Origin of the sequence: Streptomyces sp. GDS52 (assembly GCF_052246875.1) — a bacterium.
In the GTDB taxonomy this organism is placed as follows: domain Bacteria; phylum Actinomycetota; class Actinomycetes; order Streptomycetales; family Streptomycetaceae; genus Streptomyces; species Streptomyces cathayae.
Genome location: NZ_JBQQCR010000002.1, coordinates 402,314 through 456,933, shown reverse-complemented (window position 1 = coordinate 456,933; position 54,620 = coordinate 402,314). Strand labels below are relative to the sequence as shown.

Sequence of the window (54,620 nt, the reverse complement as noted above, 5' to 3'; positions counted from 1 at the left end):
GGACCAGCGTGGTGCGGACGGCGGCGGGACGGTGGCGCGCCATCAGGTCCGTGATCCGCACCGCTGCCAGTGTCATCAGCACCAGCAGGATGATGAACAGGACGATCAGCCCGATCACGGCGAGGATCTGCCCGCCCCGGCCGAACGACTCCCGGACGAACTCCGCCGCGTGCTCGAGCAGGATCCAGTCGAGCACCAGGTCGAACGGCCGGGCCAGTACCTGGTAGAAGCCCATGTCCACCATCTTCAGGACGGTGAGCAGCCCGAGGAGGACACCCGAGACCACCGCGGCGATCCGCCGGGGCTTCGGCGGCAGCGCGAGCAGCAGGGTCGCCAGCAGGATCCCCTCGGCCGGGAGACGGAGGAACGCCTCGAACGTGAGCCGCTCCACGCGGTTCGGCACGAGGAGGGCGAAGACCAGCAGCGCCCCGGCCAGCACGGTCGTCCCGACCGCGATACCGCGGGCCGCACGCGGGTGACGCCCGCGCAGGCGCTCCCACCGGGAGGGAGCCGCGCCCTCGGGCGCCTCCCCGGCCGCCTCGCCGGAGGCGGTGGGGCCGTCGTCCGGGTCCGCCCCGCTCCCGGTGGTCTCCGACAGCTGACGGGAGCGAGTGAAGAGCTGCACCCGGGGGTCCTTCCGTGCGGTACTGCGATGGCATGGCAAGCCGGGCCCGGTGAACGGGCCTGCCGCCATCAGTACGTTCGCACGTCACCCCGCGTTCAACCGCGCCGCGTGCATGCACCGGCCCGGATCCACGCGCTCGGCTCCGCCCGCTCGGCCCCACCCGTCCGCCGCGCCCCGGAAACGGACGCCGACGTGACCTGTCGGGGGCCGGAACCGGTCGCTAGGCTGGCCGCGGACGACGGACATCGGGAGGAGCACGGACGTGGCCGACAGCACCACCCAGCAGCGACCGCTCACCGGCTGGGACAAGCCCGACCTGGACCTCAGCAACGCGCAGTGGCAGCCCGGCAGCCGAGGCCTGGGGGATGTCCAGATCGCCTTCGTGGAGGGTTTCATCGCCCTGCGCAACAGCGGCCGCCCGCAGAGTCCTTCACTGATCTTCACCCCGGCCGAGTGGGGTGCTTTCGTGTCGGGGGCCCGGGAGGGGGAGTTCGACCTGACGTGAGCAGGGCGCGCACGCCCCGCCGCGGAGCGGAACGACCGCGGGCCGGGTGGGGCCGTCGGTCCTTCCGGACGGACGGCCGGGGGTACCCTTCCGGGACCGGGCCCGAGCCAGGCCGGCCCGGGAACATGCGGGTCGTGGTCCGGAAGTGAGGAACCCCATGAGCACCCAGCCGGTCGTCGCGGCGGTCGACGGTTCGGACGACAGTCTGCGCGCCCTGGAGTGGGCCGTCGACGCCGCGCGCCGGCGTGCGGCCCCGCTGAGGGTGGTGCACGTCCGTCAGTACGCCGCCTGGGGCCAGCCCGAGGTGCTGGCCGCCGGACCGCCCGCCCCCGAGGAGGACCCGGTCCTCGATCTGGTCCGCGCACGGCTGGCGGGACGGACCGGGCTCCCCGCCGTCGAGTTCGTCGCCCTGGACGGGGCTCCCGGCGCCCTCCTCCCCGAACTCGGCACCACCGCGCAGCTGCTGGTGCTCGGCTCCCGGGGCCGCGGCGGGTTCGCCAGTCTGCTGCTCGGCTCCAACTCCCTGGCCGCGGCCCGGGACGCCGAATGCCCCGTCGTCGTGGTGCCCCGGCCCGGACGGGGGGCCGGGACCGGAACCGACACGCCCGCCGTCACCGACAGGCCCGCCGGCACCGACGAGGCCGGCCCGTTCGTGGTCGTCGGACTGAACGTCGACAGCCCCGACGAGGCCACCCTCGCCCACGCCTTCGACGAAGCCGCCCTGCGCGACGCCCGGCTCCGGATCGTCGCCGCCTACCCGTGGCCCCCGCAGACCTGGATGCTGCCCGGGGAGATGCCGGCGCCGCAGATCGACCAGGGCGCCGTCGAGCACGAGTCCCGGACCCTCGCCCGCGGATGCCTCGCCCCGCACCGCGAACGGCACCCCGAAGTCGTCACCGAGCTCCTGGTACTGCCCGGTGACGCCGCCGGACACCTGGTCGCGGCCTCCGAGAACGCCGAACTGGTCGTCGTGGGGCGCCACCGGCGACGCCTGCTGGCACCGGCCCGCATGATGGGTTCCGTCACCCAGGCCGTCCTGCTGCACGCGGCCGGCCCCGTGGCGGTCGTGCCGCCGGCACCCCCGGAGGAGTAGCTCCCGGGGCGTGCCCGCCCGGGGGAGTGGCGGGCGTCGCCCGGCCGCCCGTCGGCGGGTGCGGGCACGTACCATTGCGGCATGTCGTTCCTCCGCCGCCGCAGCGCCACTCCCGCCGGGCCCGACTTCGACGTACTGGCCATGGACCCGGGCGACTGGCCCGGGAACCTGGGCGCCGGCCTGCTGCCCGCCCCCGACGGTACCTGCCAGGGCGTCTTCCTGCGCTACGACCTGTTCGGCGGTCGTGGCCCCGCCATGATCATCGGAAATCTGCCGGAGGGCTCCGCTGCCCGGGAGGTCGCCGAGGACGAGGTCCCCTTCGAGGTGGCACAGCTGCTGCTGGCGCTGGAGAACGACGAGGAGGTGACCGTCGTCGGCACCGAGGACGTGCCCGTCATGCAGGGCGACAACCTGCTGATCGTGCGCCGCGTGAAGCTCTCCGAGAGCCGGATCTCCTGCGTGCAGTTCGACCGCAGCGACAACGTCCTGGTCACCATCGCCGCCTGGGACCGTCCCATCACCGACGACCTGTACACCCTCCTCAAGCCGCTGCCCGCGGAACTGTTCCAGCAGGGCTGACCCGGACCGGCTGATGCGTTTTCGCCCCGGTCCCGGCCCTTCCCCGGCCGGGGAAGAGGCCAGGACCGGCCGGTGCTACGAGGACTTCACCGTCACGTCCGCCGCCCGTACGAAGGCGATCCGGTGGCCGTACTGGATCTGGTGGTACAGATCCTCGCCCCGGACCACCCGGTGCGAGGCCTCGTCGAAGGTCACCGCGTACAGGTACTCGCCGGGCACCTCGCCCGCGGTGACGTACTCCTGGCCCTTCGGCAGCCGGTACGGCAGCGGGGACACCTTCTGCACGGGCACCTCCGCCGGATAGGCGGCCTCCTCCGGGTAGGCACGCCCGTACACCGGCACGGAGTCCAGCCCCTGCCTCGGGGTCACGACCCGGCCCGCGGCGGGCACCGCGGTGGGCCGCTCCCGAGGGTTGCTGAACCAGGCCTTCTGCCCCAGGTACCAGATGGCGGTCCACTCGCCCCACCGGTCGGCCACCGCGTACTGCTGGCCGGCCGACACCCGTGAGGACAGGTCGTTCACCCCGGTCGTCGGGGTCGAACCCAGAGCGCCGTCCCTGATCAGGGCGGACTTCTCGTCGTGGTCGGAGTACAGGCGCACCGCGCTGGACCCGTGCGCCGCGCACGGCTCGCCGGCGCTCCCGCAGCCCGTGAACACCGGGCCGTGGGCGGCGTGGTCGGGACGGATCGTCACCAGTGCGCCGTCCTCGCCGGCGGTGGCCCCGAAGGGCCGGCCCAGCAGCGCGAAGTAGTGCGCCCAGTCCCAGTAGGGCCCCGGATCGGTGTGCATGCCGGACACGGCCTCCGTGGTCGGGCCGGGCACGGTGTCGTGACCCAGGATGTGCTGCCGGTCCAGGGGGATGTCGTACTTCTCGGCGAGATACCGCACCAGGCGGGCCGAGGAACGGTACATCGCCTCGGTGTACCAGGCGTCGGGCTCCGCCAGGAAGCCCTCGTGCTCCAGCCCGATCGACCCGGCGTTGACGTACCAGTTGCCCGCGTGCCAGGCGATGTCCTCGGCCTTCACATGCTGGGCGATGTGACCGTCGGTCGAGCGCAGACTGTAGTTCCACGACACATAGGCGGGATCCCGCACCATATCGAGTACGCCTTCCCAGGCACCCTCGGTGTCATGGACGACGATGTACCGGACAGGGTGCGAGACAGGCCGGTTCCCCCGGTCGTGGTTGCCGTAGTCGCCGTCCCCGAACTGCTCGTACGGTGCCGGGACCCACTCGCAGGACACCGCCTCGGGACACTCCGTCGCGGTGGTGGAGGCGGTACGCAGACCGGCGCGGGCCAGTACGGACCGGTCCGGGACGAGGCCCGCGCGGGCGGCCAGGGAGACCTCTTGTCCCGCGTCCGTGACGCGCCGCGCACCGGCGCGGATCACCTCGTAGACGTCGTTCGCGTACGCCGCCGCCGACGCCGTGTCGTCCGCGCCGGAGAAACGGGCCACCGCGCCGTACCAGTCGGCCGGGTCCTCGCTCGGCGGCCGGCCCAGCTCCCGCTGGGCCTCGGCCAGCAGCGCGGCGCCGCCCGCCACGTTCGCGGCCGGGTCCGCACGCAGCCGCGCGGCGCTCAGCCCGGTCAGCCCGGCCGCCCTCGGCAGGGTGGCCAGACGGTCCGGGACCGCACCGGCGCGCGACAGCCGCGCGTCGAGGCGCAGCGCCTCGGCACGCCGTTTCCCGGGCCGCAGCACGGGGCGGACGTCGTCAGCCCGGGGATCCCCCGCCCCCTCGTCGTGCTGCGACGTCGCCGCCGCCAGCGCGGTACGCGCGTCCGTGAGGTGCATCGGGCCGTAGCCGCCGGTCACACTCGGCGCTCCGGTGTGCGTGTCCCAGCGGGACTGGAGGTAGGAGACGCCCAGCAGCACGCTCCGCGGCACCTCGTACGCGGCGGCCGCGGCACTGAACGCCTGCTGCAGCCGGGTCGCGTCCGGTGGGGCCGGGCCGGGCCGGGCCCCGGACGGGGCCGCGCCGAGCAGCGGCAGCATGAGCGCGGCGGCGGCCAGGGCGCCGGTGGTACGACGGGAACGGCGATGCCCGGCCGCCGCACGGCCGGGTTCGGTGGGGGGAGAGCCTCGCAACACAGTCTCCTGGGGACGATCGGTCGGGACGAACCGTGCGGGGTCGACGGTCGGATGGTGTTACCGGCCTGCCGATGATCCGTCAATCATGCCCAGAAGAAGTGACATTCCCTGGCAATCCGGGTCGTGGCGGCGAGCCAGGGCCGCGGCGCGCTCGGAACGCGGGGAACGCGCGGGGACGGGTGAGAGGTCCGCGGCGCTCCCCTTCGGAAGACGCCGCGGACCTCTCACCCGTCCCGGTCAGCGAGTGCCGACCGCCGCGCGCACGGCCCGGCGGGCCAGCTGGCAGTCGTCGTGCAGGCGCCGCAGCAGCAGCCGCTGCTCCTCGCCGGACGGCAGAACGCCCTGCTGGGCCGGGCCCGGCCCCACCGGGCCCCCCTCGCGCATCGAACGCTGCACGGCCGTCTCGTAGGTACGGATCTCACGCGTCAGCACCAGCATCAGGTTCACCAGGAACGCGTCGCGCGAGGCGTGGCCCGCCGACTGCGCGATCTGGCTGATCTGCCGCCGGGCCCCCGGCGCGTCCCCGAGCACCGCCCACAGGGTCGCCAGGTCGTAGCCCGGCAGGTACCAGCCCGCGTGCTCCCAGTCCACCAGCACGGGACCGGACGGTGAGATCAGGATGTTGGAGAGCAGCGCGTCGCCGTGGCAGAACTGGCCCATGCCCTGGCGCCCGGCCGCGTGCGCGATGCCGTGCAGCAGTTTCTGCAGATCGCCCATGTCCCGGTCGGTGAGCAGGCCCAGCTCGTGGTAGCGGGCGATCCGCGCCGCGTAGTCCAGCGGGGCGTCGAAGGTCCCGGCCGGCGGGCGCCATCCGTTCAGCCGGCAGATCGCGCCGAGTGCCGCCTTGATGTCCGCTCGCGGTGGTGCCTCCACCGGGTGCCGCTGGAGGGCCGCCACCCGGCCGGGCATCCGCTCGATCACCAGGGTGCAGTTGTCCGGGTCCGCCGCGATCAGCCGGGGCGCCCGCACGGGGGGGCGGTGCCGGACGAACGAGCGGTATGCCGCTATCTCGTGCCGGAACCGCTCGGACCAGACGGGGGAGTGGTCCGTTAAGCACTTGGCCACCGCGGTGCTCCGGCCGGTCGTCCCGACCAGGAGGATGGACCGGCCGCTGCGGCGCAGCACCTGCACCGGTGCGAACTCCGGACAGATGCGGTGCACCGACGCGATCGCCGTGCGCAACTGGGCGCCCTGGGGACCGGACAGGTCGAGCCTGCCGCTGAGCGGCTGGGGTCCGGCGCCCGGAGCGCGCCGCACCGCGCCCGGCCCCGGCACGGTGGCCGCCGGGCGCGCGGGGGAGAGGTAGGGGCCGTTGTCCGACGGACGCGGACGCAGTGGCCTGGGCGGTGCGGACACGGAGGACGATGCTGCGTACATGGGCGATACAGATCCCTTCGTGTGCCTGCGACGTCATCGCGCCACCCGGCCCGGCCGGCCCAGGCGCACCCTGGGGAATGCCCCCGGCGGAGACCGGGTCGTGGTGGCGCGTTCCTACTCGACACCCGATGCCCCCTGGCACACCATCTGGCGAACCCTGGCGAACCCTGGCGAATAGTCGCCCGGCAACTCGCCCGGGGCTACTGTCAACTCAGCCGAGAACCTGGGGGCTTGACGTGAGCGGACAACCCAACACCCGGCTCTCGGACCTGTTCGGCCTGGCCGGCTGGTCCAAGGGCGAACTCGCGAGGCTGGTCAACCGGCAGGCGGCGGCCATGGGCCACCCCCAGCTGGCGACCGACACCTCCCGGGTGCGGCGGTGGATCGACATGGGAGAGATCCCGCGCGATCCCGTGCCGCGGGTGCTGGCGGCCCTGTTCACCGAGCGTCTCGGCCGTGTCGTGACCATCGAGGATCTCGGTCTGGTCCGGCACGGGCGTGCGGGGAAACGGCCACGCGGCGGGAGTGCGGAACATCCCGACGGAGTGCCGTGGGCGCCCGAGCGGACAGCCGAGGTCCTCACCGAATTCACGGGAATGGACCTCATGCTCAACCGACGCGGCTTGGTGGGCGCGGGCGCCGCGCTCTCCGCCGGATCCGCACTCAGCAGCGCCATGCACGACTGGCTGCACACCGATCCGGCACTGACCACCGACGCTCCCCGAATCGACCATCCGCTGCACGCCGACTCCGTCGGGTTCGACCGCTACGAGGCCGTTCCCATCGGGTCTCAGGAGATCGAGGAACTCGAGCGCTCCGTGGAGGTGTTCCGCGCCTGGGACGCCGCCCGGGGCGGCGGCCTCCAGCGCAAGGCGGTGGTCGGCCAGCTCAACGAGGTGGGCGGCATGCTCGCCTACCACCACCCGCCCCATCTCCAGCGGCGCCTGTGGGGCGTCGCCGCCAACCTCGCCGTCCTGGCGGGCTGGATGTCGCACGACGTGGGCCTGGAACCCACGGCCCAGAAGTACTTCGTCATCGCGGCGCACGCCGCCAGGGAGGGCGGTGACCGGCCGCGCGCGGGTGAGGCGCTGTCCCGTGCGGCCCGCCAGATGGTGCACCTGGGCCGGCCCGACGACGCCCTGGACCTGCTCAAGCTCGCCCAGTCCGGGTCGGGTGAGGAACTGCTGCCGCGCACCCGCGCGATGTTCCACACCATCGAGGCCTGGGCACAGGCGTCCCTGGGCAAAGGACAGGCGATGCGCCGCACCCTGGGCCGGGCCGAGGACCTGTTCGTCTCCGACCGGGGGGCGGATCTGGAACAGCCGGACTGGATGCAGACCTTCAAGGACGAGGATCTGTACGGCATGCAGGCCCTGGCCTACCGCACGCTGGCCGAGTTCGAGCCGGGCGCGGCCGCGCACGCCCAGCACTACGCGGAGAAGGCGCTGTCCCTGCGCGTCGACGGCCGGGAGCGGTCGAAGATCTTCGACCATCTCTCCATGGCCTCCGCCTGCTTCATCGCGGACGACCCGGAGCAGGCCGACCGGTACGCGCGTCTCGCGCTGATGTCGATGGGCTCCAACTCCTCGCGCCGCACCTGGGAGCGGCTGCGCCAGATGTACCGGCTCACCGCCGAGTACTCCTCGTACCCGAGGATCCAGGAACTGCGGGAGGAGATCAGGCAGGCTCTGCCGAGGCCCAGGGGGAGGGGCGGCAACAGCGCGCCGGCATGACGGAGTGGTGAGGGTTCTTCCTACGAGGTCACGCGGGCGACGAGCACGCAGGCCTCCTCCTCGCGCGGGGTGCCGCCGAACTCCCGCAGAACGACCGGCAGGCAGTCCCGCGCGGTGCGCTCCCCGGTGAACTGCGGTGCCAGCTCGAGGAGATGCCGGACGGTGGCGGCAGCGGACCGCCCGGGTGCCGGCCCGTAGGTGTGCAGCACCAGCACATCGCCGACTTCGAGGGTCTCCTCGGCCTGCCCGTAGCGGGCGGCAGGGGAGGCACCGGGCCGGTCACCCTCCGGGGCCTCCAGGGCGCGCCCCCTTCCGCCGCGGAACAGCAGCGGGACGGGGTGTCCGGCCCGCGCCCACACCAGCGAGCGGGTGTCGGGCCGGTAGTACAGGCAGAGGCCACTGCCGAGGGCCGGTTGCCCGGTGGCGTCGAGTAACCGGTCGAGGCAGGCCAGCAGCGGACCCGGTGCGGTGCCGGCCGTCGCCATGCCGCGCACCGCACCGAGCAGCATCGTCACGCCCGACGACGGGCCGGCGCCCTGCCCGGTCAGCTCGCCGACGCTGAGCAGGGCGGTGCCGTCGGACAGTTCGAGGGCGTCGTACCAGGCACCCGCGGTCGGTGCCCCGGCAGGCGACGGGAGGTGCCGGGCGGCGAGGTCCAGGGTCCGGGGGCCCCGGTGCGGAAGGGGCAGGGATCCGTGCCACGGGGGAGGCACGGCTTCCGGCGGCTCGGTCACGGGCCGTTGCCCGGGTCGCGCCGCGGTCGGTCGCTGGTGGTGCAGCGATTCACGGGACTCGCTGACCGCCCGTCGGCAGCGGCGCAGTTCGCTGACGTCCCGCAGTACGGCCCACATCGAGGCGGTGCTGCCGTCGGCTCCGAGTACCGGTTCGCCCATCATGTGCACCGTCCGGACGCTGCCGTCGGGACGGTGCAGCCGGAACTCCCCGTCGATGGGCCGGGCGTCGACGAGACAGCCCGTGACCATCGCGGTGAGCCGCGGCCGGTCCTCGTCGTGCACGAGGGACGGCAGTTCGTCGAGGGTGAGCGGGGGAGCGGCCGGATCGCGGTCCAGGATGCGGTACAGCTCCCCGGACCAACTGGCCTCGTCCGTCAGCAGGTTCCACTCGGCGCTGCCGACCCGGCTGAGCACGGAATCGTGCGGGGGCGGTGCGGGGGGCGCGGACCGGGCCGGCGCCGGCACGGGCAGGGGGCCGTCCCGCAGCTGGGCCAGGTGCTCGTCCAGGTCGTTGAGCTGGTGCAGCGCCAGGTCGTACAGGGCGCGTTGCCAGCGGTCCTTCGGGTCCGAGACGTCGGCCGCGGTGTCGCGCCGTACGGCGTCCACGTCGCCCCTGAGCCGCCGGGTCTGCGAGATGAGCGCGTCGACCGGGCCGCGTCCTGGCGGCTGGACGGCTGAGCGGTCCGCGGAGAGGGGGGACGGCATGACGCACTCCGATGTGGGACGGTTCGGGCCAGAGACGGACGGAGGGACCGTTACGACTGTGGCACAGCACGCCACGCGCTGTAAGGGATTCGGCAAGACGCCCCAAGGCCATGACGGTGGCATATGTCACCGTCTTCGTGGAGTTACCCGGAGGTAGGTGCCGGATGCCCGTTGGTTGGATCAACTCCGTTGGTACGCAGGTTACTTGAAGGTGCGTGCGGCGCCCGTCCGTCGTTCACTCACCTGTTCGACGGACGGGCGTCCGTCCGTACTCAGTAGCGCAGTACGCCCGCGATCCGGTCTGTGTTCCCCAGTGTCCCGTCCGGGACGAAGCGGACCTCGGCGCCGGTCTCCAGGCACTGCTCGACGATCTCGTCCACGATGTCCTCGCGGGCGTCCAGGTCGCCGGTCTCGGCGAAGACCAGATGCTCACCCATGTCGCGCACGGTCACCCGGAAGTTCTCCTCGACGGCCAGCAGCCGGATCCGGCCGTCCCGGGCGTTCTGCCACATCTCGTCGACGCCGGCCGCGAACTCCTTGCGCCCGCGGGCCGTCTCCAGGGCCCGGACGACCTCCTCGGTGCTCTTGCGCGCTTCGCTCTCCAGCGCCGGACGCAGGGCCTGCCACACCGCGTCGGGCGTGCCGTGCGCGAGCCCGCCGTGCTGGACGTGCACCGCCTCCCGGGCCACGCCGCCCACCTCGCCCAGCAGGGACAGCGCGGCCGGCTCGCCGGTGACGTACAGGGGCCGGGGATGCTCACGCAGCACCGCGCGCATCGCGGTGTCGGTCTCGCGCAGGAACCGGCGGGTGTCCTCGTCCCGGTAGGAGCTCGGCTGGTCACCGATCCGCTCCAGGCGCTCGGGGTCGAAGTTCTCCGTGCTCCGCACCAGCGGGAAGGCGCCGAGGTGCTCCTCGGTGACCCGGTCCACGCCGCCGCTCCACAGCGTGGCCCGGTCGGGGGAGAGCGACAGTGCCCAGAAGGGGCGCTCCGCCGTGTGGGCGGACACCAGGTTGCGGGTGAGGAAGGTGTCCGAGAGCACCACGCGCTCCGGTACGGAACGGGCGAGCGACCACACCTGGTGCTCACCCGGAGCGGCGAAGATGACCAGCCCGTCCTCGGCGTGCGCCAGATCGACCTCGGCCAGCGCCCGGTCGAGCTGCAGGGTGACCTCGCTGCGCCGGTCCCGGGTGACCGCGGGATCGGCCTCCAGCTGTTTCTTGGCCTCGGCCACCATGTTGCGCAGCCGTACCGGATCCTGGGCGTTGAGGGGATCGCGCCGGTGGGTCGGCGTCAGCACCGACACCGCGGGGTAGGGGCGCGGGCGACGAAGCTCGGCAAGGGTCGCGGGACTCAGATCGTGCTCCATGAGAGCACCATAGAGCCGATTCACCGAGAGGGCATTTGGGGCGATCCGGTCGTCGCCGTCCCGCGGGCGGACTCACCCACGGGAGTCGTCCTCGGGGCCGCACGAGCTGCCGCTGGGCGGCAGCGAACCGTAGAGCAGGAAGTCCTCGACCTTCCGGCGCACGCAGTCGGACGATCCGTAGCCGGTGTGGCCCTCGCCCCGGTTGTCCAGCACCACCGCCGAGGAGCCGAGCCGCTCGGCCGTCTCCACCGTCCACCGGTACGGCGTGGCCGGGTCGCCCCGCGTGCCGACCAGCAGCATCTTCGGAGTGTCGACGTTCTTGACCTCCTCGCGGATGTAGTCGGTCCCCCGAGGGCGGCCGTGGCACATCAGCACCTGGGCGAGCCGGTAGCGGCCGAAGACCGGTGAGGCCTTCTCGTAGGCGGTGCGCAGCCGGGAGAGGTCCCGGGTCACCTGCTCGGCGGCCGGGCGGTCGGGATCGTCCGCGCAGTTCACCGCCATCAGCGCGGCGGGGAGGTTGTCCAGGGGGACGTCCTCCTCGTCGACGAGCGGGTCGTTCTCCCGCTGCGGCACGGGGAGCGTCACCCCGCCGGTGGCGAAGGCCTCCACCCCGCGTGTGTCCCCGTCCTCCATCAGCTGTGCGAGCGCCCGTTGCAGCAACGGCCACAGTTCCCTGCTGTAGAGGCCCTGCGCCATGGCGCCCGCGAGGTCCTGCCCGGCGAACTCGTGGCCGAAGTCCGTCGGTACCGGGTCCTCGTCGAGCGAGGCGACCAGCTTCACGGCCAACTCCCGTGCTCCGCGCGGGTCCTGACCGAACGGGCAGGCGATGTCCTTGGTGCACCAGGTCAGGAAGTGATCGAGCGCGAGCTGCTGTCCCCGGACGCTCGCCAGCCCTTGCTCGGCCAGTGGTTCGGTCAGGGTGTCCACCCCGTCCAGTACCAACCGGCCCACTCTCTCGGGGAATCGGGCAGCGTACACCGAGGCCAGCCGGGTTCCGTAGGAGAACCCCAGGTAGGTGAGCTTCTTGTCGCCGAGCACCTCGCGCAGCACGTCCAGGTCCCGGGCGACGTTCACGGTGCCGATGTGCGGGAGCACCGGGCCCGAGCGCTCGGCGCACTCGGCGGCCACCACGCGCAACCGGGCGAGTACGTCCCGCGGGTCGGACACGCCCTCGCCGCCGGTCGCCTCCAGCGCCTGACCGGTGGCCTGGATGCCGCAGCTGACCGGTGAGGAGCGGCCGACACCGCGAGGGTCGAAGGACACCACGTCGTACCCGTCGGTGAGACCCATGAACTCCTTGCCGGCATGGGCGAGTCCGAGGACGCCCGAACCCCCCGGCCCGCCGAAGTTCAGCACCACCGAGCCACGCGGGTCGCCGGTGCCCCGGTAGCGGGCGAGAGCCAGGTCGAGGGAGCCCCTGTCGGGCTCGGCGTAGTCGACGGGGACGGTGATCTTCCCGCACTGCAGGTCCTTGGGCGTGTCCATGCTCTTGCACGCCGACCATGTGATCTTCTGGTCGTAGAACCGGTCGAGGTCCCCGTCCGCGGCAGCGGCGGCCGGGAGGCCCGCGCTCAGCAGGACCAGTCCGATTGCTCCGGTGACCGCGCGGCGCCGGACCGGGGGTCGCGTTGACGGCTTGGCCAGCATCGATGCCTCCAGGGACGCCCCAGAGCGGACCGGACACGGCGCCCTCGATCACCATAAGGGGACCCCGCAGGCCCCGCCTGTCGGCCGGACGGCCCTGGGCTGCGGCGGGCCCGGCCGCTCAGCCGCGGGCGCTGTGGAACCTCCTGTGCAGCTCCCGTACCGCCTCCGTCAGTTCGGGAACCGGGCCGTCCACGGTCACGTCCGGTGCGATCTCGGCGACGGGCAGCGGCCGCACCGGTGGAGCGGGCACGTCCAGCTCGGCGAGCCAGGTCAGCAACTGCGCCGAGGAGGCGACGTAGACGATCCGGCCGAGGCCGACCCAGGCGTGCGCCGCCGCACACATCGGACAGTGCTCGCCGGAGGTGTACACCGTGGCGGCGGCCCGTTCCCCGGGCGTCATGTGGGCGGCCGACCAGCGCGCCAGCTCGAACTCGGGGTGCCGGGTGCGGTCCCCGGCGGCCGTCCGGTTGCGGTCCTCGGCGAGCACGGACCCGTCGCCGGCCACCAGGACCGAACCGAACGGATCGTCCCCGGCGTCCAGCGCCTCGGTCGCCAGCTCGACGCAGCGACGCAGGTGGGGCAGTTCAACATCCTCGACAGTCACGGGTGCCGCCCTTCTCACGACCACGGCTCGATCACCGGTCACGGCAACCTTAGGCGCACACGATCACGGACGCGAAGCCGGTGTGCAGGTGCCCCGTAAACCCGTTGCCCGGGCGCCGGGCCGGTGCTGGAGTGGGCGGTATGGACCACGCCGCGGTACTCGCCCTGTTCGACCGTGACCTGCGCGAAGGAGCGAGGCCCGACGGCCCCGGGGCCCGCGTCGAGCGCACCGGCCGTGTGGTGCGGCAGACCGCACCGCGACACGGCTGGAACGGCGTCGTCTGGTCCGCCCTGGACGACACGGACGCGGACGCGGCGATCGCCGGACAGATCGCCCACTTCACCGGGCTGGGCCGTGGGTTCGAATGGAAGCTGTACGGCTATGACCTGCCGGTGGACCTCGGGCAGCGGCTCGTGGCGTCCGGGTTCACGCCCGGACCGGAGGAGACGCTGATGGTCGGCGAGATCGACGAGCTGCTCCTCGGCGCCGGGCAGGCTGTGCTGCCCGAGGGCGTCCGCGTCGTCCCCGTCACCGACCGGGCCGGTGTCGATCTCATGGCCGAGGTGCACGAGAAGGCCTTCCACGCCGACGCGTCCTGGCTGCGCCACCGGCTGTCGGCCCGGCTCGCCGCCGAGCCCGGCACCGTTGTCGCCGTGGTGGCCCTGGCGGGCCGGGAGCCGGTGAGCGCGGCCCGGATGGAGCTCGTGCCGGGCACCCGGTTCGCCGGGCTCTGGGGCGGCGGCACCGTCGAGGCCTGGCGGGGCAGGGGCGTCTACCGGGCGCTGGTGGCCCACCGGGCCCGCGTCGCCGCCGAGCGCGGCTGCCGTTACCTCCAGGTCGACGCGTCCGGGCAGAGCCGCCCGGTCCTCGAGCGTCTGGGCTTCGTCCCGCTGGGCACGACGACACCGTATGCGTACGTCCCGTAGGGCCGTCGGGCTCACGGGTTCTCCGTACCGCCATCCGGCCGGGGACCTCCGCCGGACCCGTCCTGTGCCCGTACGCCGTCCCGGGCCGCCGCACCGGCCGGTCAGCGCGGGGCTTTCGCACGGTCCAGCGCGGCCACCCCGAGTGCGGCGAGGCCGACCTGGATGAGCCACTCGATCCAGTCGACGCCCTTGGTGTCGGCCACTCCGAGCGCCGTGGCGAGCGCCGAGCCGATCAGTGCGGCGACGATGCCGACGAGGATCGTCCACAGCACCCCGATGCGCTGACGCCCGGGGACCACGAGCCGGCCCAGGACGCCGATGACGATACCGATGACGATGGCACTGATGATGCCGCCGATCTCCATTTCGCCCCTCCTTCTCAAAACCCCCGCTGAAGGACGTGTGCCCCCGCTCGGCGGCGGCAGTCGCCCGTGCCGGGGAGGGCCGGTACGGGCAGGGCGGGGCCCGGCCCGCACAGGACGCGGACCGGGCCCCGCCCTCGGTCCCTTTCCGGCCGCGATCAGGTCCTGGAGGTGCTCCTGGCCGCCGTGGCGACGCACATGACGCCGAGCAGCAGGGTCAGCGCGCCGATGACGACGTTGTTCCAGATGACGCCTGCGTCCGGACCGGTGCCGACGATCCACGGCGAGATGATCATCCACATGCCGAGGGCGCACATGGCTCCGCTGAGGCCGTACATGCGCGCCGGGGCGGCGGCGAACCCGATGCCGAGCAGGCTGATCGCGATGCCGACGATCAGGTTGTGGGGCACGAGCGCGGGCTGGCTCGTCGTGTAGTGGAGTATCCAGGGGGACACCGCGCAGTAGAGGCCGAGCAGGAACACCGGTCCGTCGACCAGCACCACGTCACGACCGCCGAGCATGCGGTCGTACCGCGCCCGCATTTCTGGAGCATCGGGGTGGCTGGTGATGTCACCGCGGGGATGCGAGACGTTGGCCATGAGTCGCCTCCTTCGACTAGCAGGATCGGCCGCTTACGGGTGGTATGCGGCAAACCTCGCTTGAGGTCATTCTGCTCTTATTTTTCCTTTATGTGTAGAGGTCGGGGCGGGGTGGTCCCCCCCGGCCTGTCCCGACCCCCTCCGCGCCGCGGGCCCGGCCGGTGCCGCCGCCCGGCAGCCGGGCCCGGCCCGCGAAGGCGTCGTGCAGGGCCCGGGCCGCCGGCGGCGCATGCTCGCCCTGGGCGGAGGCGGCCGGGACGGGCTGGAGGTCCACCCCGGCCTCTGGGGCGGAGGAGTTCGTCCTCTCCGGCCACCCGCACCTGGAGGAGGCGTACTGGTTCGGCGAGGGCGTCCTGCCCCGCCTCGCCGCGCAGGGGCTGGGGCGGCACCCCTCCCGGGAGGAGGGGTGCGGAATCCGCAGTGTCCGCTCAAGTCACCTGCATGGGATGGGAGTTGACGCACAGTGCGGATGTGACGGAGACCGATGGGCCTCCCTGGGCAGGGGCAAAAGGGCTGGCCCGACTGCGGCTTGACTGGTACAGACCAATGCGGTTAAGTGTGCCCGACACCCCCCACCACGGCCGCCCCCCACACCGTGGCCGGCTCAACCGGCGCGCGTGCGGCGACAGTTCGCTCAAGCGTGTCCCCGCCCGGGAGCGGCCGTGTTTCGCAGAGGAGTTGATCCCTTGTCGAGACGCCGCATGTCCGCCGTGCTGGCCGCAGTCGTCATCGCCGGCAGCGCGCCGGTGCTGCTCCCGGCCGCGACCGCTTCCGCCGCTCCGGTGTCGGCCGCCGCCGCGTGCTCCAGCTATCCGAACTGGGTGGCCGGGCAGTGGTACAACGCCGGTGACATCGTCCGCTACAGCGACGGCCGCACCTACATCGCCGAGCACGCCAACCCGGGCTACGACCCGATCATCAGTACCTGGTACTGGGAGCCGTACTCCTGTGACAACGGCCCCGGAACGCCGGTCGGGAACTTCGTCGTGTCCGAGGCGCAGTTCAACCAGATGTTCCCGAACCGGAACTCCTTCTACACCTACAGCGGGCTGAAGGCGGCCCTGAGCGCCTACCCCGGCTTCGCCAACACGGGCAGCGACACGGTGAAGAAGCAGGAGGCCGCCGCCTTCCTGGCCAACGTCAGCCACGAGACCGGTGGTCTGGTGCACGTGGTCGAGCAGAACACGGCCAACTACTCGCACTACTGCGACTGGGGACAGCCGTACGGCTGCCCGGCCGGTCAGTCCGGCTACTACGGGCGCGGGCCGATCCAGCTGAGCTGGAACTTCAACTACAAGGCCGCGGGTGACGCGCTCGGCATCGATCTGCTGAACAACCCCTGGCTGGTGCAGAACGACGCGTCCGTCGCCTGGAAGACGGCCCTGTGGTACTGGAACACCCAGTCGGGTCCCGGCAGCGTGACGGGGCACAACGCCATGGTCAACCAGGCCGGTTTCGGCCAGACGATCCGCAGCATCAACGGCTCCCTGGAGTGCGACGGCCGCAACCCGGCGCAGGTGCAGAGCAGGGTGACCACGTATCAGCAGTTCACCCAGATCCTCGGAACGTCACCCGGCGGCAACCTGTACTGCTGACGCAGGACCGCGGGGCGTGGTGTCATGCTCCTGACCATCCGTGACCGGCCGTGTGCCCTCGCGCACGCGGCCGTCCTTCGGACGAAGGGCACCCACCATGCGCACCCCCCACGCCCTGCTCGCCACGGCCGTCACGACCACCGCGCTGGTCGCGGCGGTCGTGGCGCCGACGCCCGCGGCGGGCGCCGACGCGGTTCCGCCGCCCGGCACCACCCACTACGTGCAGAGCGCCACCACCGGACTCAACGCGGCCGACAGCGCCGGAGCGGTCGAGCAGCACCGGCCGCGCGGCAACGAGGACCGCCAGCAGTGGACACTGCGGGTGAACGGCGCCTCCCACCTCCTGGAGAACACCGACACCCCCGGCAGTTGCCTCGGCCGTGCCGGCGACCTGGCCGGGACCGTTCCCTGCACGAGCGCGGACGCGGCCTGGGAGATCACCCCCGTCGGCGCCGACCGGTACACCCTCGGCGTCCCCGGCACCGACCGCCGCCTCACCGTCGCCCCCAGACCCGCGGGGGCCGACCACCCCGCCCGGCTCGCCGTCGCCGGCGGCTCCGGGGACCTCACCCACTGGTATCTCACCCCGGTCGCTCCCGCCACCCGGCCCATGCCGCCCCAGGACACCCGCACCCTGGACCAGGTCACCTTCCTCACCTCGCACAACGCGTACGCCAACGGGGTCGACGGCGGCTTCGCCCCGCCGTTCGTCAACCTCTTCCCCAACCAGACGCGCGGCATCGAACGCCAACTCGCCGACGGTGTACGCGGATTCATGCTGGACATCCACCAGACCCCGGACGGCGCGATCCTCTGCCACAACAGCTGCACCCTGGTCAGCAGGCCCGTCGCCCTGTGGGTGGACCTCCAGCGCATGGTGGACTTCCTCAAGGCCCACCCCGACCAGGTCGTCACCGTGTTCCTCGAGGACTACGTCGACCCGGGCGTACTGCGCGCCGAACTCGCCCGCGTCACCGGCCTGTCGGACGTCCTCCACCGGCCGGACCGCGCCGGGGTGCGCGAGCGCGGCTGGCCGACGATGGCGGAGCTGACCGCCACCGGGAAGCGGCTGCTGATCTTCAGCGACCACAGCCGCTCCGCCGACCAGGCCGCGGGGCTGACCCGGGACGGCTTCGGCGTCATGTACCAGCGGGAGTGGACCGTCGAGAACCACTGGTCCATGGGCTCCGGGGTCGGCACCTCCGACTGGTCCTGCTACAGCCGCTGGTACGGCGCCGGCGCCGACATCCCGCTCACCCGCACCGAGCCGGGCTTTCGGCCCCTCTTCGTCATGAACCACTTCCGGGACACCGCGATCGCGGACACGGCCGGCACGGACAACGCCAAACTCGCCGACCGCGCCCGCCGGTTCTGCCAGCCGGCCGCCCGCAAGAAGCCCAACTTCCTGGCCGTGGACCGCTACGACCTCGGCAACCCGGCAGCGGCCGTCGCCGCCCTCAACACGTACACGTATCCGTAGCCCCGTGCGGGACGGGAAGGGGCGATGCGGGTCCGGCGCCGTGAGGCGCCCTACATCAGCCAGATCCCGTCCCGCATGAGATGCCGCTCCGGCATCTCGCGCACCCCGTGCCAGGCCTGCACCGCCCGGGGGCGTACCCGGAAGAACGTGTGGACGGCCCGCTCCGCGCGCGGATCCCAGCCGGTCTTCTCCCGGAACGCCTCCGCCGCCGGCGGCGGCACCTCCCGCGCGCCGTACGTCTCCACCTCGCCGTCGATCAGGACGACGTCCCGCGTGTCGCCGAGCGCCAGCCGGGTCCGGCCGCCCTCCCGCAGGTTGCGGCCGGTGGGGTTGGCCGGCCGGGTCGCCAGCCAGACGGCCTCGCCGTCCCACACGAACGACAACGGCACCAGGCAGGGCAGCCCCTCGGCGTCCGCCGAGGCCACCCAGACGTCCATCTCCCGCTCCAGCCGGTCCAGGAGATCCCTTCTGCGCTGCTCCCGGCTCCGCTGCGGTAACTCGGTGATCTTCATACGCGGACGGTAGCCGCACGCCCCGCCCGGGCGCCTCGGTCTTCCGTCGTAGGCCCTCGGGACCAGGCCCGGGCGCCGCCGGGAGCGGGACTGGCGCGCACTGAAGTTTTACGTATAACCTCTGCCGATCGGTCCCACCCCCGCAGGGTGACCGCGCACTTCACCACAGAACAGCTGAGGAACGCACCGCTCATGACCACGCCCCGCCTCGACACCGAGACCCTCCGCCGGCTGCCCAAGGCCGTCCTGCACGACCACCTCGACGGCGCCCTGCGCCCCGCCACCCTGGTGGAGCTGGCGGACACGGTCGGCCACGCCCTGCCCACCACCGACGCCGACGAGCTCGCCGCCTGGTACGTCGAGGCCGCCGGCTCCGGTGACCTGGTGCGGTACATAGCCACCTTCGAGCACACCCTCGCCGTCATGCAGAGCCGCGAGGGACTGCTGCGCACCGCCGAGGAGTACGTGCTCGACCTCGCCGCCGACGGTGTCGTCTACGGCGAGGTCCGCTACGCCCCCGAGCTGATGACCAAGGGCGGGCTGACCCTGCCCGAGGTGGTCGAGGCCGTGCAGGAGGGGCTCGCCGCCGGCATGGCCAAGGCCGCCGCCGGGGGGACGCCGGTGCGGGTCGGGACGCTGCTGTGCGGCATGCGGATGTTCGACCGGACGCGGGAGATCGCCGACCTGGTGGTGGCGTTCCGGGACGCGGGCGTCGTCGGCTTCGACATCGCCGGCGCCGAGGACGGCTTCCCCGCCGCCGATCACCTGGACGCCTTCGAGCACCTGCGCCGCGAGAGCGTGCCGTTCACCATCCACGCCGGTGAGGCCCACGGCCTGCCCAGCATCCACCAGGCCCTCCAGGTGTGCGGCGCGCAGCGTCTCGGCCACGGTGTGCGGATCACCGAGGACATCCCCGACCTCGAGGCCGGCAAGCTCGGCCGGCTCGCGGGCTGGGTCCGTGACCGCCGGGTCGCGCTGGAGATGTGCCCCACCTCCAACATCCAGACCGGCGCCGCCGACTCGATCGCCACGCACCCCATCACCGCGCTGAAGGACCTCGGCTTCCGGGTCACCCTCAACACCGACAACCGGCTGGTGTCCGGCACCACCATGACCCGCGAGATGTCCCTGCTGGTGGAGCAGGCGGGGTGGACCGCCCGGGACCTGCGGACCGTCACGGTCAACGCGGTCAAGAGCGCGTTCCTCCCGTTCGACGAGCGCAACGCCCTCCTGCGGGACGTGGTGCTGCCCGGTTACGCGTCCGTGCTCTGAAGGAGCCCGCGCACATAGGCCGCCTGTCCGGCGTGCTGGAGGTCGTCGGACAGGACGCTGACCAGCCGCACCCCGAGGCTCACCGGCGGATCCCAGCGCTCGTCCACGATGCGCTCCAGGTCCTGGGCCCGCAGCGCGCGCAGCGCCTCCAGGCTCTGCGCGTGCACCGCGTCGTAGTAGCCGGTCAGCAGGTCGGCCGAGCCGACCCGCACCTCGGCGACCTGCGCCGGAGTGTGGCCGTACCCGGTGTCGCGGCGGGGCAGACCGAGCGCGAACCGCTTCTCGAAGTCCTGGGCGAGCCACACCTGGTCGAGCCCGAAGGCGTCCGCGACGTGGTCGTCCTGGATCCGGGTGAGGTGCCAGACCAGCCAGGCGACGGAGTTGGCGCCGGGCGCGGGCCGGGCGTTGAGGACGTCGGGGCCGAGCCCGGCCACCGCGGCGTGTACTTCTTCGCGGATCCTGCCGAAGCCGTCGATGAGGATGTCCTTGGCATGCATGGGTCCACCCTCGCGCATCCCGCCCCCGCCCGCGCCCCGTTCTCCCCCGGGAGTCCGGCCGGGCTCACGCGTCCGCGTCGTCCAGCAGGGCCATCAGCGCCCGCGCGGCGGGGCTGACGGCCTCGGCCGGCGGGAGCAGCGCCACGGTCTCGTACACCGGCTCACCGGTGCCTTCGAGCGGCAGCGCGGTCAGCGCCGCACGCTTGTGCCGGAAGTGCTGGGGGACGACGGCGATGCCGAGGTTCTCGTCGACCAGGTCCAGGAGGCTGTGCACGTCGTTCACCTCCAGCGCGACCGTGCGCCGTACCCCCGCGGCGGCGAAGGCGGTGTCGGTGGCCCGGCGCGGCCCCCAGTCGGGATGGAAGTCCACGAACACCTCGCCGCCCAGGTCGTGCGGGGCCGGCGGCGTCCCGGCCCGCGCGAGCCGGTGCCCGGGATGGCACAGCACGGTCATCGGCTCACCGGCCAGCGCCACCGGCCGCAGCCGGTCCGGGTCCGCCTGGGTCCGGTAGGCGAAGGCCAGGTCGAGGCGTCCCGCCGCGACCTCCTCGGCCAGCGCCGCCGAGCCCCACTGCCGCAGCCGGATCTCCACGTCCGGATGGCGCCGCCGGAACGCGGCCAGCAGCTTCGCCACATGCACCCCGGCGATGCACTGCTCGGTGCCCACCGCGAGCGTGCCGCGCAACACCCCCTGCACCGCGGCCACCGCCTCGTGCGCGGCCCGCACCTGGGCCAGGACACGCTCGGCCTCCACCAGCAGGGCCCGTCCGGCCTCCGTCAGCGTCACCCGCCGGGTCGTCCGTACGAACAGCGGCGCCCGCAGCTCGCGCTCCAGCGCGCGGATCGACGCCGACAGGCCCGACTGGGAGACCAGCAGCCGCTCCGCCGCCCGGGTGAAGTGCTGGTCCTCGGCGACGGCGACGAAATGCTGAAGGTGGCGCAGTTCCATGATTGAGAAGCGTATCCGCTGAATTCCATCGGATTCTCCTGTTGGACCGCTGCCCGCGGTGCGCGACAGAGTGGAGTCCGGTTCGACGGAACCGGACACCCCTGTGCCGACCCCCTGGAGTCGTGTTGTACACCCCGCACCCCGACCGTTACGCGGACCTGCCCTACCGGCGCACCGGACGCAGCGGCCTGCAGCTTCCCGCGCTCTCGCTCGGCCTGTGGCACAACTTCGGTCCCGACCGCCCCGCGGAGACCCAGCGCGCCATCCTGCGCCGCGCCTTCGACCTGGGCGTCACCCACTTCGACCTCGCCAACAACTACGGCCCGCCGCCCGGCGCCGCCGAGTCCGCCCTCGGCGAGGCGCTGCGCGCGGACTTCGCGCCGTACCGCGACGAACTGGTGATCTCCACCAAGGCCGGCCACCTGATGTGGCCCGGCCCGTACGGAGAATGGGGTTCGCGCAAGTACCTGCTGTCCTCCCTGGACCAGAGCCTGAGCCGGATGGGCCTGGACCACGTCGACATCTTCTACTCGCACCGCTTCGACCCCGACACTCCGCTGGAGGAGACCATGGGGGCCCTGCACTCCGCGGTCCAGCAGGGCAAGGCGCTCTACGTCGGCGTGTCCAACTACTCCGCGGAGCAGACCCGTGAGGCCGCCCGCATCCTCGGCGAGCTGGGCACCCCGCTGCTGATCCACCAGCCGCGCTACTCGATGCTCGACCGGCGGCCGGAGGACGAGGGCCTGCTGGACGCCCTGGACGAGCTCCGGATCGGCTCCATCGCCTACTCCCCGCTGGAGCAGGGCCTGCTGACCGCCCGCTACCTCGACGGCATCCCCGAGGACTCGCGGGCCGCGAGCGACAGCCCGTTCCTGGACACCGGCGCCGTCACCGGCGAACTGGTCGAGCGGCTGCGCACGTTGAACGGCATCGCCGAGTCCCGCGGCCAGACCCTCGCGCAGATGGCGCTGGCCTGGGTGCTGCGCGGTGGGCGGGTGACCTCGGCCCTGGTCGGGGCGAGCAGCCCGCGGCAACTCGAGGACAGCGTCGCGGCCACCCGCCACCTCGACTTCGACGCGGACGAACTGGCCCGCATCGACGCGGTGGTCAAGCAGTAGGCCCCTCACCCGGGCAGGTCGCCCACCCGGCCGCGTCGCACTCCTCGGTGCGACACCGCCGGGTGGGCGTCGTGCCTCCGGCTGCCGTGCGCGCCGCATTCCGGCCAACGAAAGGGGCGAATATGCCAAGAGAGTGGCCGGAAAGGCATGGTGACAGTGATTCAGCGGTGAACATACTCGACAACGAGAGCGCTTCACCCCGCGCGACGGCGCCCTCACACACAGCACGCGACCCACCGGAGAGCGAGCGCGGTCGGCCGCCGGGCAACGCAACGGGGGGAGAGGACCGTGCACGACGAGTTCCTGTGCCACGTCACGGCGTACGGGGTCTGCGACGGCCGCCGCATCGGCGTACCCCTCGGGACCTATCGCGCACCCACCCTGGCCCTGGCCCTCTGGTGGCTGCGCGATCGCGCCTCGTGGATCGCCGAGCGCCTCGACCCGCAGCCCGAGGCCGAACACTTACCCCCGGGCGCGCTCGTCCCCGTCGCTGACGGTGTGCCCGACGTGCCCGCCGTGCTGCGTGCCTGGTGCGGTGACGACGCCCGGCAGGAGGAGATGGCGGAGGCGCTGGCCGCCGGACAGCTGGTGCGCCTCGCCACCGGCGACGACACCACCGAGTACGAACTGCTGGCCGAATCCGTGGACGCCCTGCGGATGCAGCGCGCCGCCCCGGTGCTGGGCGTCCAGGTCGCCTGACCGACCGGCCGCCGCCCGCCCCCGAACACCTCTCCGCCGGGCCGGTCCTCCGCCCTGACCGGATTCACCGCCGCCGGCCGGCCCGTCGGCACCCTCGACCACGTGGCCCCGGAACGGATCCCCGGTCTCCGGGCGGCCGGTCGACGCCCGCTGCGACCTCCCGCCGCAGGCCGACGCCGTCCTCGACGAGGCACCGGCGAAGAGCGGAGCACGCCGGCGAGGGGAGCACGGACGGGCAGCCGCCCGAACCGGCGAAACCGCCGCAGGCCTGGGCGGAACCGGTGTGCGGACCGCGGACGCAGAGCACCGCCGGCGGTCCGGCGCGTCCCGTCAGCGGTCCGGTCCGCCCGTGCCGCGCCACCTCCCCCGGGCCGGCAGCGCGCCCGCGAAACCGGTGACCAGGCCCCACAGGAAGGCCAGCCCCAGGGCGCCCGCCAGACGCGGTGCGAGCAGCACCTGACCGGAGAGTCCGGTACCGAGGTCGCCGATGCCGAGCACGGAGAGGCCGAGCCGGGCGGAGATCCGGCCGACCAGGCAGATCATCAGAACCGTCAGCGTGAGCGCCACCGCCAGGTGCACGGCGTGCTGCCAGGCCCGGACCCGGGCCGGTGACAGGGCCGCCATCACGAACGCGACGGCCAGCAGCAGCACCGCGTCGGCCACCAGCAGCCACCACACCCTGCCGTCGTGCTCGGCGAGCGTGCTCAGGTTCAGCGCCGAGACGTCCTCGGTGCGCAGCACCTCGTCGAGCACATGCGGCAGGGGCAGCCCGAAGGGCCCCTCCACCCTGCCGTCCCAGGTGGCGCCGAGCCCGATGGTCAACGCGAGCCAGGCCACGTTGGGCAGACCCAGCAGGATCACGGCGAACGTATCCGCCGGGTGCCCCCGCGTCGCGGCGACGACCAGCGCGGTCACGGCACCGATGACGACGGAGGCGAGCAGCAGCCACAGCATCGCGCGCGCCGCGGGCCGCACCGCCGTCTGGAACCGGAGCAGCCGGCCCGGAAGGGGGGCGCCCCGCGACACCAGCAGGGCCAGCACCAGCACACCCGCCAGCCAGAGCAGGCCGACGAGGAGGGTCAACGGCACATCGGCGGCGAAACCGACCTCGGGGGAGATCCCGAACAGATCCCCGAGGTCGTCCAGGGGCCCGTCCCCGAGCGAGACCTCGAAGGTGTGCCGGGCGGCGAACGCCGGCCCGAGCAGGGCGAGCAGCCACAGGGCGGCGATCCGCGCGGCCCACCCGATCAGCTCGGGCACCCCCGCGACGGCCCGGTGGCGCAACGGACGCAGAAAGCCCCGCCCGACGACCAGGGCCCCGGTGAGCGTGACGGACAGCGGCATGACCGTCAGACCGCCCTCCGCGCCGGCCAGCCGGCCCGCGTCCCCGGACAGCCGCACCGAGCCGCCCACGGCGGTGACCACCGTCGCCGCGACCACCTGGGGGAAGGACCCGCCGGGGAGGTCCGCCGCACCGGCCGCCCACAGCCCGAGCGCGGCCACGACGCTCATGGCGAGCAGCCCGCCCACCACCGTGACCAGGGCCTGCGTCCAGCCGTGGCGGGCGGTCACCCGGTCAAAGGCGGTACGTGAGCTCACCCCTGCACGCTAAGCGTGCTTTCGCACCGGGCGCCTGCCGAAAGGTCCGTCCGCGTCGGCTTGCGACCGGCGCGCCACCGGAACACACATGGACATCCTCCCCCGCCTGAAGGCGGGGGATCCACGAAAGGAATCAGATGAACGACGCCCCGGCCACCGCCGCCGCTGCCGGCGGCGCCCAGCAGGTCGCCCGGTCAGACGTGCGGTGCCGGTGTCCTGGGCCCGGCGCCCCGGGCGCGGATCACCAGAGCGTGGTCACCCAGCCCCAGGAGGCGGTCGGCCGGGAGTTCGCCACGTGTGGTGAGGACCGCCTCGATGCGGGTGGTGAGCGGGTCGAAGGCCGCGTCGAGCACGGTGCCGCGCTCCTCGCCGTCCTCGGTGAGCACCCTGCTGCCGAGCAGATCGTGATGCGGTGGAGGCTCGGCCGAGGTGGAGGACGGCGGGCGATCAGCATGTCCGGGCCTGCGGCGTCCAGGTCGGCCCAGGCCGGCACGGTCTCCCTGCGCAGGCGCCCGCTCCGTGTCCGCACGTGGGTGACCGTGCCGGACGCCGGGTCGACCGTCAGCGCCCGCACGATGCCGAGCCGGTTCCCGTCCCCCCGGGGCCGGCACCGGCAGCCCTCGCACCCGGGAGAACAGCATCACGGCAGTGCGCCCGTCCGCCGGGCACGGGACGCGCCGACCCGCGCCACGAAGTCCGGCAGATCATCGGTGACGTGGGTGGTGGCGTGAGCGGGGACGACCAGCGACCGGCCGGAGACGGAGACGGACACCGCCTCGCCCCGCGGCACGTACACCCGGTGCCGACGGTGTCTGGAGCCCGGTGCCGACTCCCGGTGCGCGGCGAGCCGGAAGGCGACGATCCGGCCACTGGCGCCGCCCTCGACCAGGACGTCGAGCACCGTGCCGACCGCGTCGCCCTCGTCGGTGAGGACCTGCGCGCTGAGCAGCCGCCCGTGCGGGGCGTCGCGGCGGGCCACCGACAGGGGCACGCCGCACAGCGCCCCTCGTCGCGGACCATGACCGCGTGCCGGCCGGGGGAGTGCACCGCCGGCCAGGGCGGCTCCCGGGGAAGGGGGCCCGACAGCAGGGTTCGGCCGGTGAGCGTGAAGCCGGTGACGCGCCCGGCCGTGGCGTCGAGGACCGTGTCCTTGACGTGGGCCACCGCATCGCCGCCCAGCGTCACCACGGGCAGCGTCCGCAGGCATCGCACCGCCAACAGTTCGTTCATGGCTCGCCCTTCCCGCCGGAGGCGGCCTTCTCTCCGCACCCGTGTGTCCGGGTGCCTGCCGTGTGTCACGACGAACACCGATCAGGGGACTGTGTCGCCCGACTCGGGGTAGGTGGACCGGTGCAGATCGTCCGGCCAGTCCGGCTTCCCAGAGAGAAACCCATGATCGATCACCTGGACGGGGCAGTGATACCGAGCGGTTTCGACGTGCCCGTGGAACCGCTGCGGCGGGCGGCACACTTCACCGGCGAGCCGGGATGCATCGCCGAGGCGCGCGACTTCGCCGCGCGCTTCCTGGAACAGCTGAGGACCGAGTGGTGCGCCACGATCGGCCGGCGGACCGACGGCGCGGCACTCCTGGTGGTGAGCGAACTCGTCACCAACGCCGACCGGCACAGCGGCGGCCCATACATCCTGGAGCTGGAGGGCACGGACGAAGCGATCACGGTCGCCGTGTACGACAGCAGCGGCACCCTGCCCCGGGTCTTCCCCCGCGATCCCCAGCGCATCGGCTGCCACGGACTGGAGATAGTCCGGGCCCTGGCGCGGGACCTCTTCGTGGAGCGGGTACCGGTCGGCAAGCGCGTCGGCGCGGTGCTGAGCCTCGACGCCGGCTGAGACACCGGCCGGCGCCGGCCGGTCACGCCTGGCTCAGAACACCTGCCGGCGGAGTCCCCATGTCCCGAGGGCGTCTTCGGACGGTCCCGCGCCCACCGGGAGACGAGAAACCGCGTACGGTGTGCGCCCTCCGGGGCGTCAGGCGCAGCCCAGCTCGCCCAGCATGCCCTTGCGCAGACGGCCGATGATCCGCTTGATCAGCCGGGAGACGTGCATCTGCGAGCACCCGAGCCGCTCGCCTATCTCCGCCTGGGTGGCCTCCTCCACGAACCGCATGCGGATGATCTCGCGGTCGCGGTCGCTCAGCTCGGCCATGAGCGGCGCGAGCGCGTGGAAGTCCTCGACGAGCCGCAGCCCCTCCTCCTCCATACCGATGAAGTCGGCGAGGACGGCCTCGCCGTTCTCCGGGCCGTCACCGGTGAGGGCGGCGTCCAGTGAGGAGGAGTTGTAGCCGTTCGCGGCGAGCTGTCCCTCGTTGACCTGCTCCTCGGTGATGTTCATCAGCGTGGCGAGCTCGGCGACCGTGGGGTCGCGGTCCAGACGGCTGGAGAGCTCCTCGCGGGCCTTGGCCAGTTCCACCCGCAGCTCCTGGAGCCGCCGCGGCACATGCACCGCCCACGTGGTGTCACGGAAGAAGCGCTTGATCTCGCCGACGATGTACGGCAGCGCGAAGGAGGTGAACTCGACCTCGCGCGACAGCTCGAACCGGTCGATCGCCTTGATCAGACCGATCATGCCGGTCTGGACGATGTCCTCCATGTCGTCGCCACGGCCGCGGAACCGTCCGGCCGCGAACCGCACCAGCGACATGTTCATCTCGATCAGAGTGTTGCGCGCGTACTGGTACTCGTGTGTGCCCTCCTCCAGCTCCGCCAGACGACGGAAGAACTGGCGGGACAGTTCCTTGGCATCGCGCGGAGCGACGGTTCGGGGATCCACCACCCCCGGCAGGCTCCCGTCACCCGTCCCGGCCTCGGCGTTCTTCTCGACGACCTGTGCCTGCGGCCGGATCACGGCGGTCTCCATACCTCTACCTCTCCCCACGAACGTGCACGGGCGAATGTGCGTCGGTCCTTCGGAGGTGCTGGTACCCAGCCTGTCCCCGAACACTCCCCCCGACTTTTCGAGGGGCCCGCAGAAGCCCGGCGTCCCGCCCCTTCACTCAGGGCGGAACGCCGCTCCCTTCCCCTCGGAGCGGGGATTCCTAGGCTGAGGGAGTGAGCAATCAAGCGCCCCTCGACGTCCGTGTCCTTCCCCTGCGGCCCGCGGCCCCGTGTCCGGAGCCCGCGCGCCGGGCCGCGGCCCCGCCGGGTCCGGCCCCCACCGCCCCCGCTCCCGCTCCGCCCCCCAGGGAGCCGCTCTGGCGCGACCTGGTCGGCGACGTGCTGCGGCGTGAGCGGCTCGCCCAGGAACGGACGCTGAAGGACGTCGCCGACACGGCCCGGATCTCCATGCCGTACCTGTCGGAGGTGGAGCGGGGCCGCAAGGAGGCCTCGTCGGAGGTCCTCGCGGCCGCCGCCCAGGCCCTCGGTCTGGGCCTGGGCGACCTGCTGTCGCGGGCGCAGGGAGAACTCGTCCGCGTCACCGGCCTGCGGACTCCCACCGGCCTGCGGGCTCCCACCGGCCTGCGGGCTCCCACCGGCCGGGGGACGAACCGGGGCACCCCCCGCGCCTCCTACGACGGGCTGTGCCTGGCCGCCTGACGCGACCGTGCCGGGCCCGGCGCCTCACCCACCCACGAGGCGCCGGCTCAGCACCTCGTCGGCCAGGCCGTAGGACACGGCCTCCTGTGCGGTGAACACCTTGTCGCGGTCCATGTCCGCGCGCAGCGTCGCCACGTCGTGGTGCGTGTGCCGGGACAGCACCTCCTCCACCTGCGCACGGATCCGCAGCATCTCCTTGGCCTGCAGCGACAGATCGGAGACCGTGCCCCGCCGGCCGCCCGTGGCCGGCTGGCCCAGCAGCACCCGCGCGTGCTCCAGCACGAACCGGCGCCCCGGGTCCCCGCCGGCCAGCAGCACCGCCGCCGTGGACGCCGCCTGACCGACGCAGTACGTCGAGATCGGCGCCTGTACGAACGCCATGGTGTCGTAGATCGCCATGAGCGAGGTGAACGAGCCGCCGGGGGAGTTGATGTAGACCGCGATCTCGCTCTCCGGCGCCGACGACTCCAGATGGAGGAGCTGCGCGATGACCACGTTGGCCACCCCGTCGTCGATCTCGGTGCCCAGGAAGATGATCCGCTCGGACAGCAGCCGGCTGAACACGTCGTAGGACCGCTCACCCTGCGGGGTGCGCTCGACGACGTGCGGAATCGTGTACGTACCCATCGTCACAGCCCCATCCGGCGTCGCGTCGCGGCCGGCCGGACATCGTCCAGCGACTCCACCACCCGGTCCACCATTCCGTACTCCCTGGCCTCCTCGGCCGTGAACCAGCGGTCGCGGTCGCCGTCCCGGGAGATCGTCTCCGCCGACTGGCCGGTGTGCTCGGCGGTGATCCGCTCGATGGTCCGCTTGGTGAACTCCAGGTTCTCCGCCTGGATCTCGATGTCGGCGGTGGTGCCGCCGATCCCGGCGGACGGCTGGTGCATCATGATCCGCGCGTGGGGCAGGGCGTACCGCTTGCCCGGTGCGCCGACGCTCAGCAGGAACTGGCCCATGCTGGCCGCGAATCCCATGGCGAGCGTCGAGACGTCGTTGGGGACCAGCCGCATCGTGTCGTAGATCGCCAGGCCCGCGTGCACGGAGCCGCCGGGGCTGTTGACGTACAGGCTGATGTCGGTGCGCGGGTCCTCGGCGGACAGGATCAGCAGCTGCGCGCACACCCGGTTGGCGGAGACCTCGTCGACCTGGGTCCCGAGCAGCACGATCCGCTGCGCGAGGAGTTGCGCGGCCAGATGGTCGTCGAACCGGGTCGAAGGGGTGTCGCCCTCCTCGGCCCGGGGCAGCGGAGCCGGCGGCCGGCCGGCGGTGAGTGGAGACATCGGCGCTCCCGTGGTGTCGGTGTCGGTGCGGTGTTGCTCTTCGGCGCACGGCCGGTGCGACCGTGTTTCCTCACTCTCGACCGGCTGCGGCGGCCCGCGGGGATTTCTCTGCCCGCGGCAGATTCGCCAGGGGCAGAGCGCCGCCGACCGATGAGTTCCGAGGGGCGGGCCGGTCGACACCCACAGACCGCGTTCCACGCCCTTTCCCCACTCCGGGAGGTATTCCATGACCACCGACGGATTCACCACGTGTCTCTGGTTCGACGGCCGGGCCGAAGAGGCCGCGGACTTCTATGTCTCCGTGTTCAAGAACTCGAGCGTCGGCCGGGTCCTGCGGTACACCGAGTCCGGGTACGGCACGACGGGCTCCGTCCTCACCGTGGAGTTCACGGCCGCCGGACAGAAGTTCGTCGCGCTGAACGGCGGACCCGAGTTCACGTTCAGCGAGGCGATCTCCTTCCAGATCGACTGCGCCGACCAGGCGGAGGTCGACCACTACTGGGACAAGCTCGTCGAGGGCGGCGGGGAGCACGGCCCCTGCGGCTGGCTCAAGGACCGGTTCGGCGTCTCCTGGCAGGTCACCCCGGTGCGGCTGACCGAGCTGATCAGCGACCCGGACCAGGAGAAGGCGGACCGCGTCATGAAGGCCATGCTGTCGATGGGCAAGCTCGACATCGCCGCCCTGGAGAAGGCGTACGCGGGCGAGTGACACCGGCGCGGCGGGGGCGGGCCCGCCCCCGCCCACGGGCCCGCACGCCGTGCGTCCCAGCGGTGAACGTGCCTGTTGTCGAACGGTTCTGGCGCATCACGTCAGCGGGAGCGGACATGCTCCCCGAGCACCCGGGTGATCTCCCGCGCGATGCGCAGGATACCGGGGGAGCGGACCGGGCAGGGTTTCGGCGTCGACGTCGTGGGCGCCAGGCAGAAGTGCAGGTAGTCCTTGTCCAGGTGCAGGGCGGTGCGGCCCCGGTCCTGCTGGGTGCAGTACTCGGGATGGGCTTGCTCGTAGGCGTCGCACGGCAGGTACTGCGACCAGGTGTAGCGCGCCCCGGCCGGACTCACCGCGCCGCCCGCGTCGGCCACCAGGCCGCCGGAGGCTGCGGCGTGCTCCTCGTAGAGCGTGTTCACCCGGCGGACCCGGTCGGGGGTGATCGGGTCGGGGCCCTGCAACACCCAGACGAGTCGGGGCGGTCGGGCCGCACCGGCCGCGCGGATCTGCTCGGTGAGCCGGCGCGCGGCGGCCGCGTACCGCTCGAAGTACTCCTCCGGCGCGGCGTCGTAGGTGATGCCGTCCATGCAGGGGGTGTAGTCCCAGGCGTTGCCCCAGAACTGCAGCACCACGTAGTCCGGCCGCAGTGAGCGCACCAGCGCCGCCGCCTTGTCCGCCGCCGGGACCAGGGACCGTTGTGCGGAACCCTCCAGGTAGTCGCACAGGGTGGTACCCGAGTAGGGCGCGCTCGTGTACCGCGCGCGCAGCTCCTTGCGCAGTTCCCGCCCGAGAACCTTCTGGTTCTCCATCGCGAGTGAGTCCCCGAGGTACAGCACGGTGGGCGGCTCGGACGGCTCGGACGGCTCGGACGGCTCGGGCGGCTCGCCGGACGCGGCGCCGGGGGAGACCTCCCCGGAGCCGCCCGCACCGGACGAAGGGGTGTGGGGCGTGGCCGCGGCCCGTTGGTGCGTGGTGGCCGACGCCGCGGGCGCGGGGGGCGGTGGCGGTTCGGCCCCGGGCCCGGAGGAGGGGTCCCCGCACGCGCCGAGCAGCACGGCGGCCAGCGCCACCCCCACGACCCACGGCTTGCGCATACGGCGACCCCCGCCCCGCCCGGCGAAAACGGCTCCCAGGCAAGCACAGCAGAGCCCAGGGGGGAAGACCCGGTTCGGGAAAGACCGTTCGCCGGGAGGGCGGCCCCTGCCCGGCGCGCGGGTCCGGGCAGCGGTGACCAGCGTGACGCGAAGGACCGGTCGGCCGTCCGGAGAGGGCACGCCGTCATGGCCGTACGACTCGAGGGAACACCCTGCTGGGCCGACGCGACGTTCGACGACGTCGAGGCCGCCAAGGCCGCCAAGGCCTTCTACGGGGACGTCCTGGGCTGGACCTTCGGAGCGTCGTCGGAGTTCGGCGACCACCTCCAGGCGTACGCCGACGGCAAGGCGGTGGCGGCCGTCGTGCCGGGCCAGGAGGGCCCGTCGCAGTGGTGCCTCTACCTCGCGGTCCGAAACGCCGCCGCCACCGCCGTCCGGACCGGGGACAACGGCGGCGAACTGCTGAGGGAGCCGATGCGGGTCGGAGACTTCGGCACGATGTGCCCGACCCGTGAACCCGGCGGGGCCGTCTTCGGCCTCTGGCAGGCCGGCATCCACCTCTCTTGCCGGGCAGGGTGCCCGGTCCTTCAGGACCGGGGCGCATGCCCGGTCCCGCGGAGCGGGGCAGGAGGAGCCGCATCGCCTTCGGGGCGACGCGGCGTCCCGGAAGAGGACGGTGGCGGGCTTGGCCATGGGAGGGGTGTGATGCTGCGTGGCTGGGAGTGGTGGCGGGGGTCGGTCGCTCGTTCGGGTGAGCCCGGTGGGATGCAAAGAAAGGGGCGGGTGACGGGGCTAGGTTGGCGGCATGTCACGGTTCCGGATGTACCCCACGGCCGCGCAGGAGCAGCGGATGCTGCTGCACTGTGCGTACGCCCGGTACGTGTGGAACCTGGCCGTCGAGCAGCACGCGCACCGGCGGCCGGGGCGCAGGCCTGCGCCCGGGTTTGCCGAGCAGTGCCGTCAGCTCACCGAGGCCCGGCGGGAGAGTGCCTGGCTGCGGGCCGGGAACGCGGACGTGCAGCAGCAGGCGCTGCAGGACTTCGCCAGGGCCAAGAGCGCCCGGTTCGCTTCCGGGTTCGGTGAGCCGACCTGGCGCAAAAAGCACCGGCATGAGGGCTTCCGCGTGATCGGCACCGACCGGGTTCCGGAGTCCCATCCGGACGGTTCGCCGAAGCTGAACACCAAGACCGGCAGGCAGGTCATGGGCCGCTCGGTGGTGGTGCAGAGACTCAACCGGAGGTGGGCGCGGGTGAAGGTGCCCGGCTGCGGCTGGGTGCGCTTCCGGCTCACCCGCGCCGGTCTGCCGGTGGCGAAGACGTTCCGGGTCTCCTTCCGTAACGGCCGGTGGCACATCGCCTTCGCCGTCGTCCCCGACCCCGTCGACGCGCCCGGCACGGGGGAGGTCATCGGCATCGACCGGGGCGTGAAGATCACCGCTGCCCTGTCCGACGGGCGGAGGCTGAACTGCCCGCAGCTCACCACCCGGGAGCGGGCCCGGGTCCGCAAGCACCAGCGCCGGGCGGCCCGCGCCCCCAGGGGCAGCGAGGCCAAGGCCGCCGAGTATGCGAAGGTGGCCCGGATCAAGGCGCGGGAGGCGGACAGGCGCAAGGACTGGTGCGAGAAGACCTCCACCATGCTCGCCCGCACCTGCCGCCTGGTCCGGTTCGAGAAGCTGAACATCACCACCATGACCCGCTCGGCGAGGGGAACCGTCGCACAGCCCGGCACCCGGGTGCGGCAGAAGGCCGGGCTGAACCGGAGCATCCTGGCCCAGGGCTGGGGCCTGCTGCGCCGCCGAACCGGGGAGAAGGCCCCGGGCCGGGTGGAGGATGTCCCCGCCCCGTACACCTCGTTGCGGTGCAGTGCCTGCGGATGGATCGAGAAAAACTCGCGCAAGAGCCAAGCCGAGTTCGTCTGCATCTCCTGCGGGTTCACCTGTAACGCGGATGAGAACGCAGCAATCAACGTCGCGGCAGGACAGGGCGGGATCCCCCGCCCCCGGCGCACAGCCGGTGCCGGAGGGGTGACAGCGGCCACCGGCCGCTCGAGCGCCCGTGAACCTCGACCCACCCGGGTCGGAATCCCCCTCCTTTGAGGAGAGGGAGGATGTCAAGAAGGCTTCGAGGCGACGGTCGTACCCGGTGCGTACTGCTGGGCGGAGGTCTTCACCCGGAACCCGGAGAAGACCGACGTGTTCTTCCCCACCGTCTTCTCCTACCGGTCGAAGCGGCTCGAGGGCGAGACCGGCCTCCGGAGCTACGGCCTGGGCGAGCGCCCCGTGCTCGGCCGGACGAAGATGACGGAGGACTTCCCGCCCGAGGTGCCACCGTACGTCGACGTCTACTTCACCGTCCGGGACTGCGACGAGGCGGTGGCCCTGGCCACCGAGCGTGGCGGCACCCTGCGCCTCGGGCCGATGGACACCCCCTTCGGGCGCTTCGCGGCGCTCAGCGACCCGCAGGGCGCGAACTTCTCGGTGATCGACATCACGACCACGACGGGCGAGACGCCCGGGACGACGGACGTCGCCCGAGGAGCCCGCCCGGACCGGCACACCGCCCGGCCATGACATGATCGGGCGCATGCGTGAACGTGTTGTGGCCGCGTGCGACGGGGCCTCCAAGGGCAATCCCGGACCCGCCGCCTGGGCCTGGGTGATCGCCGACGCCTCCGAGACCCCGGTCCGCTGGCAGGCGGGCGCACTCGGCAGGGCCACCAACAACGTCGCCGAACTCACCGCGTTGGAGCGGCTGCTGGCGGCGACCGACCCCGATGTGCCGCTCGAGGTCCGCATGGACTCGCAGTACGCCATGAAGGCGGTCACCACCTGGCTGCCCGGCTGGAAACGCAACGGCTGGCGCACGGCGGCCGGCAAACCGGTCGCCAACCAGGAACTCGTCGTCGGCATCGACGAACTCCTGCAGGGCCGCTCCGTCGAGTTCCGCTACGTCCCCGCCCACCAGGTCGACGGCGACCGGCTCAACGACTTCGCCGACCGGGCCGCCAGCCAGGCGGCTACCGTCCAGCAGGACGCGGGCAGCGACGCGGGCTCGCCCGAGCCGCCGCCCTCCCCGGACACCCCGCCGGCCGGCGCCGCGAAGCGCCGCTCCTCCGCGGCCAAGGCGTCCTCCCGGCCGCGCGGCGGCTCCTCGGCCCGCACGATCAAGGCGAAGTTCCCCGGCCACTGCCTCTGCGGCCGCCCCTACGCGGCCGGTGAGTCCATCGCCAAGAACGACAGCGGCTGGGGCCACCCCGAATGCCGCACGACCGCGAGCGTCTGAACAGGACCGCGCTCGTCTCACCGTCCCCCGGGCTGCGGCGGGATGACAGACTGACGCCATGGACGAGCGCACATTCGACAGGTCGGGTCAGCACGCCTCCGTGATCGGTCTCGGCACCTGGCAACTCGGGGCGGACTGGGGGGAGGTCGACGACAAGCAGGCCCTCACGGTCCTGGAGGCCGCCGCCGAGTCCGGAGTCACCTTCTTCGACACCGCCGACGTGTACGGCGACGGGCGCAGCGAGCAGACCATCGCGTCGTTCCTGAGCGGCCGGCCCGATCTGCACGTCCTGGTCGCGACCAAGATGGGCCGCCGGGCCGAACAGCTCCCGGAGAACTACGTACTGGACAACTTCCGCGAATGGAACGACCGTTCGCGGCGCAACCTCGGCGTCGACCGCATCGACCTGGTGCAGTTGCACTGCCCGCCGACGCCCGTCTACTCCTCCGACGAGGTCTTCGACGCCCTCGACACCCTGGTGGCGGAGGAACGCGTCGCCGCCTACGGGGTCAGCGTGGAGACCTGCGCCCAGGCGCTGACCGCGATCGCCCGGCCGAACGTGGCGAGCGTGCAGATCATCCTCAACCCGTTCCGCATGAAGCCCCTGCTCGAAGTGCTCCCGGCGGCCCGCGCGGCGGGCGTCGGCGTCATCGCCCGCGTCCCGCTGGCCTCGGGGCTGCTGTCGGGCAGGTACACCAAGGACACCGTCTTCCCGGAGAACGACCACCGCACCTTCAACCGGCACGGTGAGTCCTTCGACCAGGGCGAGACCTTCTCCGGGGTGGACTACGCGACCGGCGTCGAGGCCGCCGCCGAGTTCGCCGCGCTCGCCCCCGAGGGCTACACCCCGGCCCAGCTGGCCCTGCGCTGGATCGTCCGGCAGCCCGGCGTCACCACCGTCATCCCCGGCGCCCGCTCGCCCGAACAGGCCCGCGCCAACGCGCACGCCGCCCGGCTCCCGGAGCTGTCCGAGCGGACGCTCACCGCGATCGACGACCTCTACGCACGGCGGATCAAGGACCAGGTGGAGTCCCGCTGGTAGGAACCGTCGGCCGGGTCCTCGGCAGGGCCTGACGCCGGCGGCCCGGAACCGTCACGGCTCCAGGAACAGCTGCCTCTCCTGCTCCTGGTCGCCGCAGGCGGCTCCCCGGTCACGCGCGGTGAAGGGGGGAGAACGGCCGTGGACGGGGAAGACGCCGCAAGAGAGGGACCGAGGCCGTTCACCCCAGGAGGCATCGTGCCGGACCCGGAGCAGGGCGAGAGCAGGCGCAGAGGGCGCAACGAGACCGAGGAGGAGCGGGCGGACCGGATGTGGCAGGAACTCATCCAGGAGGTCCGCGTCGCGCAGACGGGTGTCCAGATCCTCTTCGGCTTCCTGCTGACCGTGGTGTTCACCCCGAGGTACGCGCAGCTCTCCGACACGGACCAGATGATCTACATCATCACGGTCGTCCTCGGCGCCTGCGCCACCGGGGCGCTCATCGGCCCCGTCTCGCTGCACCGGCTCGTCTCCGGGCGGCGCGTCAAACCGCAGGCGGTGCGGTGGGCGTCCCGGCTGACCCTGCTCGGCCTCGTCCTGCTGCTCGCCACCACCAGCGCCGCACTGCTGCTGATCCTGCGCGTGGCGACCCACGACGGCTTCGTCCCGTACCTGGTCGCCGGGGTGGTCACCTGGTACCTGGTGTGCTGGTTCGTGCTCCCGATGTGGACCCGGCACCGGCACACGACGCGGTGACGCCGTCGTCCGTCGTCCGTCGTCCGACGTCCGTGGTGCGTCGTCCGCTGTCCGAGGGCATTCCTCAGCTGCCGGCGAGCACGGCCGCGAGGAAGTCGTCGAGGCGGACCTGCTTGTCTCCCGGTGCGACCGTCCGGTACGTCTCGCGCAGGAAGTCCCCGACGGCCTCGGCCCACACGAACACCACCGCGTGATGCTGGCCGCCGTCGGCGTGGGCCGCACCGAAGAACTCCATCCGCAGTTCCCGCTCCACGCCCAGGGACTCCGGACGCAGCCGCACATCACCGGTCCCGGCCGGGCGGGTGAGGCCGTCGAAGAGCATGTCCCGGTCCAGTTGCCAGCGTGCGAGGACCCGGCCCTCGTGGCTGAAGACGACGGTGACGGCGAAGGGGTCCGCGGGGTCGTAACCCAGATGGGCGAGCCCGGGAACGCGATCCGCGACGCCTGCCTGGATCTCCACCACCAGGGTCTTGTGCACGAACGAGTTCACGAGAGGGCCTCCGGGAAGTACCGACACAGAGCCATCTGGTACCCCGCAACCGGGCCGTATGCGCATCCCTTCGGCTGATTCCCCGGTGCCGTACCCGGGCCCCCTCGGCGGGGTCCCGTCCGGCCGAGGGCGCTCCGTAGCGCCGGCGGCGGGGATTCCTTCGAGACGAAGTCCGCCGGGTCGCCGCCGCAGACGGGGAGACGGGCTCAGGAGCGCGCGAGGGCGGCGAGGCGCAGGTCGCGGGTGCGGCTCTGGTGCTCGACGACGTGCTGCCGGGCGGCCGCCGCGTCGCCGCGGCGGATCGCGTCCAGGATCCGGGTGTGCTCCTCGAGGATCAGGGCGAGGTTGTCCGGCCGGGTGGTGGTGTCGGAGTCGTAGACCTTCAACTGGGCGTCCAGGCGGTCCATCAGCTCGATGATCGTCGCATTGTGTCCCGCCTCACGCAGCGCCCGGTGCCACTGCTGGTTGAGCTCCTGCAGCTCCGCGGCGTCCGTCGACGCCGCGGCGGACTCGTGGACGTGGACGAGCCGGGCCAGGTCGAGCTCGGTCCGGCGGGTCGCGGCCGCCTGCGCGGCCGACGACTCCAGGGCGATGCGCGCCTCGCAGATCTCCAGGATCTCCTGGGGGGTGCGGGTGCGCACCACGTAGCCGCGAGTGGCCCGGGTCACCAGACCCTCCTGCTCGAGCCGGATCAGCGCCTCCCGGACAGGGGTGCGCGAGACGTTGAACTGCGTGCTGAGACCGGTCGGGATCAGGACGGTTCCGGGGGGTGACTGACCGTCGAGGATGATCTTCCGGATCCGGGCGTAGTGGCTGCCCGCGCCCGTATCGGTGCCCCGGTCTCCCCGTGCGGTGCTCAAACTGGTCGCTCCCCTTCCGTGCCGAGGGCCGGCTCGTCGTCGGTGCACGCGAAGCGGTGCTCTCGGTGGACAGACGTTCTCGCGATTCGAGACGGCCATAGTCTGCCACTGTCTACATGTGTATACAGTTGCTTGCAGCTGAATCCGGACATGGGGACCGTCGCGTCCTCGGGTTCGGGTCCACGTTCGAGTGCATGACCCATGCACGCCTGACAGGATTTCGGGAGCTTCTGATGCATCGTGGCGCGCAGCCGGGGCGGTACACCGCCCACCCGGCGCACCCGGTAGCCGGTCCGGCCTCCCGCTTCTGCAACCGTCTGACGAGCCGTCGGCACATCGACCTCATGCGCGTCGTCAGCACGGGCTGTTGTTGATCGCACACGTACTCCGCCTGCCGCGTTCCCGCCGCTGAAGCAGCGGCGGGCGCGGCCGTGTCAGGCCCGACCGCAGGCGCGCCCCGTCTCCCGCCCCAGCTCGCCCCGCCCAGTCCACTGTTCGGCATGGCTCAGGGAGCAGGCTCCGGGCATCGCCCCGAGCCTCACCGCCGCACGGCTCCGAAGTCCTTCCCGGCTGCCGCCCCACACCGGCCGATCGGCCGGACGGGCGGCCGAACCACTCCTGAAGGGGATCTCCCATGCCCGAGCAGACGCTGCTCGCCAAGGCCCGGCCACCGCATCCCGGTCCTGCCGGTCCCGCCGGACGACCCGGCGCACCGAGGAAGGAGGCGGCCGGGCCGTCCTCCGCCGGACGCAACCGCCGGGTGCTGCTGCGCACCGCCCGCACGGCCGGCCCCTGGGCGGTCCCCCTGCTGGTCCTGGTGGTGTGGCAGTGGACCGCCGCGGTCGGCATCCTGCCGCCGTCCATCCTCCCCGCCCCCGGAGCGGTGCTGCGGGCGGGAAGCGACCTGGCCGCCACCGGAGAGCTCCAGTTCCACATCCTCACCAGCCTGCGGCGCATCCTGCAGGGCTTCGCCCTGGGCGCGGGCACCGGCCTGCTCCTGGGCTTCCTGGTCGGCATGTCGAAGGTGACGGAGATCCTCCTCGACCGGTCCCTGCAGATGGTGCGCACCATCCCGCACCTGGCTCTGGTGCCGCTGATGATCGCCTGGTTCGGCATCGGGGAGGAACCCAAGATCCTCCTCGTGGCGCTGGGCACCTTCTTCCCCATCTACCTGAACACCGTGACCGGCATCCGCGGGGTCGACCCCAAGCTGCTGCAGCTCGGCCGCTCCTACGGACTGGGCCGGTGGCGCCTGGTGCGCGACATCGCCGTCCCCGGGGCCATGCCCACCATCCTGTCCGGCATCCGGTACTCCCTCGGTGTCGCCTGGATGACCCTCGTGGTCGCCGAGACCATCTCGGCCAGCGACGGGATCGGCTACCTCGCCCAGAACGCCCGCGAGTTGCTGCGCACCGACCAGATCGTCCTCGCCATCGTGCTGTACGCACTGGCCGGTCTGTTCGCCGACCTCCTGACCAGGCTCATCGAAAGGAGGGTGCTCCGGTGGCACCCGAACTACCGTCCCCAGGCGAACCAGTGACCCCGGCGCGAGCAGGCGCCCGGCTCGCTCTGGACGGCCTGGGCCGGCAGTACGACGGCCGGTGGGTCCTGGAGAACCTCGACCTGGAGATCGAAGCAGGCTCCTTCGTCTCCTTCCTCGGCCCCAGCGGCGCGGGCAAGAGCACCCTGCTGCGGATCGTCGCCGGGCTGGAGGAGCCGAGCGCGGGAACCGTCCAGCTCCACGGAGCCGGTCCGCAGCCGCCCATGGTGCGGATGATGTTCCAGGAGGACCGGATGCTGCCCTGGCGCACGGTCGAGGACAACGTGCTGCTGGGCGTCAAGGGCCGCAGGGACGAGGCACGCGCCCTGCTGGAGGCCGTGGGACTGGCCGACCGCGGGAGTGCCTGGCCGGCCGAGCTCTCCGGTGGGCAGCGGCAGCGCGTCGCCCTGGCCCGCGCTCTGCTCCACCACCCCGAACTGCTGCTCCTGGACGAGCCGTTCGGTGCTCTGGACGCGATCACCCGGATCGCGATGCAGCAGCTCCTGGAACGCCTGTGGCTGGAGCAGCCGCGCACCGTCCTGCTGGTGACCCATGACGTGGAGGAGGCGCTCGTGCTCTCCGACCGCGTCCTGGTGCTGGCCGACGGCGCCGTCGGCCGCGACCTGCGCATCGACCTGCCCCGCGGGGAGCGGCGCGGCCACCCCCGCCTCGTCGCCTGGAAGGAGGAACTGCTCCAGGGCCTCCTCGCACCGCACTCCTCCGTCCCGGCCGACGTCTGACCCCGCGCCCTGCCCCCCCCGCCGCCCCACCGCCACCCGCGCCCCGCGCTTCCGCCCGCCCGAGCAACGCGCCACCGAGGAAAGAACCCGACCGTGACCGTGAACCGCCCGTTCTCCCGCCCGACCACAGGAGCCTCCCCGCTCCTGTCCACAAACGTCTCGCGCCGTCGCGTCCTGGCCGTCGGCGGTGCCGCCGCCCTCGCCCCGGCGCTGGCCGCCTGCGGCGGCGGATCGCGGCCGGGCAACACGGCGCTGGCCGACGGCGTGCCGCAGAAGCTCCGCTACGCGGTCATCGGCAGCGGCAGGCTCGGCACCCCGGCGGCCCTGCGCTACAAGTTCGACGGCGTGGACCTGGGCAAGGAGCTCGGCGGCACCACCGTCACCTGGCCGTCCGGGTTCACCGCCTCGCTGCCGGTGATGGAGGCGCTCAAGGCCGGCAGCGTCGATTTCACCTTCGCCACCGCCACCGCCGTGGCCTACGCGATCGGCGGCGGCGTGCCCATCGTGCCGCTCGCCGCCTATCCGCTGCCCGCCAACGAGGTCGAGATCCTCGTCCCCCAGAACTCGACCGTCCGCGGCGCCGCCGACCTCAAGGGCAAGCGGGTCGCCGACCAGCAGGGCACCACCGGCACCTACAGCCTCATCAAGTACCTGCAGACCGCCGGCCTGCGGCTGGACGACGTCGAGTACGTCAACCTGCCGGCCGCCGACGCCGAGTCGGCCTTCGCCAACGGCAAGGTGGACGCCTGGATCAGCTGGACGCCGGCCATCAGTCTGGGCCGGGCCCGGCACAAGGCCCGCAGGCTGCCGAACGTCAAGACCTACGACTACTCCTTCTACGTGGCCAGCGAGTCCTTCGCCGAGGAGTACCCCGAGGCCGCGGCGAAGGTGGTGCGCGTCATCCGGGACACCCAGCGCCGCGTCAACGCCCGGCCGGAGGCGAGCGTCGAGTTCTTCGACAAGATCGGCGGATTCGGCTCGGAGGACCTCGAGCGCGAGGTGTTCCTCGAGCTGACCAAGGAGAAGAGGCTCTCGGACTCCAACGCCGACCGGCTCGCGCCGGTGGACCGCAAGGCGATCGAGAACACCCAGGACCTCGCCGACAGCTTCCACGCCCTGGGCGTCTACCCCTCGAAGATCGACGTGACCGGGTTCCTGCGGGACTCCCGGTTCGACACGGTCAAGAAGGCGGTGGCCGCCGAACTGGCCAAGTGACCGGCAGGGCGCACCACAGGACACACCGCACGACAGCACGGAAGAGAGAACACGCAGTGAGCACCCCCGAGAACCAGATGCACCTCGCGGCCTTCGTGACCGCGGGCCCCGGCCGGCCCGGCGGCTGGCGCCACCCCGGCTCCGAGCCCGGCTGGCTGTCGGCCTCCTACTACCAGCACATCGGCCGCGTGCTCGAGCAGGGCAAGTTCGACCTGATGTTCCTCCCGGACATCCTGTCCGTGCCCGACCGCCTCGGCGGCAGCATGGACAGCCAGCTGCGCTACGGCGCGCTCGGCTCCCTGCGGCTCGACCCGACGCCGGTGCTGTCCGCGGTCGCCGCCGCCACCACCCGGCTCGGCGTGGCCGCCACGATCTCCACCAGCTACTTCGAGCCCTTCCCCGTGGCACGCTCCTTCGCCACGCTCGACCACCTCAGTGACGGCCGCGCCGCCTGGAACGTGGTGACCTCCTTCCAGGACTCCGAGGCCCGCAACTTCGGCGAGGACCGGCACATCGACCGCGACCAGCGCTACGAGCGGGCCGACGAGTTCCTCGAGGTGACCTGCAAGCTGTGGGACAGCTGGGAGGACGACGCCCTGGTGGCGGACCCGGAAGCCCCCCTCTTCGCCGACCCCGACCGCGTGCACGCCATCGACCACAAGGGGGAGTGGTTCACCGTCCGCGGCCCCCTGAACACGCCCCGGCCGCCCCAGGGCTACCCGGTGATCATCCAGGCCGGGGCGTCCCCCAAGGGCCGCGACTTCGCGGCGCGCTGGTCCGACGTCATCTTCTGCAGCCACGCCTCCCTGGAATCGGCCAAGGACTTCTACCAGGACATCAAGGCCCGGGCGGTCCGCCACGGCCGCCGTGCCGAGGACATCAAGATCCTCCCCATGGCCACCCCCATCATCGGTCCCACCACCGAGGCCGCGCGCGAGGCCGAGCAGCGCCTGGCGGACCTGGTCCCGCCGCTGGCCGGACTGTCGACCCTCGCCTACCACCTGGACGTGGACCTCTCGGAGCTGCCGCTCGACGAGCCGCTGCCCGACGTCGACGTCCCCGGTGTCCAGGGGCACTACAAGGAGGTCGTGGAGATGACCCGGCGCGAGGGGCTGACCCTGCGTGAGCTGGGCAAGCGCTACGGCGGCCGCACCGAGGGCTCCTTCGTCGGCACGGCGGCCGAGGTCGCCGACGGCATGGCCGAGTGGTTCACCGAGGGCGCCTGCGACGGCTTCACCGTGGGTGCCGTCCACACGCCCGGCGCCTTCGAGGACTTCGTCCGCCAGGTGGTGCCCGACCTGCAGCGCCGCGGCCTGTTCCGCACCGAGTACGAGGGCACCACCCTGCGCGAGCACCTGGGCCTGGAGCGCCCCGAGACCGGGCAGTGGCGCAACCGCCGCAACGGCGACGGCGACAACGGCTGACCCGCACCACACCCCCGCACCGGATCCCGCACAGCGACGCCAAGGACCTCACGGCATGACAGCAGCAGGCGACATCACGAGCATCACCGGACGCACCACCGACACCCAGGGGCGCTTCCTGGTGACCGCCCGGACGAACCACTTCGTCTCCGACGCCCGCACAGGGCCGGGGGAGGCCGTCGGGGCGGGAGAGCTGCTGCTGTCCGCCCTGGCCTCCTGCTCCCTGAGCAACATCCAGCTCCATGCCGAGGAACGCGGCTCCGGCCTGACCGGTGGCCGGGCCGAGATCAGCTACCAGCGGGACCCGCAGGACCCCACCCGCTACACCTACCTGCGGATCGAGCTGCTGCTCGAAGGGGTCGACCAGGGCGAGGCCGACATCCTGGTCGGGCTCTTCACCGGCAGCTGCCCGATCTACAACACCCTGCGCCGGGGCGGCCACGTCGAGGTGGCCGCCCGGGTGCAGGAACCGCTCCCCGGCGCCGCCTGAGGAACCGGCCGGCCCGGAGCCGGGTCACCGGCCGAACCCCGCACCCGGCCCGCCGCACGGCGGGCCCCCGGGCCCGGGAGCCACTCCCCGGCACCCGGGCCCGCCCCACCGCGTCCCGCACCCCCCGCTCGCACACCCGAAGGTGATCACCGTGGCCACCGTCCTGTCCGTCTCCGGCAGCCCCTCTGCCGCATCCCGCACCGCCCGCCTGCTGCGCCACCTGGACACGCGACTGACCGACAGGGGGCACGAAGTGGTCCCGCTGGACGTACGCACCCTGCCCGCCGAGGCGCTGCTCGGCGGCGACTTCGGCCACCCCGCGGTCCGCGAGGCCACCACGCTGTTCGAACGCGCCGACGGCGTCGTGATCGGCACCCCCGTCTACAAGGCCGCCTACTCCGGACTGCTCAAGTGCCTGCTGGACCTGCTCCCGCAGTACGCCCTGACCGGCCGGACCGTCCTGCCGCTGGCCACCGGCGGCTCCACCGCCCATGTCCTGGCCGTCGACTACGCACTGCGCCCGGTCCTCGCCTCGATGGGCGCCGAGCACATCACCCCCGGCTGGTTCGTCCTCGACAAGCACCTGGCCACCGCCCCCGACGGCACCCTGGACATCGAAGCGGAGACCGCCCGCCACCTCGAGCGCGTCGTCGACGGCTTCGCCACCGCCCTCGAACGCAGCACCCTGCTGGCCGTCGGCTGACCGGAAGCGGGCACCCTCCCCCGCGGAAGGTGCCCGTTTCCGTTCGGAGCTCCTAGCCGGAGCCCGGCCGGAACGTGCGCAGGAACGTCCGCAGCGCCTCCTGGTTCTCCGCCTTCTCCCAGTCGGCGGCCGGGGTCGTCCAGCGCAGCGAGAAGCCGCGCCCGCCGCCCAGGAGGAACCCGCGGCCGAAGGTGCGCACCCGGGGGCCGCCGGCCGCCGACAGCCACTCCATGTCGGCGGCCTCATGCCCCTGGTACGTGGTCGCGCGGATCGCGCCGATCCGCTCGTAGGCGGCCGTCCGCTCCAGGGGCGGCTCCACGTCGTCCCGCCACACGGCCACCGGGTCCGGGCCGATCCGCTCGCTGTAGGTGACCGCGAGGGTGCGGGTGTTCCCGGCCACGCCGAAGGTGACGCGGTAGGCGAGGTCGGACATGCGGGAGGTGTCCAGCCGTTCGAAGTCCTCGGGGAGCGCGACGGAGAACCCCTCCGGCGCACGGTGAAGGCGGTAGCCGGCCGGGAGACCCGCCGTGCCCGAGGGTGCCGGGGCGGGTGCGGCGGACGGCGGGGAGGTGCCCCGGTCGTCCGGCTCGCCGGGTCCGGCCGCCCCGGACGGGATCGAGGGAGCCGGCGCGGAGGCCGAGGCCGGCGGCGTGTCCGGCACGTCGGCGGCGGAGCCGCTGCCGGTTCCGGGCAGCCCCGAGGCCGCGGCGAGTACGACGGCCGCCACGACGACGACGGCCAGGGCCGTGCCGAGGACCGTCGTCCGTCTGCCCCACCCCCGGCCCACGGCCCCGAGGGCGGCGCTGCGGGTGCCGCGCGGCCGGGGGCCCGGCACCGCGCCCGGCACCGCGCCCAGGGCCGCGCCGGGGTCCTCGCCGAGAACGCGGACGAGCGCCTCGCGGACCGCCTGCCCGGTCGGCCGCTCCCGGGCGTCCTTGCGGAGCAGGCCCTGGACGATCTGGGTCAGGGGCCCCGCGCGCACGGGCGTGCGCAGCGGCAGCCGGTCCACTGCCTTCAGCGTGGACTCGGGCCGCCCCCGGTCGCGGAACGGGGGACGTCCCTCGACCATCGTGTAGAGGATGGCGCCCAGCGCCCACAGGTCCGCGGCGGGACCGACGTGCTCGCCGCGGGCCTGCTCGGGAGAGGCGTACGAGGGTGACGTGAGGCGGGGGGCCGGGGTCGAGCCGGCCAGGCCGAACCCGGCGACCACGACCGGGCCGGTCTCCCGCACGAACACCTGGCCGGGGCTGAGTTCGCCGTGCGTGACGCCCGCCGCGTGTGCGGCATCCAGCACGCCGAGCAGCTCCAGTCCGATCCGCGCGGCCCGCACATGACTGAACGTGCCCTCCTCGCCGAGGAGTTCGCCCAGCGGTGTGCCGTCGATCCAGGCGGTGACGGTCCACAGGAAGCCGGCCTCGTCGACGGCGTCGACGACGGTGGCGGTCCGTCCGGGACACCGGCGCGCCATGCCCTCGGTCGTGCGCAGAACATGGGAGGAGACACGGTGCGCAAGCTCGGAGGGCCCCTTTGGGAGCGCGATCCGCGTGACCAGACAGGGACGCCCCGTCCCGAGGTCGTCGGCGTACCAACGGACGTGCCGGGGCTCGCGATGGACGACCTCGACCAGCCGGTATCTCCCGGCGGCCGACTGGTGTGTGAAGACGTGCGCCCTGCCCATGGCCATCCCTCGTCCGAGCCGCTGCTTCCGCCTTTGCCAGAAGTACGCGCGACCGGGCGCCCTTTGTTCAATTCGAATAAAGAAGCGAGCAGATGAGGGTCTCCGGGGCCCGACGGGGGCTCAGCGCAGCCCGAAACGGGACGCCCAGGCGATCATGTCGCCGGTGGTCGCGTTGCCCCCGCACACCACCAGCCCGATCCGGGCCCCCTCGCCGACCCGCTCCAGCACCCGGCGCGCCGCCGGCAGCAGACAGCCCGCAGCCGGCTCCGTCCACACCTTGGCGTGGTCCGCGAGGTCCAGCGAGCCCTGTACGGCCTCCCGGTCCGGCACCACCAGCACCTCGGTGACCAGCGCCGACACATGCTCGTACGTCAGCTGCGACACGGCCGGGGCACTGAGCGTGGAGACGATCGACGACAGCGCGACCGGCACCGGCCCGCCCGCCGCGAGCGCCTCGGACATGGCCTGGGCGCCCTCCGTCTCCACACCCCAGATCCGGATTCCGGGCCGCCGGGCCCTGAGCGCCGCCGCCACACCGGAGATCAGCCCGCCGCCACCGATGCTCACCAGTACGTCGGTGAGGTCACCGGCGTCGTCGGCGAACTCCATTCCCACGGTGCCCTGCCCGGCGATCACCACCGGGTCGTCGAAGGGGTGGACCAGGGTCAGCCCTTCCCGCTGAAGCCGCGTCATCAGCGCGAAGGCGCCGTCCATGTCGTCGGCCAGCCGCACCGACGCACCGGCCGTCTCCGCGACCTCGACCGCCCGCGCGGGGGCCGACCGGGGCATCACCACCGTGGCCTTGACGTCGAGTGCGGAGGCCATGACCGCGACGGCGATCCCGTGATTGCCGCCGCTCACGGCCACGACCCCGGCGGCCCGCTCCGCCTCGTCCAGCGACAGCAGCTTCGCCACCGCACCGCGCACCTTGAACGACCCGGTGCGCTGCAGCAGTTCCAGCTTCGCCGTGACCGGAGCGCCGAGCAGCGCCGACAACCCGGGGCTCGGCACCGTCGGCGTCCGCACCACGTGCCCGGCGATCCGCTCCGCCGCGGCCTCGATCTCCGGCATCCCGATCATGACAACCCCTTCCGGCACGGGGCGTGATCCGCGCCGTGACGAACCCTGACCCGGCCGGCCGCCGAGGTCAACAGGGCTCCCTCGGCGGTACGTGCCTCAGTGCTGCTGCGGCTTGTGCGGCGTGGTCTCGCTGGGCCGCACGATGACGTACCCCTCGCCCTGCAGCATCAGCTGCACCGCCTCGCCCGAACCGCCGCGCAGCATCGAACCGAACGACTGCGAACGGTGCAGGGAGGTCGCCAGGCCCGCCGTCCAGCCGACGATCGCGTCCGTGTCGACGTAGACCGGCTCCTGCGGCGACACCGGGAGGACCAGCGGATAGCCCTCGCAGACCAGACCCAGCAGGCCGTGCCCGGTGAAGACACTGTTGAACAGGCCGCCGCCGGTGATGCCGGCGCCCTTCACGGTCGAGATGCGGTACGACAGCGTGGAGTCGAAGCACAGGACGTTGCGGCCGTTGACGGTGAACTCGTCGCCCGGCTCGACCTGGACGATGAAGCAGTTCTGCGCCTCCTGCGCGAACCAGGCCTCGCCCTGTCCCCGCACCGCCATCAGCGGCAGCCCTTCGCCCGTCACCGCGCGTTTGAGCATGCCGCCCACGCCCTGGCCCTTGCGCTCGAACTGGAGCCCGCCGCGGTGGGCGATCATCGAGCCCTGCCGGGCGTGCATCTCGCCGTTGACGACGTACCGGATGCACGTGGCGTTCTCGACCGTCATGCCCGGAGCCGAGGCGGGCTGCACCATGTGCCGGCTGGAAAACAGATCACCCTTCATGGAGGCATCCTCGCCCGGAGGGCCCGCCTCCGCCAAGACCCGCCCGGAGCCGGACGTGAGGGGGCCGGCGCGTGGGTTCGCCCGGGGCACGGGCTGCTTCGGGCGGGACGCGAGGAGAGCATGGGAGACGGGTTGGGGAAGACTGGACCGCGGAAGTGGACACGACACAGGAGGAACCGCATGACGCGCCCGATCACGGCAGGGGTCGACGGAACCGAGGAGAGCCTCGCCGGACTGGCCTGGGCGGCGAGGGAGGCGGTCCGCCGCGGGCGGCCGCTGCGGGTGGTGCACGCCTGGCGCTTCCAGACACACGAGGGGATCGACGCCGGTGACGCCGCCACCCAGGGGCAGCGGGTGCGCGACGCGATGGGCGAGTCGGTCCGCCGGATCACCGAACGGCACCCGGACCTCGCGGTGACCACCGACGTCCTGGAGGGGGACGCCGTGCAGACCCTGGCCGGCGCCGCGGCGGATGCGGAGATGCTGGTGCTCGGCTCGCGCGGGCACGGGCGGATCATCGGCTTCCTGGTCGGCTCGGTCGGCCAGCAGGTGATCGTCGACGCCAAGCGGCCGGTGGTCTTCGTGCGGTCCGGGGACCGGGCGTCGGGCGAGGTCGCCGGACGGGAGATCGTCGTCGGCCAGCAGGGCGACCCGGAGGACAGCGCCGCCGCGCTGGACTTCGCCTTCGAGACGGCCGCCGCGCGGGGCGCCACCGTGCGTGCCGTACGGGCCTGGACCCTGCCGCCGATGTTCGTCTACAGCCCCGAAGTGCTGCGCCAGGTCGACGAGGCCGGGGGACTGGAGCAGTACGAGCAGAAGGCTCTGGCCGCGGCCCTCGCGCCGTTCCGCGAGCGTCACCCGCACGTGCGCGTGGTCGAGCACGTGGAGATGGGCAGCGCCGGGCAGGTGCTGCTGTCGGTGGCCGGCACCGCCCAGCTGATGGTCGTCGGCCGTCGCGCGCGCCGCACCGCCGTCGGCACCCGGATCGGCTCGGTCGCCCACGGCGTCCTGCACCACGCCGACTGCCCGGTGGCGGTGGTACCGCCGGCCTGACCCTGACCCTGACTCAGCCGGCCGGGGGCGGCGGGGCCTCCCGGGTCCGGGGCAGGACGTTCCCGGGGTGAAGGGCCCTCCCGGCTGAAGCCGGGAGGGCCCTTCCTGCCTTGCGGTGGCGGGCTCGACGCCTCGGGGGCGCCTGACGACTGCCCTGTGCCGCCGCGCCGGAATCCACGGGACGAGGTCACGGGCGAGCGGCCCGGGGCGGCTTCGCCGCCCGCCGTGGGGCGGGCACATCGAAGACGCCGGGACCCGGTGACCTCGGAGCCGATCTCTGTGCGCGTCAGCGCTCTTGCGCGCGCTCCCGGGCCAGCCGCGCCGCGTCCCGCAGGGACCCCGTGTGCGCGGGGCCGTGTCCGGGCAGCAGCAGGTCGCTCTCCAGCCCGGCCAGGATGTCCAGCGAGGCGAGGGCGGCGGCCCGCTCGCGGTGGAACATGTCGGGCAGCAGCTGCGGTCCGCTCGCCCGGGAGGTCGGGTGAGCGCTCACCAGGGCGTCGCCGGACACCACCGCCCCGCTGTCCGGGAGGTGGAAGGCACAGTGCCCGTCGGTGTGGCCGGGCGTGTGCACGGGGACCGGCCGGCCGGGCAGATCGAGCGGACGGGGCGGATCCGGCGCGTCGGACCGCGATCCGGGCCGTGGTTCGGGCCAGGGGAACGGCTCGGGGGCGGCGACCGGCACGTGCGCCGTGCCGCCGGAGCGCAGCGCGTGCAGGGCCCAGGGCAGCACGCCCGGCCGCCAGCCGCTGCGCAGGATCTGCCCGACGGTCACCTGGTGCAGGAAGTCCCGGCGGACGTGCGGGACTTCGGCCTCATGGGCATACACGGGGGTACCGTAGGCGGACCGCAGGTACTCCGCGGAGCCCAGGTGGTCCGTGTGCGCGTGGGTGATCAGTACGGCCGCGACCGCCTCCGGCGCGCTGCCCACCTCCGCCAGGGACGCGAGGAGCCGCTCGCGGTCACCGGGGTAGCCGGTGTCGATCAGGGTGACGGCGTCCCCCTCCTGGAGGATCACCCAGTTGGTGTTCGAGCCGTGCACCAGGTGGGTGCCGTCGGCCACGTGCCGCACATCTGCCCGCATGATCGTCCCGCGTTCTGCCGTCCCGGCGTTCTGGCGTCCTGCCCGAAGGGCACCAGCAAAGCAGATCAGGACGCCGGCGGCCGGGACGGACCCGGCCGCGTCCGCGTCCGTCCGGCCTCCCGGCGGGTGTGCGGTCCGGTGTGGGGGGAGCGGGGCGGAGGACGACAGGCCCCCGGCGGGGCGCCGTTGTTCACATCATCGCTTCGAATTCCGGCGAGACCCTTCTGGATACACCGGTGTATCGGATACGTTCGCGTATCGAACGGAGGGGGCGGCATGACCGTGGACGGCGTGTCCGAGGCGGCGGCGACCGGGCGACGGGTGACCGGACGCCGGGCCCGCACGCGCGCGAACCTCCTGCGGGCGGCGTTCTCCGTGTTCGCGGCCAAGGGCTACGGGCACGTCTCGATCGAGGAGGTCTGCGAGGCCGCCGGCTACACCAGGGGCGCCTTCTACTCGAACTTCGCCGGCCTGGACGAGCTCTTCTTCGCCCTGTACGCGGAGCGCGCCGAACTCATCGCGGAGCAGGTCTCCTCGGCCCTCGCCCAAGGCGGCCCCGACCTCGACGTGCCCGCGGCCGTGGACCGCGTCACCGAGGTGCTGCTGCTCGACCGGGACTGGCTGCTGGTGAAGACCGACTTCCTGGTGCACGCCGCCCGCGATCCCGAGGTCTCCCGCAGCCTGCTGGAACACCGCGCGCGGCTGCGCCGGGCCGTCGCGGACCGGCTGGCGCGGGCCCGCGGCCACACCGAACTGCCCGCCGTCCTCGGCACCGTCGAGGACGCCGCGCACGCCGTGGTCGCCGCCTACGACGGAGTCACCGTCCACCTGCTGCTGGACCGGGACGTCGCAGGCGCCCGCGCCTGGCTGAAACAACTGCTGACCGCGCTGCTCACCGACGGCAGCACCGGACCGGCCGCGCACCGACGCGGATGAGGAAGGGACTTCTCGCCATGGATGCCGACGTCATCGTCGTCGGAGCGGGCCTCGCGGGCCTGGTCGCGGCCCACGAACTGACCAGCCGGGGCCGCAGGGTCGCCCTCGTCGACCAGGAGAACGCCGCCAACCTCGGCGGGCAGGCCTTCTGGTCCTTCGGCGGGCTGTTCCTCGTCGGCTCCCCGGAGCAGCGGCGTCTCGGTATCAAGGACTCCTTCGAGCTCGCCTGGAACGACTGGCAGGGCAGCGCGGGATTCGACCGGCTCCGGGACGACCGGGACGAGGACTCCTGGGCGGTGCGCTGGGCCCATGCCTACGTCGAGTGGGCGGCGGGGGAGAAGCGGTCCTGGCTGGCCGGGCACGGCATCTCCTTCCTGCCCACCGTCGGCTGGGCCGAGCGCGGCGACCTCCGCGCGGACGGCCACGGCAACACCGTGCCCCGCTTCCACATCGCCTGGGGCACCGGCACCGGCGTCGTCGAACCCTTCGTGCGCCACGCCCGGCAGGCCGCGCGCGACGGGCTGCTCACCTTCCACCACCGCCACCGGGTCGACGAACTGGTCGTCCAGGACGGCACCGCGCGCGGAGTGCGGGGCACCCTGCTGGCCCAGGACGACGCGCCGCGCGGTGTCGCCTCCAGCCGGGAGGTGATCGGCGACTTCGAACTCACCGCCCAGGCCGTGATCGTCACCAGCGGCGGCATAGGCGCCGACCACGACATCGTCCGCCGCCACTGGCCCGAGCGGCTCGGCACCCCGCCCCGGGAGATGATCACCGGGGTCCCGGCCCACGTGGACGGACGGATGCTCGACATCAGCGCCCGCGCGGGCGCGCGCCTGGTCAACCGGGACCGGATGTGGCACTACACCGAGGGCATACGGAACTGGGACCCGATCTGGCCCGGTCACGGCATCCGCATCCTGCCCGGACCGTCCTCGATGTGGTTCGACGCCCTCGGCCGCCGGCTGCCCGAGCCCTGCCTGCCCGGTTACGACACCCTGGGCACGCTCGAACACCTGCGTACCACCGAGGACATCGCCGACCACGACCACTCCTGGTTCATCCTCACCCAGAAGATCATCGAGAAGGAGTTCGCGCTGTCGGGCTCCGAGCAGAACCCCGACATCACCGCCAAGGACCGGGCCGGGTTCCTGCGCGAACGCGTGCTGGGCAAGGGCGCCCCCGGCCCGGTCGACGCGTTCCTGCGCCGGGGCGCGGACTTCGTGACCGCCCCGACCCTGGAGCAACTCGTCGAGAGGATGAACGCCCTCACCGACAAGCCCCTGCTCGACGCGGCCGTCGTCCGCCGCCAGATCGAGGCCCGCGACCTGCAGATCGCCAACCCCTACGCCAAGGACGCCCAGGTGCAGGGCATCCGCAACGCCCGCCGCTACATCGGCGACCGCCTCGGCCGGGTGGCCACCCCGCACCGCATCCTCGACCCCGCGGCCGGCCCGCTGATCGGCGTCAAGCTGCACATCCTCACCCGCAAGACCCTCGGCGGCATCCAGACCGACCTCGACTCCCGCGCGCTGGACGGTGCCGGGCGGCCGATCGAGGGGCTGTACGCGGCGGGCGAGGTCGCGGGCTTCGGCGGCGGCGGCGTCCACGGCTACAACGCCCTGGAGGGAACCTTCCTCGGCGGCTGCCTCTTCTCGGGGCGCGCGGCGGGACGGGCGGCGGCGCGGCAGACGGCGTAGCCGGCGCGGCCGACGGGGCAGGGCGCGTCAGTCGTCGAGGAGGCGGGCCAGCACCTCGGCGTGGCTGGTCGCCGGCTCCCTGGCCGCGGTCAGCAGGGTCACCTGCCCCTTCGCCGCCAACTCCCGCACATGGTTCAAGAGTTCGGCCGCCTCGGGGGCGGCGAGCTCTGCCTCGTAGCGCCCGCGGAGCTCCTCGTACGGCCGCTCGTCCAGGTGGTACCAGCGGCGCAGTTCCGTCGACGGGGTCAGCCCCTTGGGCCATTCGTCCACGCGTGCCATGTCCTTCGCCAGACCGCGCGGCCACAACCGGTCGACCAGGACGCGGACACCGTCGTCCGGCTCAGGCGGTTCGTAGACACGGCGCACGCGTACGCTCATGGTCGGCCCCTTCCCGTGGTCTCCCGCGAGCCTAACGCCGCCCCCCGGGCCGGGCCCGGCGGACAGAACCACGGACGGGCGGGCCGGAACGGGCGGCGCCGCCCGCCTCAGGCGCGCCGCGCCCTCAGGCGGCGCCTCAGCGCGCGCCGCTCCGTCTCGCTCGTGCCGCCCCACACCCCGAGGGACTGGCCCGAATCCATAGCCCAGTCGAGGCACTGCTCCCGGACGGGACAGCGCCGGCACACCGCCTTCGCCCGCTCCGTCTGGAGAAGGGCCGAGCCGGAGGTCCCGATCGGGAAGAAGAGGTCGGGATCCTCGTCCCGGCAGGCCGCGCGGGTCCGCCAGTCGTCCATGGAAAACCACCTGGGGTCGGAGGGGATGCGCACCCTTCGGGTGCCCTGTCCCGTTACGGGTCACCTGCCGGAGCGCGGTGAAACAGCGGCGCCGGTGCCGTACGTCACCGCGGACACGCCCGTCCGGCCGACGACGGGCGGGTGCGACGCACCCTCAACTCCGCAGCGCCGTCGCCGCAGTTGCCGCCACCGACTCGGCCACCGCAGCCAGTGCCGGGGAGTCCAGCTTCCACTGCTGCCAGTACAGGGGCGCTTCGGCCACGTGGTCCGGGGCGAAGATGACGAGCCGGCCGGCCCGCAGCAGGGGCTCGGCCTGCGTCTCGGGCACCATGCCCCAGCCCAGGCCCGCGGCGACGGCCTCGGCGAACCCCTCCGAGGCCGGAATGAGGTGCCGGCTCGTGCTCGCCCCGGTGCGGCCGCGGGTGAGCCGGCGCACGAAGGCGTCCTGGAAGTCGTCCCGCCGGTCGAAGGTCACCACGGGGGCCCGCGGCAGCGTCTGCTCCAGCGGCGCCGTGAGGTACCGCGCGACGAACTCCGGGTGGGCCGCGGGGAGATAGCGCATCCGCCCCAGGAGCCGCACGGAGCAGCCCGGCACCGCCTCCGGCGACGAGGTCACCGCGGCCATCACCGTTCCCTCGCGCAGCAGGGCCGCGGTGTGGGACTCGTCCTCGCGGCGCAACTCGAAGAAGAGGCGCGGCTCGCCCGGCACCCGGGTGAGGGCCTCGAGGAACCAGGTCGCCAGGGAATCCGCGTTCACCGCCACCGACACCCGGGTCGGCTCCCCGCCGGAGCCCAGCCCCAGCTCCGCGTACGCGTCCCGCTCCAGCCGGGCCACCTGGCGGGCGAGCCGCACCAGCACCTCTCCCGACTCGGTCGGCCGCACCGGCCTCGTGCGCAGCAGCAGTACCCGTCCGGTGCGCTGCTCCAGCGCCTTCACCCGCTGGCTGACCGCGGAGGGCGTCACGTGCAGGGCTGCCGCGGCCGCCTCGAACGTGCCCTCGTCCACCACGGCGAGCAGGGTCCGTACCTGGTCGAGCGGAAGGTCTTCCATCACATCGGCTAAGGGTACGTAAGAATCATTAGCTGTACTGTGCCGGGCGGTGCCTCTAGCGTCCTCGGCATGAGCAGCGCCCTGACCACGGCCGCCACCGGATTCGGCACCGGCCTCTCCCTGATCGTCGCCATCGGCGCCCAGAACGCCTTCGTCCTGCGCCAGGGCGTCCGCCGGGAGGCGGTCCTCGCCGTCGTCGGCATCTGCGCCGTGTCCGACGCGGCCCTCATCGCCCTGGGCGTCGGCGGGGTCGGCGCGCTGGTCGTGGCGTGGCCCGGCGCGCTGACGGCGGTCGGCTGGATCGGCGGCCTGTTCCTGCTCGGCTACGGCCTGCTGGCCGCGCGCCGGGTGATCCGGCCGGGCGGGGCCGGGCTGCGGGCGGAGGGCGAGGCCGTGCGTTCGCGCCGTCGCGCCGTGCTCACCTGTCTGGCGATGACCTGGCTCAACCCGCACGTCTACCTCGACACCGTGTTCCTGCTGGGCTCGGTCGCCGCCGACCACGGGCCGCTGCGCTGGACGTTCGGCCTCGGCGCCGTACTGGCCAGCCTCTGCTGGTTCACCGCCCTCGGTTTCGGGGCCAGGCTGCTGAGCCGTTTCCTGGCCCGGCCCACCGCCTGGCGGATCCTGGACGGCCTGGTCGCGACCACCATGATCGTCCTCGGCGGCACGCTCATCGCCGGCAGCTGATGCGGCGGGCGGGCGCCGTCACCGGTCCTGCCATAGTGAACCCCGGCAAAAAGATGTAGTCACCAA

At 72.9% G+C, this 54,620-nt stretch carries 55 protein-coding genes and 4 pseudogenes (1 of these 59 cut by a window edge); 30 read left to right on the top strand and 29 right to left on the bottom strand.

What is annotated here, in order from left to right; all coding sequences use genetic code 11:
• Positions 1-625, bottom strand: the beginning of a protein-coding gene (locus tag ACTWJ9_RS32590) for a sulfatase (protein WP_279337557.1). 1,196 nt of this gene lie to the left of the window's left edge; the window shows 625 of its 1,821 coding nt (coding positions 1-625); it begins with the start codon at positions 623-625; the stop codon falls past the left edge of the window.
• Positions 626-887: 262 nt separating this feature from the next.
• Between ACTWJ9_RS32590 and ACTWJ9_RS32585 the strand changes: the two genes are divergently transcribed.
• From ACTWJ9_RS32585 to ACTWJ9_RS32575, 3 genes are all read left to right on the top strand, one after another.
• Complete coding sequence (locus tag ACTWJ9_RS32585; RefSeq protein ID WP_279337558.1) at positions 888-1,130, top strand: DUF397 domain-containing protein; 243 nt, start codon at positions 888-890, stop codon at positions 1,128-1,130.
• Between the two features lie 157 nt (positions 1,131-1,287).
• Positions 1,288-2,223 (top strand): universal stress protein, encoded by a 936-nt coding sequence (locus tag ACTWJ9_RS32580; RefSeq protein WP_279337559.1) that lies wholly within the window; start codon positions 1,288-1,290, stop codon positions 2,221-2,223.
• A gap of 81 nt (positions 2,224-2,304) precedes the next feature.
• Positions 2,305-2,802: a hypothetical protein gene (locus tag ACTWJ9_RS32575; protein ID WP_279337560.1), complete on the top strand. Its 498-nt coding sequence runs from the start codon at positions 2,305-2,307 to the stop codon at positions 2,800-2,802.
• Between the two features lie 75 nt (positions 2,803-2,877).
• Here the strand turns inward: ACTWJ9_RS32575 and ACTWJ9_RS32570 are convergent, their stop codons facing one another.
• Positions 2,878-4,890, bottom strand: coding sequence for an N-acetylmuramoyl-L-alanine amidase (locus ACTWJ9_RS32570; RefSeq protein WP_443296110.1), 2,013 nt, complete (start codon positions 4,888-4,890; stop codon positions 2,878-2,880).
• A gap of 240 nt (positions 4,891-5,130) precedes the next feature.
• Positions 5,131-6,270 (bottom strand): aminoglycoside phosphotransferase family protein, encoded by a 1,140-nt coding sequence (locus ACTWJ9_RS32565; protein ID WP_279337563.1) that lies wholly within the window; start codon positions 6,268-6,270, stop codon positions 5,131-5,133.
• A 236-nt stretch (positions 6,271-6,506) separates the two neighbouring features.
• On the opposite strand from ACTWJ9_RS32565, the gene ACTWJ9_RS32560 reads away from it, so the two are divergent.
• Positions 6,507-8,003 carry a DNA-binding protein NsdB gene (locus tag ACTWJ9_RS32560; RefSeq protein ID WP_387041814.1) on the top strand — a complete coding sequence of 499 codons (1,497 nt, stop codon included), beginning with the start codon at positions 6,507-6,509 and terminating at the stop codon, positions 8,001-8,003.
• A 20-nt stretch (positions 8,004-8,023) separates the two neighbouring features.
• Here the strand turns inward: ACTWJ9_RS32560 and ACTWJ9_RS32555 are convergent, their stop codons facing one another.
• The 4 genes from ACTWJ9_RS32555 to ACTWJ9_RS32540 all read right to left on the bottom strand — a co-directional run bounded on the left by ACTWJ9_RS32555 (position 8,024) and on the right by ACTWJ9_RS32540 (position 13,060).
• Positions 8,024-9,442, bottom strand: coding sequence for a PP2C family protein-serine/threonine phosphatase (locus ACTWJ9_RS32555; RefSeq protein WP_387041817.1), 1,419 nt, complete (start codon positions 9,440-9,442; stop codon positions 8,024-8,026).
• A 272-nt stretch (positions 9,443-9,714) separates the two neighbouring features.
• Positions 9,715-10,809 carry a baeRF3 domain-containing protein gene (locus ACTWJ9_RS32550; protein WP_279337567.1) on the bottom strand — a complete coding sequence of 365 codons (1,095 nt, stop codon included), beginning with the start codon at positions 10,807-10,809 and terminating at the stop codon, positions 9,715-9,717.
• 72 nt (positions 10,810-10,881) lie between these two features.
• Entirely contained in the window at positions 10,882-12,456 is a 1,575-nt protein-coding gene (locus ACTWJ9_RS32545) for an alpha/beta hydrolase (RefSeq protein ID WP_388708281.1), read from the bottom strand.
• A 118-nt stretch (positions 12,457-12,574) separates the two neighbouring features.
• Positions 12,575-13,060, bottom strand: coding sequence for a nucleoside deaminase (locus ACTWJ9_RS32540; RefSeq protein ID WP_279337569.1), 486 nt, complete (start codon positions 13,058-13,060; stop codon positions 12,575-12,577).
• Between the two features lie 140 nt (positions 13,061-13,200).
• On the opposite strand from ACTWJ9_RS32540, the gene ACTWJ9_RS32535 reads away from it, so the two are divergent.
• On the top strand, positions 13,201-13,986 hold the full coding sequence (locus ACTWJ9_RS32535) for a GNAT family N-acetyltransferase (protein WP_443296109.1): 786 nt from the start codon (positions 13,201-13,203) through the stop codon (positions 13,984-13,986).
• A gap of 101 nt (positions 13,987-14,087) precedes the next feature.
• On the opposite strand, the gene ACTWJ9_RS32530 is transcribed toward ACTWJ9_RS32535, so the two are convergent.
• Positions 14,088-14,351 carry a GlsB/YeaQ/YmgE family stress response membrane protein gene (locus ACTWJ9_RS32530; protein ID WP_443296107.1) on the bottom strand — a complete coding sequence of 88 codons (264 nt, stop codon included), beginning with the start codon at positions 14,349-14,351 and terminating at the stop codon, positions 14,088-14,090.
• A gap of 155 nt (positions 14,352-14,506) precedes the next feature.
• A complete protein-coding gene (locus tag ACTWJ9_RS32525) occupies positions 14,507-14,947 on the bottom strand; it encodes an SPW repeat protein (RefSeq protein WP_279337572.1) in 441 nt (146 codons plus the stop codon).
• Between the two features lie 220 nt (positions 14,948-15,167).
• Here ACTWJ9_RS32525 and ACTWJ9_RS32520 point away from each other — a divergent pair.
• The 3 genes and pseudogenes from ACTWJ9_RS32520 to ACTWJ9_RS32510 all read left to right on the top strand — a co-directional run.
• Positions 15,168-15,339 (top strand): annotated as a pseudogene (locus ACTWJ9_RS32520) (LLM class flavin-dependent oxidoreductase); the annotation flags it as partial.
• Positions 15,340-15,633: 294 nt separating this feature from the next.
• Positions 15,634-16,542, top strand: a complete 909-nt coding sequence (locus tag ACTWJ9_RS32515; protein WP_387040948.1) for a glycoside hydrolase family 19 protein — start codon at positions 15,634-15,636, stop codon at positions 16,540-16,542.
• A 97-nt stretch (positions 16,543-16,639) separates the two neighbouring features.
• Entirely contained in the window at positions 16,640-18,022 is a 1,383-nt protein-coding gene (locus ACTWJ9_RS32510; protein WP_443296106.1) for a phospholipase, read from the top strand.
• A 50-nt stretch (positions 18,023-18,072) separates the two neighbouring features.
• On the opposite strand, the gene ACTWJ9_RS32505 is transcribed toward ACTWJ9_RS32510, so the two are convergent.
• Entirely contained in the window at positions 18,073-18,534 is a 462-nt protein-coding gene (locus ACTWJ9_RS32505; RefSeq protein ID WP_387040942.1) for a pyridoxamine 5'-phosphate oxidase family protein, read from the bottom strand.
• 192 nt (positions 18,535-18,726) lie between these two features.
• Here ACTWJ9_RS32505 and ACTWJ9_RS32500 point away from each other — a divergent pair, with 192 nt between their 5' ends.
• Positions 18,727-19,806, top strand: a complete 1,080-nt coding sequence (locus tag ACTWJ9_RS32500; RefSeq protein ID WP_279337576.1) for an adenosine deaminase — start codon at positions 18,727-18,729, stop codon at positions 19,804-19,806.
• On the opposite strand, the gene ACTWJ9_RS32495 is transcribed toward ACTWJ9_RS32500, so the two are convergent.
• Entirely contained in the window at positions 19,788-20,303 is a 516-nt protein-coding gene (locus ACTWJ9_RS32495) for a mycothiol transferase (protein WP_279337577.1), read from the bottom strand. The two genes, ACTWJ9_RS32500 and ACTWJ9_RS32495, sit on opposite strands and share 19 nt — an antisense overlap.
• Positions 20,304-20,367: 64 nt before the next feature.
• On the bottom strand, positions 20,368-21,252 hold the full coding sequence (locus tag ACTWJ9_RS32490) for a LysR family transcriptional regulator (protein WP_387040939.1): 885 nt from the start codon (positions 21,250-21,252) through the stop codon (positions 20,368-20,370).
• A 125-nt stretch (positions 21,253-21,377) separates the two neighbouring features.
• On the opposite strand from ACTWJ9_RS32490, the gene ACTWJ9_RS32485 reads away from it, so the two are divergent.
• Entirely contained in the window at positions 21,378-22,370 is a 993-nt protein-coding gene (locus ACTWJ9_RS32485; protein ID WP_387040952.1) for an aldo/keto reductase, read from the top strand.
• A 288-nt stretch (positions 22,371-22,658) separates the two neighbouring features.
• Positions 22,659-23,069: a hypothetical protein gene (locus tag ACTWJ9_RS32480; protein ID WP_387040936.1), complete on the top strand. Its 411-nt coding sequence runs from the start codon at positions 22,659-22,661 to the stop codon at positions 23,067-23,069.
• A 330-nt stretch (positions 23,070-23,399) separates the two neighbouring features.
• Here the strand turns inward: ACTWJ9_RS32480 and ACTWJ9_RS32475 are convergent, their stop codons facing one another.
• The 4 genes and pseudogenes from ACTWJ9_RS32475 to ACTWJ9_RS32460 all read right to left on the bottom strand — a co-directional run.
• Complete coding sequence (locus tag ACTWJ9_RS32475; RefSeq protein WP_443296104.1) at positions 23,400-24,668, bottom strand: streptophobe family protein; 1,269 nt, start codon at positions 24,666-24,668, stop codon at positions 23,400-23,402.
• Positions 24,669-24,862: 194 nt separating this feature from the next.
• Positions 24,863-25,309, bottom strand: coding sequence for a PRC-barrel domain-containing protein (locus tag ACTWJ9_RS32470; RefSeq protein ID WP_443296102.1), 447 nt, complete (start codon positions 25,307-25,309; stop codon positions 24,863-24,865).
• The gene (locus ACTWJ9_RS32465) at positions 25,309-25,659 is read right to left on the bottom strand and encodes a hypothetical protein (protein WP_443296143.1); all 351 of its coding nucleotides are present in this window, start codon (positions 25,657-25,659) and stop codon (positions 25,309-25,311) included. The genes ACTWJ9_RS32470 and ACTWJ9_RS32465 overlap by 1 nt, the downstream gene beginning before the upstream one ends.
• Before the next feature lie 86 nt (positions 25,660-25,745).
• Positions 25,746-25,898: pseudogene (locus ACTWJ9_RS32460) on the bottom strand (PRC-barrel domain-containing protein); the annotation flags it as partial.
• A 162-nt stretch (positions 25,899-26,060) separates the two neighbouring features.
• On the opposite strand from ACTWJ9_RS32460, the gene ACTWJ9_RS32455 reads away from it, so the two are divergent.
• Positions 26,061-26,516 carry an ATP-binding protein gene (locus ACTWJ9_RS32455; protein WP_384212505.1) on the top strand — a complete coding sequence of 152 codons (456 nt, stop codon included), beginning with the start codon at positions 26,061-26,063 and terminating at the stop codon, positions 26,514-26,516.
• Positions 26,517-26,654: 138 nt separating this feature from the next.
• Here ACTWJ9_RS32455 and ACTWJ9_RS32450 read toward each other — a convergent pair whose 3' ends face one another.
• Positions 26,655-27,542, bottom strand: a complete 888-nt coding sequence (locus ACTWJ9_RS32450) for an RNA polymerase sigma factor SigF (protein WP_387042398.1) — start codon at positions 27,540-27,542, stop codon at positions 26,655-26,657.
• A 191-nt stretch (positions 27,543-27,733) separates the two neighbouring features.
• Between ACTWJ9_RS32450 and ACTWJ9_RS32445 the strand changes: the two genes are divergently transcribed.
• Positions 27,734-28,219, top strand: a complete 486-nt coding sequence (locus tag ACTWJ9_RS32445) for a helix-turn-helix domain-containing protein (protein WP_388708264.1) — start codon at positions 27,734-27,736, stop codon at positions 28,217-28,219.
• A gap of 24 nt (positions 28,220-28,243) precedes the next feature.
• Here the strand turns inward: ACTWJ9_RS32445 and ACTWJ9_RS32440 are convergent, their stop codons facing one another.
• On the bottom strand, positions 28,244-28,846 hold the full coding sequence (locus ACTWJ9_RS32440) for a ClpP family protease (protein WP_279337587.1): 603 nt from the start codon (positions 28,844-28,846) through the stop codon (positions 28,244-28,246).
• Between the two features lie 2 nt (positions 28,847-28,848).
• Positions 28,849-29,502, bottom strand: a complete 654-nt coding sequence (locus ACTWJ9_RS32435) for an ATP-dependent Clp protease proteolytic subunit (RefSeq protein ID WP_279337588.1) — start codon at positions 29,500-29,502, stop codon at positions 28,849-28,851.
• A 226-nt stretch (positions 29,503-29,728) separates the two neighbouring features.
• On the opposite strand from ACTWJ9_RS32435, the gene ACTWJ9_RS32430 reads away from it, so the two are divergent.
• Positions 29,729-30,211, top strand: a complete 483-nt coding sequence (locus ACTWJ9_RS32430; protein ID WP_279337589.1) for a VOC family protein — start codon at positions 29,729-29,731, stop codon at positions 30,209-30,211.
• A 101-nt stretch (positions 30,212-30,312) separates the two neighbouring features.
• Here ACTWJ9_RS32430 and ACTWJ9_RS32425 read toward each other — a convergent pair whose 3' ends face one another.
• Complete coding sequence (locus ACTWJ9_RS32425) at positions 30,313-31,305, bottom strand: SGNH/GDSL hydrolase family protein (protein ID WP_388708257.1); 993 nt, start codon at positions 31,303-31,305, stop codon at positions 30,313-30,315.
• A gap of 186 nt (positions 31,306-31,491) precedes the next feature.
• Between ACTWJ9_RS32425 and ACTWJ9_RS32420 the strand changes: the two are divergent.
• The 6 genes and pseudogenes from ACTWJ9_RS32420 to ACTWJ9_RS32395 all read left to right on the top strand — a co-directional run.
• Positions 31,492-31,863: pseudogene (locus tag ACTWJ9_RS32420) on the top strand (VOC family protein); the annotation flags it as partial.
• A gap of 247 nt (positions 31,864-32,110) precedes the next feature.
• Positions 32,111-33,400, top strand: a complete 1,290-nt coding sequence (locus tag ACTWJ9_RS32415) for an RNA-guided endonuclease InsQ/TnpB family protein (RefSeq protein ID WP_443296100.1) — start codon at positions 32,111-32,113, stop codon at positions 33,398-33,400.
• Between the two features lie 3 nt (positions 33,401-33,403).
• Positions 33,404-33,874, top strand: a pseudogene (locus ACTWJ9_RS32410) (VOC family protein); the annotation flags it as partial.
• A 1-nt stretch (position 33,875) separates the two neighbouring features.
• On the top strand, positions 33,876-34,586 hold the full coding sequence (locus ACTWJ9_RS32405) for a ribonuclease H family protein (RefSeq protein WP_443296099.1): 711 nt from the start codon (positions 33,876-33,878) through the stop codon (positions 34,584-34,586).
• 58 nt (positions 34,587-34,644) lie between these two features.
• The gene (locus ACTWJ9_RS32400) at positions 34,645-35,628 is read left to right on the top strand and encodes an aldo/keto reductase (RefSeq protein ID WP_279337593.1); all 984 of its coding nucleotides are present in this window, start codon (positions 34,645-34,647) and stop codon (positions 35,626-35,628) included.
• A gap of 195 nt (positions 35,629-35,823) precedes the next feature.
• Positions 35,824-36,321 carry a DUF6328 family protein gene (locus tag ACTWJ9_RS32395; protein WP_279337594.1) on the top strand — a complete coding sequence of 166 codons (498 nt, stop codon included), beginning with the start codon at positions 35,824-35,826 and terminating at the stop codon, positions 36,319-36,321.
• Positions 36,322-36,385: 64 nt separating this feature from the next.
• On the opposite strand, the gene ACTWJ9_RS32390 is transcribed toward ACTWJ9_RS32395, so the two are convergent.
• Positions 36,386-36,811: an SsgA family sporulation/cell division regulator gene (locus ACTWJ9_RS32390; RefSeq protein ID WP_443296098.1), complete on the bottom strand. Its 426-nt coding sequence runs from the start codon at positions 36,809-36,811 to the stop codon at positions 36,386-36,388.
• Positions 36,812-37,017: 206 nt separating this feature from the next.
• On the bottom strand, positions 37,018-37,671 hold the full coding sequence (locus tag ACTWJ9_RS32385; protein ID WP_279337596.1) for a GntR family transcriptional regulator: 654 nt from the start codon (positions 37,669-37,671) through the stop codon (positions 37,018-37,020).
• 634 nt (positions 37,672-38,305) lie between these two features.
• Here ACTWJ9_RS32385 and ACTWJ9_RS32380 point away from each other — a divergent pair.
• The 6 genes from ACTWJ9_RS32380 (at position 38,306) to ssuE (ending at position 43,783) form a co-directional block, all read left to right on the top strand.
• Positions 38,306-39,211: an ABC transporter permease subunit gene (locus ACTWJ9_RS32380; protein WP_279337598.1), complete on the top strand. Its 906-nt coding sequence runs from the start codon at positions 38,306-38,308 to the stop codon at positions 39,209-39,211.
• A complete protein-coding gene (locus tag ACTWJ9_RS32375) occupies positions 39,208-39,951 on the top strand; it encodes an ABC transporter ATP-binding protein (protein WP_279337600.1) in 744 nt (247 codons plus the stop codon). Before ACTWJ9_RS32380 ends, ACTWJ9_RS32375 begins: the two co-directional genes overlap by 4 nt.
• 93 nt (positions 39,952-40,044) lie before the next feature.
• Entirely contained in the window at positions 40,045-41,166 is a 1,122-nt protein-coding gene (locus ACTWJ9_RS32370) for an NrtA/SsuA/CpmA family ABC transporter substrate-binding protein (RefSeq protein ID WP_279337601.1), read from the top strand.
• A 77-nt stretch (positions 41,167-41,243) separates the two neighbouring features.
• Positions 41,244-42,590 carry an LLM class flavin-dependent oxidoreductase gene (locus tag ACTWJ9_RS32365; RefSeq protein ID WP_443296139.1) on the top strand — a complete coding sequence of 449 codons (1,347 nt, stop codon included), beginning with the start codon at positions 41,244-41,246 and terminating at the stop codon, positions 42,588-42,590.
• A 55-nt stretch (positions 42,591-42,645) separates the two neighbouring features.
• Entirely contained in the window at positions 42,646-43,080 is a 435-nt protein-coding gene (locus ACTWJ9_RS32360; RefSeq protein WP_279337603.1) for an OsmC family protein, read from the top strand.
• Between the two features lie 151 nt (positions 43,081-43,231).
• Positions 43,232-43,783 carry an NADPH-dependent FMN reductase gene (ssuE, locus tag ACTWJ9_RS32355; protein ID WP_443296097.1) on the top strand — a complete coding sequence of 184 codons (552 nt, stop codon included), beginning with the start codon at positions 43,232-43,234 and terminating at the stop codon, positions 43,781-43,783.
• 52 nt (positions 43,784-43,835) lie between these two features.
• Here ssuE and ACTWJ9_RS32350 read toward each other — a convergent pair whose 3' ends face one another.
• The 3 genes from ACTWJ9_RS32350 to ACTWJ9_RS32340 form a co-directional block, all read right to left on the bottom strand.
• Complete coding sequence (locus ACTWJ9_RS32350; protein WP_443296096.1) at positions 43,836-45,461, bottom strand: serine/threonine-protein kinase; 1,626 nt, start codon at positions 45,459-45,461, stop codon at positions 43,836-43,838.
• 120 nt (positions 45,462-45,581) lie between these two features.
• A complete protein-coding gene (locus tag ACTWJ9_RS32345) occupies positions 45,582-46,541 on the bottom strand; it encodes a threonine/serine dehydratase (protein ID WP_279337606.1) in 960 nt (319 codons plus the stop codon).
• A gap of 96 nt (positions 46,542-46,637) precedes the next feature.
• Positions 46,638-47,315, bottom strand: coding sequence for an AIM24 family protein (locus tag ACTWJ9_RS32340; RefSeq protein ID WP_279337608.1), 678 nt, complete (start codon positions 47,313-47,315; stop codon positions 46,638-46,640).
• A 180-nt stretch (positions 47,316-47,495) separates the two neighbouring features.
• Here ACTWJ9_RS32340 and ACTWJ9_RS32335 point away from each other — a divergent pair, with 180 nt between their 5' ends.
• Positions 47,496-48,368, top strand: coding sequence for a universal stress protein (locus ACTWJ9_RS32335; protein WP_279337609.1), 873 nt, complete (start codon positions 47,496-47,498; stop codon positions 48,366-48,368).
• Between the two features lie 286 nt (positions 48,369-48,654).
• On the opposite strand, the gene ACTWJ9_RS32330 is transcribed toward ACTWJ9_RS32335, so the two are convergent.
• Positions 48,655-49,449: an MBL fold metallo-hydrolase gene (locus ACTWJ9_RS32330; RefSeq protein WP_279337610.1), complete on the bottom strand. Its 795-nt coding sequence runs from the start codon at positions 49,447-49,449 to the stop codon at positions 48,655-48,657.
• Positions 49,450-49,725: 276 nt separating this feature from the next.
• On the opposite strand from ACTWJ9_RS32330, the gene ACTWJ9_RS32325 reads away from it, so the two are divergent.
• On the top strand, positions 49,726-50,385 hold the full coding sequence (locus ACTWJ9_RS32325) for a TetR/AcrR family transcriptional regulator (protein WP_279337611.1): 660 nt from the start codon (positions 49,726-49,728) through the stop codon (positions 50,383-50,385).
• A 17-nt stretch (positions 50,386-50,402) separates the two neighbouring features.
• Positions 50,403-52,085 carry an FAD-binding dehydrogenase gene (locus ACTWJ9_RS32320; protein WP_443296095.1) on the top strand — a complete coding sequence of 561 codons (1,683 nt, stop codon included), beginning with the start codon at positions 50,403-50,405 and terminating at the stop codon, positions 52,083-52,085.
• Positions 52,086-52,112: 27 nt separating this feature from the next.
• Here the strand turns inward: ACTWJ9_RS32320 and ACTWJ9_RS32315 are convergent, their stop codons facing one another.
• The 3 genes from ACTWJ9_RS32315 to ACTWJ9_RS32305 form a co-directional block, all read right to left on the bottom strand.
• Entirely contained in the window at positions 52,113-52,463 is a 351-nt protein-coding gene (locus tag ACTWJ9_RS32315; protein ID WP_279337613.1) for a DUF488 domain-containing protein, read from the bottom strand.
• Positions 52,464-52,570: 107 nt separating this feature from the next.
• Complete coding sequence (locus tag ACTWJ9_RS32310) at positions 52,571-52,816, bottom strand: WhiB family transcriptional regulator (protein ID WP_279337614.1); 246 nt, start codon at positions 52,814-52,816, stop codon at positions 52,571-52,573.
• 154 nt (positions 52,817-52,970) lie between these two features.
• Positions 52,971-53,867 carry a LysR family transcriptional regulator ArgP gene (locus ACTWJ9_RS32305; RefSeq protein ID WP_443296138.1) on the bottom strand — a complete coding sequence of 299 codons (897 nt, stop codon included), beginning with the start codon at positions 53,865-53,867 and terminating at the stop codon, positions 52,971-52,973.
• A gap of 69 nt (positions 53,868-53,936) precedes the next feature.
• Here ACTWJ9_RS32305 and ACTWJ9_RS32300 point away from each other — a divergent pair, with 69 nt between their 5' ends.
• Positions 53,937-54,554, top strand: a complete 618-nt coding sequence (locus ACTWJ9_RS32300) for a LysE/ArgO family amino acid transporter (RefSeq protein ID WP_279337615.1) — start codon at positions 53,937-53,939, stop codon at positions 54,552-54,554.
• Positions 54,555-54,620 lie beyond the last annotated feature (66 nt).

Excerpts from the sequence above, each read along its gene's own strand:
- ACTWJ9_RS32455 (WP_384212505.1), top strand. The coding sequence starts at position 26,061 with ATGATCGATCACCTGGACGGGGCAGTGATACCGAGCGGTTTCGACGTG.
- ACTWJ9_RS32360 (WP_279337603.1), top strand. The coding sequence starts at position 42,646 with ATGACAGCAGCAGGCGACATCACGAGCATCACCGGACGCACCACCGAC.
- ACTWJ9_RS32530 (WP_443296107.1), bottom strand. The coding sequence starts at position 14,351 with ATGGAGATCGGCGGCATCATCAGTGCCATCGTCATCGGTATCGTCATC.
- ACTWJ9_RS32350 (WP_443296096.1), bottom strand. The coding sequence starts at position 45,461 with ATGGGCAGGGCGCACGTCTTCACACACCAGTCGGCCGCCGGGAGATAC.
- ACTWJ9_RS32510 (WP_443296106.1), top strand. The coding sequence starts at position 16,640 with ATGCGCACCCCCCACGCCCTGCTCGCCACGGCCGTCACGACCACCGCG.
- ACTWJ9_RS32525 (WP_279337572.1), bottom strand. The coding sequence starts at position 14,947 with ATGGCCAACGTCTCGCATCCCCGCGGTGACATCACCAGCCACCCCGAT.
- ACTWJ9_RS32500 (WP_279337576.1), top strand. The coding sequence starts at position 18,727 with ATGACCACGCCCCGCCTCGACACCGAGACCCTCCGCCGGCTGCCCAAG.
- ACTWJ9_RS32440 (WP_279337587.1), bottom strand. The coding sequence starts at position 28,846 with ATGGGTACGTACACGATTCCGCACGTCGTCGAGCGCACCCCGCAGGGT.
- ACTWJ9_RS32580 (WP_279337559.1), top strand. The coding sequence starts at position 1,288 with ATGAGCACCCAGCCGGTCGTCGCGGCGGTCGACGGTTCGGACGACAGT.
- ACTWJ9_RS32565 (WP_279337563.1), bottom strand. The coding sequence starts at position 6,270 with ATGTACGCAGCATCGTCCTCCGTGTCCGCACCGCCCAGGCCACTGCGT.
- ACTWJ9_RS32310 (WP_279337614.1), bottom strand. The coding sequence starts at position 52,816 with ATGGACGACTGGCGGACCCGCGCGGCCTGCCGGGACGAGGATCCCGAC.
- ACTWJ9_RS32535 (WP_443296109.1), top strand. The coding sequence starts at position 13,201 with ATGGACCACGCCGCGGTACTCGCCCTGTTCGACCGTGACCTGCGCGAA.
- ACTWJ9_RS32470 (WP_443296102.1), bottom strand. The coding sequence starts at position 25,309 with ATGCTGTTCTCCCGGGTGCGAGGGCTGCCGGTGCCGGCCCCGGGGGGA.
- ACTWJ9_RS32495 (WP_279337577.1), bottom strand. The coding sequence starts at position 20,303 with ATGCATGCCAAGGACATCCTCATCGACGGCTTCGGCAGGATCCGCGAA.
- ACTWJ9_RS32435 (WP_279337588.1), bottom strand. The coding sequence starts at position 29,502 with ATGTCTCCACTCACCGCCGGCCGGCCGCCGGCTCCGCTGCCCCGGGCC.
- ACTWJ9_RS32450 (WP_387042398.1), bottom strand. The coding sequence starts at position 27,542 with ATGGAGACCGCCGTGATCCGGCCGCAGGCACAGGTCGTCGAGAAGAAC.
- ACTWJ9_RS32400 (WP_279337593.1), top strand. The coding sequence starts at position 34,645 with ATGGACGAGCGCACATTCGACAGGTCGGGTCAGCACGCCTCCGTGATC.
- ACTWJ9_RS32320 (WP_443296095.1), top strand. The coding sequence starts at position 50,403 with ATGGATGCCGACGTCATCGTCGTCGGAGCGGGCCTCGCGGGCCTGGTC.
- ACTWJ9_RS32555 (WP_387041817.1), bottom strand. The coding sequence starts at position 9,442 with ATGCCGTCCCCCCTCTCCGCGGACCGCTCAGCCGTCCAGCCGCCAGGA.
- ACTWJ9_RS32415 (WP_443296100.1), top strand. The coding sequence starts at position 32,111 with ATGTCACGGTTCCGGATGTACCCCACGGCCGCGCAGGAGCAGCGGATG.
- ACTWJ9_RS32325 (WP_279337611.1), top strand. The coding sequence starts at position 49,726 with ATGACCGTGGACGGCGTGTCCGAGGCGGCGGCGACCGGGCGACGGGTG.
- ACTWJ9_RS32365 (WP_443296139.1), top strand. The coding sequence starts at position 41,244 with ATGCACCTCGCGGCCTTCGTGACCGCGGGCCCCGGCCGGCCCGGCGGC.
- ACTWJ9_RS32405 (WP_443296099.1), top strand. The coding sequence starts at position 33,876 with ATGATCGGGCGCATGCGTGAACGTGTTGTGGCCGCGTGCGACGGGGCC.
- ACTWJ9_RS32330 (WP_279337610.1), bottom strand. The coding sequence starts at position 49,449 with ATGCGGGCAGATGTGCGGCACGTGGCCGACGGCACCCACCTGGTGCAC.
- ACTWJ9_RS32545 (WP_388708281.1), bottom strand. The coding sequence starts at position 12,456 with ATGCTGGCCAAGCCGTCAACGCGACCCCCGGTCCGGCGCCGCGCGGTC.
- ACTWJ9_RS32340 (WP_279337608.1), bottom strand. The coding sequence starts at position 47,315 with ATGAAGGGTGATCTGTTTTCCAGCCGGCACATGGTGCAGCCCGCCTCG.
- ACTWJ9_RS32505 (WP_387040942.1), bottom strand. The coding sequence starts at position 18,534 with ATGAAGATCACCGAGTTACCGCAGCGGAGCCGGGAGCAGCGCAGAAGG.
- ACTWJ9_RS32490 (WP_387040939.1), bottom strand. The coding sequence starts at position 21,252 with ATGGAACTGCGCCACCTTCAGCATTTCGTCGCCGTCGCCGAGGACCAG.
- ACTWJ9_RS32315 (WP_279337613.1), bottom strand. The coding sequence starts at position 52,463 with ATGAGCGTACGCGTGCGCCGTGTCTACGAACCGCCTGAGCCGGACGAC.
- ACTWJ9_RS32305 (WP_443296138.1), bottom strand. The coding sequence starts at position 53,867 with ATGGAAGACCTTCCGCTCGACCAGGTACGGACCCTGCTCGCCGTGGTG.
- ACTWJ9_RS32430 (WP_279337589.1), top strand. The coding sequence starts at position 29,729 with ATGACCACCGACGGATTCACCACGTGTCTCTGGTTCGACGGCCGGGCC.
- ACTWJ9_RS32335 (WP_279337609.1), top strand. The coding sequence starts at position 47,496 with ATGACGCGCCCGATCACGGCAGGGGTCGACGGAACCGAGGAGAGCCTC.
- ACTWJ9_RS32550 (WP_279337567.1), bottom strand. The coding sequence starts at position 10,809 with ATGGAGCACGATCTGAGTCCCGCGACCCTTGCCGAGCTTCGTCGCCCG.
- ACTWJ9_RS32425 (WP_388708257.1), bottom strand. The coding sequence starts at position 31,305 with ATGCGCAAGCCGTGGGTCGTGGGGGTGGCGCTGGCCGCCGTGCTGCTC.
- ACTWJ9_RS32345 (WP_279337606.1), bottom strand. The coding sequence starts at position 46,541 with ATGATCGGGATGCCGGAGATCGAGGCCGCGGCGGAGCGGATCGCCGGG.
- ACTWJ9_RS32300 (WP_279337615.1), top strand. The coding sequence starts at position 53,937 with ATGAGCAGCGCCCTGACCACGGCCGCCACCGGATTCGGCACCGGCCTC.
- ACTWJ9_RS32575 (WP_279337560.1), top strand. The coding sequence starts at position 2,305 with ATGTCGTTCCTCCGCCGCCGCAGCGCCACTCCCGCCGGGCCCGACTTC.
- ACTWJ9_RS32380 (WP_279337598.1), top strand. The coding sequence starts at position 38,306 with ATGCCCGAGCAGACGCTGCTCGCCAAGGCCCGGCCACCGCATCCCGGT.